The sequence below is a fragment of the Marinobacter persicus genome (assembly GCF_900114155.1).
Classification (GTDB): domain Bacteria; phylum Pseudomonadota; class Gammaproteobacteria; order Pseudomonadales; family Oleiphilaceae; genus Marinobacter; species Marinobacter persicus.
This window is the reverse complement of record NZ_FOSC01000013.1, coordinates 1-57671: the sequence shown is the minus strand read 5'-3', so window position 1 is coordinate 57671 and position 57671 is coordinate 1. Positions and strand designations below refer to the sequence as shown.

Below are 57671 nucleotides of genomic sequence, written 5' to 3'. Positions count from 1 at the left end.
GCGGTACCCGAAACCATGGGCATCGGCTACGACACCGTGAGCGATACCATCCATGGTGAGCTCGGCTTCTGGCTGCTGCTGGGCGTGGGCATCGCCAAGCTGGTTGTAACCGCCATGACCATCGGTCTGGGCATGCCCAGCGGCGTGATTGGCCCAACCATTTTCATGGGCGCCACCCTGGGCGGAGCGATGGGGCTGGTTGGCGCTCAGATACTCCCGGAGCACGCCTCTTCGGTAGGCTTCTACGCCATGTTGGGCATGGGCGCGATGATGGGGGCCATTCTGCAGGCCCCTCTTGCAGCCCTGATGGCCCTCATGGAGCTGACCCGCAACCCCAATATTATCCTGCCGGGCATGCTGATCATCACTACCGCCAGCCTGGTCACCAGCGAGGCCTTCGGCAAAAAGTCACTGTTCCTGACGATCCTGAAAAACCAGGGACTGAGCTACCAGAACTCGCCGGTGATCCAGGCCCTGCGCCGGGTTTCCGTCGGCGCCATCATGGACCGCAGCATCATGCGCTCCGACCGGCAACTGACAGTGGAGGAAGCGCGGAAGGCCTTGAAAGCCGAACCCAAGTGGATCCTGATTGAGGGCGAGCAGGGGCCGACGGCTTTGCTACCCGCGGTCGACCTGGCCCGTTACCTGGAAGATTGCGAGAAAGAAAGCAAAGAGGAAGGCAAAGAACCACCCACCGAGGTAGACTTGCTGGCCATTCCGGCCAACCGGCGTGATCTGGCCCCGGTCCAGTACCAGGCCACCCTGGAAGAGGCCCTGAACGAATTCGACAGTACCCGGGCCGAGGCGCTCTACGTACAAAGACACGTCGCACCGATGATCCAGCGCGTGTACGGCGTGGTACTTAAATCCGATATCGAGAGTTACTACCAATACCGACGGAGCTGATACATGCTTTGGGTGAAAGCCTTCCACATTATTTCCATGGTCTGCTGGTTTGCCGGCATTTTCTATCTACCGCGTCTGTTCGTTTATCACGCCGCCTGTGAAGACCAGCCCGGCCGTGAGCGCTTCAAAATCATGGAGCGCAAGCTCTACCGCGGTATCACTACCCCCTCGATGATCGCCACCGTCATTTTTGGCGTCTGGCTGATCAGTTACAATGTCTCCGGTTATTTCAGCCAGGGCTGGCTGCACGTCAAACTGTTACTGGTCGGCATCCTGATTGCCTACCATTTTTACTGCGGCCACCTGGTGAAGGTATTCCGGGATGACAGGAACACCCGAAGCCACGTGTTCTACCGCTGGTTCAACGAACTGCCGGTATTGATTCTGCTGGCCGTTGTCATCCTGGCGGTTGTCAGACCTTTCTGAGGAGGCTCGTCATTAACAAGCATTTTACCCGCCCCCATGTTCTGGTGCTGTCCGGGCTTGATCCGTCCGGTGGCGCCGGCATCCAGGCCGACATTCAGGCCATCACATCACTCGGCGCACACCCATTGCCGTTACTCAGCTGCCTGACGGTACAGGACACCAGCAATGTGGAAGGCGCCGAGGCCGTGGCGCCGGAGCTGATCCGCCGGCAACTGGCCTGCCTGGCGCACGACGTGCCGATTCATGCGGTAAAAACCGGCGCCCTGGGCAATGCCGAGGTGGTCGAGGTGTTGATGGAGTTTCTGGACAGCCACCCGCAGCTGCCGGTGATTGTCGACCCGGTGATCAAAGCCGCGGGCGGTGGTGAGCTGGCCGACGAGCAACTGATCAAGGCCATGAAAACCCGGCTGTTCCCCCGCGCCGAGATGATCACGCCCAACGGCGAGGAACTGGCCCTGCTGGGTGGCAGCGATGACAGCGCCACCGCCGCCGGCAACCTGATGCGTGGCGGGTGCGAGTCGGTACTGGCCACTGGCGGCCACGGCACCGGCATTCACATCATCAACACCCTGTACAACCATGCCCCTGAGCCGATGGTCTGGGAAGTTGAGCGTGTGGGCAGCAACGAATACCATGGCACTGGCTGCACGCTGGCTGCTGCCATATCGGCCGGTCGGGCCTGTGGCCTGTCACCAAGGGCGGCCATATCCCAGGCCCAGAATTACGTGCATCGTACCCTGCTGCATGCGCTGCAAGTCGGCAAGGGCCAACTGGTTCCGGACCGGGGCATATTGTGGGAACGCTGAAGCCCGGCCTGTATGCCATTACCGATGACAGGCTGACACCACCGGACAGGCTATTGGCATCGGTTGCTGCGGCTCTGAGCGGCGGTGCCGTGTTGGTGCAATACCGCAGCAAGACCGCCACGCAAGCCGAACGACTGCGCCAGGCCAGTGACCTGGCAGCCCTGTGCCAGGACGCTGGCGTTCCGTTACTGATTAACGACGACCCGGCCCTGGCCCAGCGGGTGAATGCCAGTGGCGTGCATCTGGGGCAAGACGATTGCAGCCTGCAGGAAGCCAGAAAACGGCTGGGGGACCAAGCCATCATTGGTATCACCTGCCATCACCGGCTGGACCTGGCCCGGGAAGCGGCCGACAATGGAGCCAGTTACCTGGCTTTTGGCCGGTTTTTCAACTCAGGCACCAAACCCGGTGCGCCCGCCGCCCAGCCTTCAGTGCTGACTCAGGGCCGGGCGTTCGGGCTGCCAGTAACCGCCATTGGCGGCATCACAGCAGATAATGCCGAGCCACTGATCAAAGCCGGTGCCGATTTGCTGGCCGTGGTGGGTGGCCTCTTCGGGGGTACGGACAACGACATCGAACAGCGGGCCCGACAGCTGACGGGCCTGTTCGCCAAACATCACCCCTTGTTTAAAATTCCAGACTGACAGGAGTTACCGTGAGCCATTCAGAAACACTGTTTGAACAGGCACAAAAGTACATCCCCGGCGGGGTCAACTCCCCGGTTCGTGCATTCAAGGGCGTGGGCGGCACTCCGCTGTTCTTCAAACACGCCGAGGGCGCCTATCTTTTTGATGAGGACGACCAGCGCTTCGTCGATTATGTTGGCTCCTGGGGCCCGATGATTCTCGGCCACTCGGACCCTCGCATCAAACAGGCACTGCATGCACAGGTCGATCTGGGTATCGGCTACGGCGCGCCTACCGCCATCGAAACCGAAATGGCCAAGAAGGTCTGCGAACTGGTGCCGTCCATTGATCTCGTGCGCATGGTCAACTCCGGCACCGAGGCCACCATGAGCGCTATCCGACTGGCCCGTGGCTACACCGGTCGGGACAAGATCGTGAAATTCGAGGGCTGCTACCACGGCCATGTGGATTCACTGCTGGTCAAAGCCGGTTCCGGCGCCCTGACCCTGGGCGTGCCCAACTCACCGGGTATTCCCGCCAGCCTGGCCGAGCACACCATTACGCTGAACTACAACGACATTGACGGGGTTCGGGAAACGTTCAAGGACATTGGCGATCAGGTGGCCGCGATCATCGTTGAGCCGGTAGCCGGCAACATGAACTGCATCCCACCGGTACCCGGTTTCCTGGAGGGACTGCGCGAGGTGTGCGACGAGCACGGTACCGTACTGATTTTCGACGAAGTAATGACCGGTTTCCGGGTCTCCCTCGGCGGTGCCCAGGGCCTGTACGGAGTCACTCCGGATCTGACGGCATTGGGCAAGGTTATCGGTGGCGGCCTGCCGGTTGGTGCCTTCGGTGGCAAGCGGGAAATCATGGAGCACATCTCGCCGCTGGGCCCGGTTTATCAGGCAGGCACCCTGAGCGGTAACCCGCTGGCCATGACTGCCGGCCTGACCACGCTCAACGCCATCTCCGAGCCAGGCTTCCACGACGCCCTGGCCGCCAAGACCCGCAAGCTGACCGAAGGACTAAAGCAGGCTGCGGATGAGGCAGGCATTCCAATGACGGTACAGAGTGCCGGCGCCATGTTTGGCCTGTTCTTCACCGAAGCCGAGACGGTCAGCAGTTTCGAGCAGGTCATGGCCTGCGATGCCGAGCGCTTCAAACAGTTCTTCCAGGGCATGCTGAAGGAAGGCATTTACCTGGCGCCGTCAGCCTTCGAAGCCGGCTTTGTCTGTGCAGCGCTGTCCGATGAGGATATTGCCGAGACCATTGCCGCCGCAAAGAAGGTCATGGCTACGCTGTGATTATCCTGCGGAGCACGGTGCTCCGCGCAAACAGGCGGGTAGGCCTTTCCAGAACACGCTCCTTGCGGCACCTCCCTGTGTCGCTTGAGCTCCGCCATCCCTGGCTCCGCACAGTTCTTGAAAGGCCTACCCGCCTGTTTGCTACCCCACTGTTTAAAATGACCTACAAAGCCCTCGCCCGCGCCTCAGCCTGGTCCGCCCCGGCCACATTACCCCGTGCCCGGCGAATATCCGCCAGCAACCTCCAACCTGATCGCTGCATGGATTCGTTGTTTCCCGCCAGCGACAGCCCCTTCAAGGTAAACTGCTCCGCCGTGCCAAGGTTATCGCTTCTCACATAAGCCTCCGCCAATTTGAAGTAGACCTCTGCGGATCTGGGCGCAATGCGCTGTGCGCGCTCCAGGCTGGCAATGGCACCGGCTGTATTACCCTGTTGCAAACGCCGGTCACCCTCGCGCACCAGCGACAGAGCAGCTGCGGGCAACTGCGAACCCGTTTCGCTGTAGCTGGGTGACCGGCGCTCATCCTCCCGGGGGTCTTCGTCTTGCTGTGGCTGCTCGCTTTTGCGCCAGACTTTTTCCTCCGCCTCATCTTTCCCGGCGTCTGTCCTGGGCGGCTCCGGCGCACGGGTACGGTCATCGCCGCCCATCGGCGCGTAAATCCCGTCACCGCCGGGGCCGGTGGCACAACCACCAAGCACCAGCAGAAATGCCAGCGCACCGGCACGGAATGCGATCTGTCTATTCATCATTGAAACAATCCTTCAAACCAACTGCGTATCTGGCCACCAATATTGCCTTCACACTCAACACGCTGTTCAGGCTCACTGCCGGCAATAAACGGCACGAGGCGGGCATTGTCGCAGTATTCGTTGGTTAATGCTGCCCGCTCACTGTCTACCCAGTGATAGTTCACGCCATCGGGCACCACGGGTGAAAACCCGTACTGAGGTACTGCCGACATCATTGAAGCCCAGACCGGCAGGGCACCGGTTGCCCCTGTCAGAGCAGTCGGGCCGTTGTCATCCCGCCCCACCCAGGCCACGGCCAGCAGGTTATCACTGAACCCGGCGAACCAGGCATCCCGGCCGTCGTCCGTGGTGCCGGTTTTACCCGCCAGGCTCAGACTATCCGGGAGCCAGTTGTAGGCGGAACGGCCGGTGCCCTCCTGCATGGTTTCCTGCATGGCGTATTGCACCAGGTGCACGGCAGCAGCGTCTGCCACCTGGCGGACTTCAAGGTTGTACCGTGACAGACGTTCATTATCAGAACTGGTCACGTCACGGATCGTTCTGAGCGGGGTGTTGAATCCACCGGTTGCCAGCCCCTGATAGACCTGCGCTACCTCCACCGGTGTGAGTGCCGGTGTACCCAGCAGCATGGAAGGAAAATCCGGTATCGCGCCCTGCGCACCAAACGCCCGCAGTGTTTCCTGTACCCGCGGAATCCCCACATCCAGGCCCACCCTGACCACCGGCAGGTTGTAGGAATGGGACAAGGCCCGGTGCAGGGGCACTTCACCACGTTGTTTGCCATCGTAATTGGATGGCTGCCAGCGCCTGCCATCATCAAACTCCAGGGCAAAAGCCCGATCCTGCACCGGCGTTACCAGGGTGTACCGGTCCGGCTGCTGCAGGGCGGTCAGATAAACAAACGGCTTGATCAGCGAACCTATGGGCCTGCGCGCATCCAGAGCACGGTTGAAGCCGGCAAACTGCGGGTCTTTACCGCCCACCAGCGCCAGCACTTCGCCACTGTCTTTGGTGGTGACGACCAGTGCAGCTTCCAGTGAATCGTTACCGGTTATTCTCGGCAGTTGCTCCCGCACCGTTTTTTCAGCCACCTCCTGCTGTGTCGGGTTCAGGGTGGTGAATATGCGCAGTCCCTCGCTTTGCAGATCCTCCTCCCGGTAATCCCGGGCCAGATGCCGGCGCACCAGATCGATGAATGCCGGATACCTGTTTTCGGAGAACGAAGGGCGTGGTGTCACGCCCAGACCACTGCCCCTGGCGGCACTGGCTTCGGCCTGGCTCAGAAGCCCCGCCTGCTGCATCTGCCCGATCACCAGGTTGCGCCTTTCGGTGGCACGCCCCGGATTACGCCGTGGGTTGTAGTAACTGGGCCCTTTCACCATCGCCACCAGCAGAGCGATCTGGTGCGCTGCCAGATCATTCAGCGATTCGCCAAAATAGAACTGGCTGGCCAGGCCAAAACCATGAATGCTGCGATTGCCGGCCTGCCCCAGGTAAACCTCATTCAGATAGGTCTCCAGGATGTCGTTCTTGTCATAGTGCAGTTCGAGCAGGATCGACATCAGGGCCTCGTTGGCCTTGCGCACGAGGGTCTGTTCACGGGTCAGGAAAAAGTTCTTCACCAGTTGCTGGGTCAGGGTGCTGCCGCCCTGGACAATCCCCCCGGCCTTGAGGTTCGCCACCATGGCACGGGCAATGGCGGTTGGCGCCACACCGAAATGGTCGTAGAAGTCCCGGTCTTCCACCACCAGCAAGGTGGCCAGCAACTCCCGGGGCACATCCTCCAGCTGCACCAGCACTCGGTCTTCGCGGTGCTCGGGATAAATACCGCCGATATGGGCAGGCTCCAGCCGGACAATGGATGACCGCTGCCCCTCCAGAACGGACATCGACCGCACTTGTCCATCCCCAAGCGTTAACCGCAAACGCCGGCGCGCTTCATGACCATCGGGAAACTCAAAACCGCGAGTGTTGATGACAAATTCCCGACCGCTGCGCCGGTAGGTGCCCGCACGCCGGCCATCACCCTGTCGGTAACCGGCCAGTTCCAGCTCCCGTGCCAGCGCCGATGCGCTCACGCTTGCGCCTTCGTACAACTCCAGTGGTCGGGCATACACCCGGGATGGCACCTCGAAACGCCGGCCTTCAAAGCGGGAGGTCACCTGGGCGTCCAGGTACACCATCCAGCCCGCCAGCAGGAACACCGCCAGCAGACCGGTACGTAACAGTAACCTGAGCAACGTGCGCCCGGCTGCGGGTTTACGGCCGGATTTTCTTTTCTTGGGGGAGCGGGATCGAGTCATGAACGGGATTATAACGAACCGGGCAGGCCCTGAGGCATGTCTGTTCTGTGTTATTTCTGTAATCAGCCGGCTATAGTAGGCCGATAAAAATCAACAGGTTCAGATAACCAGGAGCACATGAGTGAGCGCCAACGCCGAAGCAACATTGATCCAGGCCCTGCAGAATCCGGCTTTGTTCGACCACCCGGTAGACAATTTCCGGGTTATCGAAACCCACATCTCCCAGGTCATCCTGACAGGCGAGTACGCCTACAAGATTAAAAAACCGATGGATTTCGGCTTTCTGGATTTTTCCACCCTCGAGCGCCGGAAGCATTTCTGCGAAGAAGAGTTGCGCCTGAACCAGCGGCTGGCACCACAGCTTTATCTGGAAGTACTGCCCATTACCGGCTCGCCGGAACAACCAATGCTCGGCGGCAGCGGCGAACCGTTCGAGTACGCCATCAAAATGCGCCAGTTTGAGCAGGCCGAGCTGTTCGACAAGCGGCAGGAACGCGGTGAACTGCCCCCGGAACTATTGACCGACCTGGCCCGCCAGGCGGCACAGTTCCACGACAGCCTGCCGCCCATCGCCGATGACAAACCGCTGGGCACCCCGGAAGCGGTCTTCGCCGCCATGCAGGAAAACTTCGACCAGATTCGCCCGTTACTGGATGACACGTCTCTGCTCAGGCAACTGGACAACCTCGAAGAATGGACCAGCACCACCTTCGAGCGTCAGCGGGATCTGATCGCCGACCGGCGGGCCAACGGCATGGTGCGCGAATGCCACGGGGACCTGCACCTGGCGAACATTACCGTATTCGACGGCCGGGTAACCGTTTTTGACTGCATCGAATTCAGCGAACCTTTCCGCTACATTGATGTGATCAACGATCTGGCGTTTCTGTTGATGGATCTGGAATCCCGCAACGAGCCGGGGCTGGCCAACCTGGTGCTCAATACCTACCTGGAATACCGGGGTGATTTCGAAGGCCTGGCTCTGCTGCCACTGTACAAGGCCTATCGCGCCATGGTGCGGGCCAAAATTGCCCTGTTCACCATGGGCAATCCGGGCCTGAGTGACGAAGAAAAAGCCGGCCTGATGCAGAGCTATCGCACCTATGCCCAACTAGCCGATGACAGTGAGGCGATCCCCAACCGTTACCTGCTGGCCACCACCGGCCTGTCCGCCAGCGGCAAAACCTGTGTCAGTGCCGCCATGGCCCAGCAACTGAACCTGATCCGCCTGCGCTCGGATGTTGAGCGCAAGCGCCTGCATGGCCTTGCACCGCTTGCAAACAGTAAATCCGGCCTGGGCACCGACCTCTACAGCGCCGAAGCCACCCGGAAAACCTATCAGGCGCTGGCAGACCGGGCAGGCCAACTGCTGGCCAGCGGCCAATCGGTGATTATCGACGCCGCCTGCCTGAAGCACGAAGAGCGGACCCTGTTTGCCGAAGTGGCAGAAAGCCAGGGGGTGCCCTTCCTGCTGTTACACTGCGAGGCACCGGAAAATCTGCGCCGGCAGTGGATCCGCGAGCGCAAGGGCGATGCCTCGGAAGCCACCGAGGAACTGCTGGATGCCCAGCAAAGCTGGTTTGAACCACTGTCGGCCGAAGAAAAAAGCCACACCATCCACCTGCACACCGATCAGGAGCATGTGGCCGAGGCCGTGGCCGACCGCATCCGCCGGCACCTGGGGCTGCCGGAGCATAACGGCTGAAGGCCGGGACAAACACCACAGGTAGGGAGCAGACCATGGACGAATTTCACGAGCACGAACTGCACACCATTGATCACCCGTTGTACGAGATACTGCGCAACGAAGAGGTCAAAAAATTTAACCAGCAAAAGGCGGAATTGGCTGAGCTGCCGAGCTTCGCCCACGGCGACTTCCGGGGCCTGGACCTGCGAGGACTGGATGCCACCGGCCTGGACTTCCGCCACGCCTATTTCCGGGGCGCCGACTTGCGCGGTATCGACTTCTCCCGCAGTCGCATGGAAGGCTCCAGCATTGCCAGCGCCAAGATCTCCGGCTGCTATTTTCCGCACCGGCTGGAAGCCGATGAGATCGTCATGTCCCTGAACCATGGCACACGCATGCGCTACGCCATTCTGCCCAAGCCACCGGCAGGCGGCTGACCACCGGGGTCAGGGCACCAGATTGACCGGCACTGGCTCTCCCAGGGCCAGCCGGCCAGTGGGGTCACCGCCATCGCTGGCAAGCTCTGCCCGGTAAGCAACCACTTCCACACCGGCTTCAACCGCCTCACGCAACAACTGGCCGTACCGGGCGTCAATATGATCAGCCGGTCGCACTTCCTCGATGGCGGTGTGGTTTACCACGAAAAACAAGACTGCCCGGTCGCCCCTGGCCACTTGGGCCATCAGTTCCCGGAGATGCTTCTGCCCCCGGGTGGTGACGGCATCCGGGAAAAAGCCCTCGTGCCCCTCCGCCAATGTCACGTTCTTCACTTCCACCCAGGCATCCGGCTGACTCGGGTGGCCAGACAGTAACAGGTCAATCCGGCTTTTCTCCTCGCCATAACGCACTTCACTGCGGCAACCATCGTAACCGGCGAGCTCCGGCACCCGCCCCGCCTCAATAGCCTCTCGTGCCTGGGCATTGGGTCTGGCCGTATTGACACACGCAAGCTGGCCGGGTCCGGTTTCCACCAGTTCCCAGGTGTACTTGAGTTTGCGCTTGGGGTTGTTGCTGTCGCTCAGCCACACCCGTGCATTTTCCGGCTGGCAGCCGAGCATGGAGCCGGTGTTCGGGCAATGGGCCGTCACCTCCGTGCCATCGGGCAGCCGCACATCGGCCAGAAAGCGTTTATAGCGGCGAATCAGCCGCCCCTGTAGCAATGGTTCGGGAAAGTTCATCTTGTCTCCACTAAAGTCAGCATCACAAAGCTGGCACCCTCGTGACTTATCTGCTATTTTCCGCCAATTCCCGTTTCAGGACGAATGCTTTATTCAGGGTAAACCGCGCATGGCAGCATCGGCGCGGTGAAGCAAAGCGTTCTTGTGAAGTACAAACAAGAGGCCGGGTTACATGGCAAACACTGCAGAACATCCACGCGAACGTTTTACCGACTTCACCCCTTATGAAATGAAGAAGGGTGAAGAGTACATGAGTGCGGAGATGCTCCAGCACTTCAAGGACCTGCTGATGAAATGGAAGCAGGAACTGATGGAAGAAGTCGACCGCACCATGCACCACATGCAGGAAGATGCGGCAAATTACGCGGATCCCAGCGACCGCGCAACCCAGGAAGAGGAATTCAGCCTGGAGCTGCGCACCCGTGACCGCGAGCGCAAGCTGATCAAGAAAATCGACAAGACCATCGACCGCATCGACAAAGACGATTACGGCTTCTGCGACCAGTGCGGCGTGGAAATCGGTATCCGTCGCCTGGAGGCCCGTCCGACGGCCACCCTGTGCATCGATTGCAAAACCCTGGCGGAAATCCGCGAGCGCCAGACCGGCATCTGATCCCACCGCAGCCGGCTGCCAGTGCGGCCGGCTTTTGAGCCTCTATGGAGCAACCACGGTACCGCGGGCGCTTTGCCCCCTCCCCCACAGGACCGTTGCATTTCGGCTCCCTGGTGACCGCTCTTGCCAGTTGGCTGGAGGCCCGAGCGGCCGGTGGTGACTGGCTGGTGCGCATTGAAGACCTGGACCCACTGCGTGAACCACCCGAAGCAACCGGACAGATTCTGCACTCACTTGAGCGCCACGGCCTGCAGCCAGACGAACCCGTTCGCTATCAATCCCAACGCCACGCCGCTTACCAGGCCGCTATTGATCAACTCCTCGGGCGGGGCAAGGCCTATTATTGCCGCTGTTCACGCAAACAACTGAAGGCCAGTGGCGGCTACCATCCGGCCCACTGCCGGCAGGGCACACCGGCCACGGGCGATACTCCCTGCGCGGTTCGCTTTGCCCTGCACAATGAACAAAGCCACTGGCACGATGAACTGTTGGGCTGGCAGCACCAAGCGGTGCACGAAGAGCTGGATGATCCGGTACTGCTGCGCAAGGAAGGTTTCTTCGCCTACCAGCTGGCAGTGGTGGTGGATGATATCGACCAGGCCATCACCCATGTCGTTCGCGGCTCTGACCTTTTGCCCATGACCGCACAGCAACAACAGATCTACCGGGCCCTGGGGGCTGAACCACCGCACTGGCTGCACGTTCCGGTACTGCTCAATGACAAGGGGCAGAAACTGAGCAAACAGACCCATGCACCCGCGCTCAATGACAACCGGCCGGCGGCCAACCTGACAGCAGCACTGTCGGCCCTCGGCCAGCAACCACCCGCCAGCCTGGCAAACGAGAGTGTTGCCTGCGTTCTGGCGTGGGCACAAGCACACTGGCAACGCCAACACATTCCCCTGACATCCCGGCAATACACCCATGACGTTTAACGCCACCGGCCTGTTACTGGCCAGTTTCGCCTACCTTGTCCTGCTGTTCGGCATTGCCTGGGCCACCGAACAAAGCACCCGGCTGCGCACCTGGGTGCGCCATCCCCTGGTTTACACCCTGAGCCTTGGGGTGTTTGCCGGCATCTGGGCCATTTACGGCTCGGTGGGCATGGCGGTCGCCTCCGGCTACGATTTCATCGCTTATTATCTCGGCATCAGCGTCGCTTTCCTGCTGGCACCGGTGTTACTCAACCCGATTCTGCGCATCAGCCGGGCCCATCAACTGACCTCACTGGCTGACTTGTTCGCCTTCCGCTACCGCAGCCAATGGGCCGGCACACTGGTCACTCTTTGCTCCGGGGCGGCGATCCTGGCATTGCTCAGCATGCAGATTCAGGCGGTATCACTGTCCGCCAGCCTGATGGCACCGGAAACCTCCCCGAAAGTCATCGCCTTCATGTTCAGCCTGATGGTGATCATGTTCACCATACTGTTTGGCGCCCGGGGCCAGCGCAATGCCGGCAATAACGAGGGCCTGGTACTGGCCATCGCCTTCGACTCGGTGGTCAAAATGGTGGCGCTGCTGGTGCTTGGCGGCGTGATCGTCTTCTCGGTACTCGGGGGGATTGGCGGCCTTCAAAGCTGGTTCACCTTCGAACCCTCGATCAATCCCGGGGGGGATGGCAGTTGGCGGGCCCTGGCGCTGATGTCATTCGCCTCGGCACTGGTTCTGCCACACATGTACCACATGACCTTTGCCGAGAACCCGCCCACCCGAGGACTGACCAAAGCCAGCTGGGGGTTGCCGCTTTACCTGTTACTGGTCGGCCTGCCCATTCCCCTGATCGCCTGGGGTGGCCAGGCGCTGGCGGTGAATGTGCCTCCGGCCTTTTTCGCCATTGGCATTGGCCAGGCACTGGGCCTGCCTCCCCTGGCGCTGCTGATTTACATTGCCGGACTATCGGCCGCCAGCGGCCTGATGATTGTCAGCACACTGGCGCTGTCGGGCATGGTACTTAACCATGTGGTCCTGCCCCTGAAAACTCCCCGCGACCAGGCCGACATCTACCGCTGGCTGCAATGGCTGCGACGCATGCTGATTGCGGTCATCCTGTTCACCGCATTGCTGTTCCACGAACTGATTGGCCAGTATCTGGACCTGCAAATGCTCGGCGCCATTTCCCTGACCGGCACCCTGCAACTGCTGCCCGGTGCCCTGGGTGTGATCTACTGGCGCCATGGTAACCGGCGCGGGCTGGTTGCCGGACTGATTACCGGGCTGTTGCTGTGGGTGCTGACCATGGTGCTGCCGTTTTCCTACACCACCGAGCTGCTCTACCAGCTGCGGTTACCGGTCAGTCCCTCGGAAGATAACTGGTATCTGCTGACATTCTTCAGCCTGTCCATCAACGCCACCGTGTTCATCCTGGTGTCGCTGCTCACCCCCACATCGCCGGAGGAAGTCAGCGCCGCCCAGTCCTGCTCGATCGGCACCCTATCCCGCCCGCAACGCCGGGAGCTGGAGGCCACCTCCTCCAACGAATTCATCCAGCAACTCACCGATCCGCTCGGCGCCCATGTGGCCCGGCGCGAGGTGGAGCGGGCGCTGTCCCAACTGCGCCTGCCGGCGGTTGAGTTTCGCCCTTACCAGCTGCGCCGATTGCGCGACCAGGTCGAGGTCAACCTCTCCGGCTTGCTGGGCCCCTCCATTGCCCGGGATATCGTCAAACGGCACCTGGGGTTCAAGCCGGTTACCCGGGAGCACGCCGGCCAGGACATCCGTTACGTGGAACGGGTTCTGGGAGATTATCAGAACAAGCTGACCGGTCTGGCCGGTGAACTGGACAACCTGCGCAGGCATTACCGGCAGACCCTGCAGAACCTGCCCATACCCGCCTGCTCGGTGGGTGATGACGGCGAAATCCTGATGTGGAACCACGCCATCGAGGACCTGACCGGCATTCCCGCCGATGAGGTGGTGGGCGCCAGGCTGGCCGCCCTGCCGGAACACTGGTATTCCCTGCTGGACGACTTCAACCGGGGCGATGAACTGCACCGGCACAAGCACCGGCTGGACCTGCGCGGCAAACCCCACTGGCTGAACCTGCACAAAGCGGCACTCAGTGGCCCGGATCATCCGGAAGGTGGCTCTATCATCCTGGTGGAAGACCAAACCGAAACCCGCCTGCTGGAGGATGAGCTGATTCACAGTGAGCGGCTGGCCTCGGTCGGGAGGCTGGCCGCCGGCGTGGCCCATGAAATTGGCAACCCGGTCACCGGCATCTCGTCACTGGCCCAAAACCTCAAGTTTGAAACCGACAACCCGGAAATTCTGGAAACCGCCGAGCAGATCCAGCAGCAAACCCGCCGGGTGTCGAACATTCTGCAATCGCTGATGAACTTCGCCCGCACCGGCAACCACGCCCAGGCCAACCGGTATGAGCCGGTCAGCCTGCACCGGTGCATTGAGGAGTCCATCAATCTTTTGTCCCTCAGCGACAAGGGCATGGGCATTCACTACCGCAACGAGTGTCCCGAAGACCTCCAGGTAATGGGCGACGAGCAGCGCCTGGTCCAGGTATTCGTGAACCTACTGGCCAACTCCCGGGATGCCTCTGCCGAGGGTGGCACCGTGCTGATCAGTGGAAATACCGACGGCTACTCCGCTATTATCGAAGTGATCGATGGCGGCTCCGGCATTCCGGCCGACCAGCTGGAACACATCTTCGAGCCGTTCTACACCACCAAAGCTCCCAATAAAGGCACCGGTCTGGGACTGTCGCTGGTGTACAGCATCGTGGAAGAGCATTATGGCCATATTCAGGTGGAAAGCCCCGCCGACCCGACAACCGGCCGGGGCACCTGTGTAAGGCTGCGCCTGCCAGCCTGTGAGCCACAAACCGATACCGGTACCAGCAGCCCGAACGAAAGGTTGTAACACCCTTATGCCCCGCATTCTGATTGTTGAAGACGAAGACATTATTCGCTCTGCCGTACGCAAGCTGCTCCAGCATGCCGGCTACGAAGTGGCCGATGCGATCTCCGTGGAAGACGCCCAGGAGCAGGAACCGGAAAGCTTTGACCTGATCATTACCGACCTCCGGTTACCCGGCGCCGCCGGCACCGAAATGATCACCCGGGCCCCCAACACGCCCGTGCTGATCATGACCAGCTACGCCAGCCTGCGCTCAGCGGTGGATTCCATGAAAATGGGGGCCGTGGATTACATCGCCAAACCGTTCGACCACGACGAGATGCTGGCCGCCGTGGAGAGCATCCTGTCCCGTAAAACAGCCGAAAAACCGAAGGCTGACACGGCAACCGATGACCCGGCACCCGAACAAAGCGATCCGTCCAGCATCATGTTCGGCCAGTGCGACGCCATGCAAACCGTCTTCACCCTGATCCGCAAGGTGGCTCCCACCGAAACCACTGTGCTGATCCAGGGCGAGTCCGGTACCGGTAAAGAGCTGGCGGCCCGGGCGCTGCACCTGCTCAGCCCCCGAGCCAATAAGCCACTGATTTCCGTCAACTGCGCAGCCATCCCCGAAAGCCTGATTGAATCGGAACTGTTCGGCCACGAGAAGGGGGCCTTTACCGGTGCGGTGTCCGCCCGGACCGGGCTGATTGAGGCGGCCGACGGCGGCAGCCTGTTCCTGGATGAAATTGGTGAACTGCCTGCGGAAGCCCAGGCGCGACTGTTACGGGTGCTGCAGGAAAGCGAAATCCGCAAGGTTGGCTCCACCCAGAGCCGCAAGGTGGATGTCCGCATGATTGCCGCCACCCACCGCAACCTCAAGGCCATGACCCGGACCGGAGAGTTCCGTGAAGACCTGTATTACCGGCTGAACGTTATGCAGGTGCGCATCCCGCCGCTGCGGGAGCGGCGCGCGGACATTCTCGGCCTGGCCCAGCGTTTTCTTGAACGCCAGGCACAGAAGCTGGGGCGCCCAACCCTGAATCTCAGCCCCGAGGCCATGCAACTGCTGGAAGGTTACCGCTGGCCCGGTAACGTGCGGGAACTGGAAAACGCCATCGAACGCGCGTCTATCCTGGCCGACAGCGATGTAATCACACCGGCGGTGCTTGACCTGGACAGCGAGGACGAACCAACCAACGGCAGTGCCTCGCCATCCCCCGCGTCGCCCGACACCCACGCCGCTCCTGAAGGCGGCGACCTGTCTCTGGAAGACTACTTCCAGCACTATGTGCTGGAAAACCAGGACAAGATGAGCGAGACCGAGCTGGCCCACAAACTCGGCATCAGCCGAAAGTCGTTGTGGGAGCGCCGGCAGCGCCTGGGCATTCCACGTAAAAAAACCACCGGTAACACAAGCAGCTAATCCCGCCTCACTTGTTACCGGCCTGTTCCTGTCAGTAACAACCACACTGCCCGGGCCCATGTATCGGTAACAAATACCCAAAATACGGGGTAACACTTACACCTCGAAAAACCTCAAAATGTTGTTTTTAAACGATTTTATAAAACTGGCACGCGCACTGCAGTCTTTATGGCGCACAACAACAAAAACAACAGTGACAACGCAGCGCCACAAGAAAAACAAAAAGCTGCACGAGACCGCCCGGTAACAAAAACAACAACGGGGCGTAAGCGAACTGAGCGTTTTGGGTACTATGCTTTTTAGTGGTCCTACAGCAGTCGCGAATGGTAAGTGTGTAGAGAAAAAGAAGTACCTGAAGGTACCACGCTACACCTTCCCTGAATTCGCATCCTGCTACTGATCACTCTGCGTATTCAAAGCTTTCCGTTTGCATTGATTGAGCCTTTTCAGGCAATAACGGGGAACAACAAAAACAAACCCGGCAACAACAAAAACAATGCAGATCGTCAATACTTTCAGGGGCGGCTCCGTAGACACGGTGCCGCCTTTTGATTTTCAGATGCCCAACAATTCCGCCCAGACATGGGCAAATCCTGCTCAAACCGTTAAACTCCCGTTTTTGCTCAGCGCAAACACGGAACTCCATGCCAAAACGATTCGTACAAAAACTCCGTTCTTTCATGCCCGGTAACGGCAAGAAAAAAGCCAGACACTACCAGCGGCAGGAAATCCCCCGGGACCAGCACAACGTTTCCCGGTCGATGATCAGCGAGGCGGCCAAAAAGGTCCTGCACCGCCTGAACAAATCCGGCTACGAGGCCTACCTGGTCGGTGGCGGTGTGCGCGATATCCTGCTGGGCGGCCAGCCCAAGGATTTCGACATCGCCACCAACGCCACCCCGGAAGAAGTGCACGACCTGTTCCGCAACTCCCGCCTGATTGGCCGGCGCTTTCGCATTGTTCACGTGGTGTTCGGGCGGGAAATCATTGAAGTCACCACGTTCCGTGGCAACGCCAAGGATGTGGAGGAAGACGTCAGTGATCACGAGCACAAGACCTCCGAACACGGTCTGTTGCTGCGTGACAACGTTTACGGCAGCCAGGAGGAGGATGCCCTGCGCCGGGACTTCACCATCAACGCGCTCTACTACTGCATCCGGGACTTCACCGTGATTGACTACGCCAACGGCGTGGAAGATCTGAAAAACCGCCAGATCCGCCTGATCGGCGATCCGGAAACCCGTTACCGGGAAGACCCGGTGCGCATGCTGCGCGCCATTCGTTTTGCCGCCAAGCTCGGCTTCGAGATCGAGCCGGAGACCGAAGCACCGATCCGTGAGCTGGCGGCCATGCTCACACTGATTCCGCCCGCGCGCCTGTTTGACGAAGTGCTCAAGCTTCTTTCCGCAGGCCACGGCGAGGCAACCTTCGACCTTCTGCGTGAGTACAACCTGCTGGCGCCACTGTTTCCCGAAACCGTGGCGGCGCTGGAAGCCGGCGAGTCCGACGAGCTGATCCGACAGGCACTGCGCAACACAGACGCCCGCATTGCCCGGGGCAAATCGGTCACACCCTACTTCATGTTTGCCGCCCTGCTCTGGCCAGCACTACAGGCTGAATGGCGTCGCCTTCAGGACAATGGTGATCCGGTTCAACCCGCCCTGCATGGCGCCATTGCACGGGTCATCGGCCAGCAGGTTCATTCCACCGCAATCCCCAAGCGCTTCTCCGGCCCGATGAAGGAAATCTGGGAGCTGCAGATGCGCCTGCCCCGACGTCAGGGCAAGCGCGCCTTCGCCATCATGAGCCATCCCCGGTTCCGTGCCGCCTACGACTTCCTGTTGATACGGGAGAGCGCCGGCGAGATCGAACCGGGGCTGGGGCAGTGGTGGACAGATTTCCAGAACGCCGACGAATCCGGACAATCAAAAATGATTGCCCAGCTTGGATCTGGCAGCCCTCGCAAGAAACGCAAGAAACGCAAACCACCGCACAAACGTCCGCAGCCATGACTACACAGGCTTACGTTGGGCTGGGCAGCAATCTGGAGCAGCCAGCCAACCAACTGGCCCGGGCCATTACCGCCCTGGCAGCGCTGCCAGACACCACACTCCTGGCCCAGTCGCCATTTTATGCCAGCCGGCCCGTGGGGCCCCAGGACCAGCCGGATTTCGTCAACGGTGCGGTGCTGCTGGCCACCGGGCTGAGCGCACTCCAGCTACTGGACCAGCTGCAAGCCATCGAACAGGCCCACGGCCGGGAGCGGCTGCGCCACTGGGGCCCCCGAACCCTGGACCTGGACTTGCTGGTGTTCGGCGACCAGGCTATCCAAAACGACCGCCTGACCGTTCCCCATGCCGAACTGGCGAACCGGGATTTTGTGCTGCAACCCCTGCTGGACCTGGCGCCGGAACTGACCCTGCCTGACGGCCGCACCATACGGGAGTTGCGCCAACACTGCCCGGACAATCGCCTGCGCAAGCTCGAGCCACCACAAGGCCGGTAAACCCGCTGCCAACGCTTGTGTCCTGCCGGAGCGGGCATTAATCTAAGGCTCAGCAAAAACCGGCAACCCCGGAGTACTGGCCCATCCACCCACAAGGCAAGGATCCTATGGCTGTTACCATCAATACCCTGCGCGAATACAAGGAAAAGGGCGAAGCCTTTTCCGCCCTCACCTCCTACGATGCCACCTTTGCCCAGGTGGTCAGCGAGGCCGGGGTTGACGTCATCCTGATTGGTGATTCGCTGGGCATGGTTCTTCAGGGCCAGAGCAGCACGCTGCCGGTCACCATGGAGCACATGGTGTACCACACCAGTTGCGTGGCACAGGGCAACAAAGGCTCTCTGATCATGGCCGACATGCCGTTCATGTCTTACGGCACCATTCCCGACGCCCTGGACAACGCCGCCGAGTTAATGCGTGCAGGCGCGCACATGGTCAAGCTGGAAGGCACGGACTGGATGCGTGACACCATCGAGGCCCTCAGCGAACGGGGCATTCCGGTGTGCGCGCACTTGGGCCTGACCCCCCAATTCGTCAACAAGTTTGGTGGCTACAAGGTCCAGGGGCGCAGCGAAAAAGCCGCCGAGGCGATGATTGAGCATGCCTGCGAACTGGAAGCGGCCGGAGCCGATGTCATACTGCTTGAATGCGTACCGGCACCCCTGGCGGCCCGCATCACCCAGGCAGTCAGGGCGCCGGTGATCGGCATCGGCGCGGGCTGCGACACCGATGGCCAGGTACTGGTGGTGTACGACATGCTGGGCCTGACCACCGGGCGGAAGCCACGCTTTGTGAAAGATTTCATGGCAGAAAGCCGGTCCATCCCGGAGGCCATCGCCGCCTACGCGAAGGCCGTCAAAGAACGCACATTCCCGGCTGAGGAGCATACGTTCAAGGCATGAGAACCGTCCACTCGCTCAAAGAACTCCGTTCGATCCTGCGCAGCTACCGCCAGCAGGGCAAGACCATCGGCCTGGTGCCCACCATGGGCAACCTGCACGAAGGCCACATCTCGCTGGTGCGCAAGGCGGTGGAATCCGCCGACATAGTCGTGACCAGCATTTTCGTTAACCCGATGCAATTCGGCGCAGGCGAAGATCTCGACAAATACCCCCGGACCCTGAACGAAGACCAGGAAAAACTGGCCGCCGCCGGCAACACCCTGGTATTTGCCCCTTCTGCCGATGAAATCTACCCCGAGGGTCTGGCCCGGCAAACCAAAGTGGTGGTACCGGAGGTCAGCGAAGGCCATTGCGGCGCCAGCCGCCCCGGCCACTTCGAGGGTGTGGCGACGGTCGTCACCATGCTTTTCAACATGGTGCAACCGGATGTCGCGGTGTTCGGAGAAAAGGACTTCCAGCAGCTGGCGGTCATCCGCAAGCTCGTGCGGGACCTGATGATTCCCGTGCAGGTGGTGGGCGCCCCCACCATACGTGAAGATGACGGCCTTGCGAAAAGCTCCCGCAACGGCTATTTATCAGAAGATGAAAGAGCTCGCGCACCGGCCGTTTACCAGACCCTTTGCGCCACTGCCGAACAGCTCCGCCAGGGCCGGAACGATTTCCGGACTCTGGAGCAGGAGGCATGCAACGCGCTCACCGGGGCGGGCCTGCGTCCGGACTATTTCAATATCGTCAACAGCCAGACCCTGAAACCGGCCAGCAACAACGACCGGGAACTGACATTACTGGTCGCCGCCTTCCTGGGCACCACCCGGCTGATCGACAACCTGTCCGTTAACCGTTAACACGGAACGTGTATTCACTGCCGCCAAGGACCTTTCACGGATGTCAGAGCACACACCCAGCCTGACTCAACTGCCGGAGTGGCAGGTACTGACCAGGCACAAACAGCAACTGGCCAACACCCACCTGCGCGAACTGTTCGCACAGGATCCGGACAGGGCGCAACGTTACCTGGCTGAAGGGGCGGGGCTGACCCTGGATTTTTCCCGCAACCGCCTGACAGACGAGGTGCTGAGCGCACTGACAAATCTGGCCCGGGCCTGTGGCCTGGAGCAACGCAGAAACGCGCTGTTCGACGGTGATATCGTCAATCGCACCGAAAACCGCCCGGCACTGCACACCGCCCTGCGCCAGCCCGCCGGCACAGAGGTGCGGGTAAATGGCCAGAACATTGTGCCGGAAGTGCAGGCCACGCTTGCGCGCATGGAACAACTGGTCAGCGCCGTGCATTCCGGCCAGCGTACGGGCCATACCGGCAAGCCGTTCACAGACGTCGTCAGCATCGGCATTGGCGGTTCGTTCCTGGGTCCCAAGCTGGTGGTCCGGGCACTCACGCCCTATGCGCAAGCAGGGATTCGCTGTCATTTCGTTGCCAATATCGACGGCACCGATGTGCAGGACATCCTCAGGCCCCTGAACCCGGAAACCACCCTGTTTCTGGTCCAGTCCAAGTCATTCCGGACCCAGGAGACGCTGAGCAACAGCCTGGTGGCCCGGGACTGGTTCCTGAACAATGGCGGCAATCAGCGCGCCATCGCCCGACATTTCCTGGCGGTGACCACCAACATCCCGGAAGCAAAGGCTTTCGGCATTGACGAAGAGAACATTTTCCCCATGTGGGACTGGGTCGGTGGCCGTTACTCCCTGTGGTCGGCCATCGGCCTGCCCATCGCCCTGACGCTGGGCATGCCCGCCTTCCGCGAACTGCTCGAGGGCGCACACGCCATGGATGAGCACTTCCGCCGGACACCGTCCGAACGTAACCTGCCGGTTATCATGGCGCTGCTGGGCGTGTGGAACAACAATTTCTGGGGCGCCGAAACCCAGGCGGTGCTGCCCTACGATGAATACCTGAAGTACCTGCCGGATCACCTGCAGCAACTGGACATGGAAAGCAACGGCAAGCGGGTCACCCAGCACGGCCAGCCAGTGGACTATCCCACCGGGCCGGTGCTCTGGGGCGGCGTTGGCGCCAATGGCCAGCACGCCTACCACCAGTTGATCCATCAGGGTACGCGGCTGGTGCCGGCCGATTTCATCATGCCACTGACCTCCCACAATCCGGTGGGCGACCATCATGCCATCCTGTTCGCCAACTGTCTGAGCCAGGCCCGGGCGATGATGGCCGGCAAGACCCTGGAGGAAGCCCGGCAGGAACTGCTTGATAGCGGCATGGATGCGATGCAGGCCGAAGCTCTTGCCCCCCACAAACTCATCCCCGGCAACCAGCCCAGTAACATTGTGTTGATGGACAAGCTCAGCCCGGGCCGCCTGGGCGCTCTCATCGCAGCCTACGAACACCGCACCTTCGTGCAAAGCGTGATCTGGGACATCGACTGTTTCGATCAGTGGGGTGTGGAACTGGGCAAACAGATGGGCAATGAAATTCTGCCCCGCCTGAAGGGCGAGGCAGGCGGGGCAACCGACAGCGCAACCGACAATCTGGTGGCGTTATTCCGCGCCGCCAACGGGGTGTGAAATCGCCCGGCCCCGCCAGTTGAACAACACCGGCCAGAGTTTCTGGCCGGTGTTGTAGGCCCGCCACAACTCGCCATAGCTCTGGCCACACACCGGGTGCCGCTCATCCGGAGCGATATCGGCCAGGGGCCTCAACACAAAGGCATTTTTCAGGATCTCCGCGCGCGGCAGCTGAACGCCGTCCACCTCACCCACGGTGTCGCCGTAAGTCAGGATATCCAGGTCCAGCGTGCGCGGGCTGAACTTGGGCGCCCCGCTTTTCCGGCCATTGACGGCTTCCAGCCGCTTGAACCGGCGGGTGAGCTCACCAACCGACAACTCCGTGTCGATCGCAACCACCAGATTCAGAAAGTCCGACCCCTCGAACCCCACCGACTCACTCTCATACACCGGGGAAATCCGCAACTCGCCAAACCATTCCGACAGGGCGTCCAGCGCTGCCTGCACATGTCGATACCGCTCGATGTTGCTGCCAATGCTGATGTATACCCGGGTCATGGGCGCTGCCCCCGTTCAATCCTCACACCCACATTGGCTGCCGCCGGCACTGCACCGGGCTTGTTCAGAGTCAGGCGCAACCAGCAAACCCCGAATTCCTGTTGCAGGGTTCTGGCGATTTCCTCGGCCGCGGTTTCCAGCAGCGCCGGCTGCAGGTCCTGCAATTGCTGTTGCACCCGCTCACTGACCGCAGCGTAATCCAGCGCATCGGCTACGTCGTCACTGGCGCCGGGCACACGATTATCCCAGGCCATCTCCAGATCCACCAGCAGGCGCTGCCTGATGGTGCGCTCCCAATCGTACACACCGATCACGGTTTCAACCGCCAATCCCTCTATAAACACCGTATCTGTCAAGCCTGACTCCCGCTGTCTTACACTCAAGGCTGATTGAATGATGGTCAGGCACCGGATAGGGTGAAGGTGCCTGTAGCCCGAATCGCGAAGCGCGATTTTCTCACAAATGACCCACTGGCGTCTGCGCCACTCCGAATCATGGACGTAAACAGCAACCCGCTTCTGACAGTTCTGCTCTGCGCCTCGGCCTATCTGGCCGGCTCGGTGCTGTTTGCGGTGGTAGTTTGCCGTTACTGGCGCCTGCCGGACCCCCGGGCACTGGGCTCCGGCAACCCCGGCGCCACCAACGTGTACCGGGTCGGGGGTTGGCAACCCGCCGCACTCACCCTGGCGCTCGATGCATTCAAGGGCTGGCTGCCGGTGTGGCTGGCGCAACTGGCGGACCTGTCCATTCTGGTACAGGCGATCGTGGCCCTGTGTGCGGTCACCGGCCACATGATTCCAGCCTTCTTTCGCTTCAAGGGCGGCAAGGGCGTGGCGACGGCCCTGGGGGCGGGGCTGGCGCTGGCACCGTTAACCACACTGATCATGGCAGCCATCTGGCTGGTGATCATGTGGCGCTGGCGCATATCGGCGCTCGCTTCATTGGTGGCAATCATCAGCGGCCCGGTGATCAGCGCCCTGCTGGAACCGGAGACCCTGCCCCTGTTCGGACTGCTCGCCCTGCTGATCGTGGTGCGTCACCGGAACAACCTGATCCGGCTGGCGCAGGGGCGGGAAACCGGCCTTTAGAGATTTCAGTCCACCAGGCCATTGGCCCGGGGCTCGCTCACCGGAGGCAGCGTGTCCATCGGCCAACGGGGAACCGACAGAATGCGTTCGCCATCGAACTGGCCCGCTTTCAGGCGCTGCGCGCCGGCGTAGGCAATCATCGCACCGTTGTCCGTGCAGAATTCAGGGCGCGCATAGAACACCTTGGCCTTCTGTTTCACAGCCATCGCCTCAAGCGCGGTCCGCAGGCGCTTGTTGGCACTCACACCGCCGGCAATGACCAGCCGCTCACAGCCACTCTGCTCCAGTGCCCGGCGACATTTGATGGTCAGGGTGTCCACCACCGCGGACTCGAACGCCAGAGCGATATCGGCCCTGGTCTGCTCATCAAACCGGCCCTGCTCCTGCGCCGCGCTTACGGTATTGAGCGTGAACGTCTTCAACCCGCTGAAGCTGAAATCCAGCCCGGGACGGTCGGTCATCGGACGCGGGAAACGATACCGGCCCTCACGGCCTTTTTCCGCCAGTGCCGCTACCCGGGGGCCACCCGGATAGTCCAGGCCGAGCATTTTCGCGGTCTTGTCGAAGGCCTCGCCTGCCGCGTCGTCCACTGATTCGCCCAGCATTTGATACTCACCAATGCCATCCACCCGAACCAGCTGGGTGTGACCACCGGAAACCAGCAGGGCGACGAACGGGAATCCCGGCGGGTTGTCTTCCAGCATCGGAGCCAGCAGATGCCCCTCCATGTGATGCACCCCCAACACCGGGATATCCAGGGCAAACCCCAGGGCATGAGCCACCGAACCACCGACCATCAGCGCACCCACCAGGCCGGGGCCCGCAGTGTAGGCAATGCCCTCGATATCCCGCCGGCTCTTGCCCGCTTGTGCCAGCACCTGGTCGCACAGAGGCAGCAACTTGCGCACGTGATCCCGGGAAGCCAGCTCCGGCACCACACCGCCGTAATCCGCGTGTATATCAATCTGGCTGTAAAGGGCGTGGGCCAGCAGACCCTGCTGGTCGTCAAACAAAGCGACACCGGTTTCGTCGCAGGAGGTTTCAATTCCGAGAATCAGCATAATCTGGGTGCATCCGAACGGCTGGAAATGGCAAACCGGCATTTTAGCAGAAACCCGAAAGGCTCCGGCAGTTTCGTTGAACAGTGATTGACCTGAACAGACCCAGCCGCTATCATTGCCGACCTTAAACATTCGCTGGTCGTGTTTTAGCCAATCTGACCAGGAATCGAGCCGCCCGACGCTTCGGAGCGGAACACATTGAAACCGAATCTATCAGGTAGGTGATTTTCGAATGCCAGCTGTTAAAGTGAAAGAGAATGAACCGTTTGACGTAGCACTGCGTCGCTTCAAGCGTTCCTGCGAGAAGGCCGGTGTACTGTCTGAAGTACGTCGTCGTGAACACTACGAAAAGCCGACCGCTGTACGCAAGCGTAAAGCAGCTGCCGCCGTTAAGCGTCATCTCAAGAAGCTTCAGCGGGAGCAGCGCAAATTCGAACGTCTGTACTGAGTTCAGGCGAGCGTTTCGCGCAGTAACTGAATGCCGGGGAGGCTTGCCCTCGCCGGCAGACCGAAAATGCCGCCGGGGCCTGGCTTCGGCGGCATTTTTGGCTATGGCGAAAGCCGGTTTACCAGAACACCTCGGGTGAGTGGAACCAGCATGAGCGGGATGATCCCCCAACGATTCGTGGAAGACCTGCTTGATCGCACGGATCTGGCGGAACTGATCGGATCCAGAATCACCCTCAAGAAAGCCGGAGCCAACTACAAGGCCTGCTGCCCTTTCCACGACGAGAAAACCCCATCGTTCAACGTACGCCCGGACAAGGGGTTTTACCATTGCTTCGGTTGCGGTGCCAGCGGCGATGCGATCAGCTTTCTCCGTGAATTCGAAGGCCTGGGCTTTACCGAGGCCGTCGAAGAGCTGGCCAAACGCGCGGGCCTGGAAGTGCCTTATGATCAGGCCGCCAGGCAGGAAATGCAGCAAGCCAGAACCCTGACCGACGCCCTGGATTACGCCAGCCGCTTTTACCATTCAGCCCTGGCCGGCCAGCAAGGCGCCTACGCCCGGGACTACCTGAAACAACGCGGCCTGGATGACAGCATCATCCAGCAATACCAACTCGGTTTTGCTCCCGGCACCGGCACCGCACTGATCGACGCCGCGCCCAAAGACCTGAAAGCGCCGCTGATCGAAACGGGAACCGTCTCGGACAAGTACGGCCGGCCCCGGGACCTGTTTCGCAACCGGGTTATGTTCCCGATCCGCAACACCCGGGGCAAAACCGTCGCTTTTGGCGGTCGGACACTGGGTGACGACAAGGCCAAATACATCAACTCTCCGGAGTCTGACGTATTTCATAAAAGCCGTGAGATTTACGGGCTGCATGAAGCCCGGCAGGCGCTCCGCCAGATTGACAAGCTTCTGGTGGTGGAAGGCTATATGGATGTCATTGCCCTGGCACAGCACGGCATTCATTACGCCGTGGCCACCCTGGGCACCGCCACCAACCAGGACAGCCTGAAGGCCCTGCTACGGCACGTACGGCACATCGTGTTTTGCTTTGACGGTGACCAGGCCGGTTACCGGGCCGCCGACAAGGCCATGGAAAACGCCCTGGAATTAATGGAAGACGGGCTGCACCTGCAGTTTCTGATGCTGCCGGACGGCGAAGACCCGGACACCCTGGTACGCAAGGAGGGCGCCGAGGCTTTCGAAAAACGGGTTGCCGGTGCCACACCGCTATCACGCTTCCTGTTTGACCGGCAAAGCGAAGGCCTGGACCTGCAACTGCCGGAAGGCCGCAGCGAACTGAAAGCCAGGGCCGAGCCGCTGCTGAACAGAATGCCGCGCACCACGCTGCGCAACGGCATGTGGCAGGAAATGCAGCGCCTGTGCGGCAACCAATGGCAAACCCGCAGGCCCGGACAGAACAACCGGGGCTGGCGGGGCGAACAGAACAAACGCCCCACTGAAGCGCGCATTGATGTAAAGCTCAGCAAGGACAACACCTTGTGCCTGGCACTTCTGGAAGCGCCGGAAATGGCTGAAGAAATACGCGCACTGGCCGATAGCAGCCGCCAGTTGCCCCAGGCCGGCCAACTGGCCCGCTGGCTGCAAGAAAACAACATACAGACCCGCAAGGCACTGGTTGCGGGGCTGGCACTAGATCAACAGGCCCGCGAACGGTTTTACAACCTGTTCGACGGTCTGGAGCACATACCGGCTCGGGACAGCACACTGGCAGCCGCCAGAGAGCTGTTAACCCCGAACGAAGAAGCCGCGCGCCAGCAAAGACTGGCAACCCTGCTCCGGAACCTGGCCACGCTCACCCCGGAAGAACGGGAAGAGCTCAGAACGCTCAGCGGCGGGTAGTAAAACCCGAAACCTGGGCATCAGCACTTGAAACAACGGGCGCTGATCACCATCTAACCGACTGGTGGCAGCAAAACCACGCGACAGCTATAATGGCTGTTTAACTTTTTTCCTTTTAAAAGCGAGTTCACAGGGTGTCTATGTCAGGCAATTCGCAGAAATCACGTTTGAAAGACCTCATTGCACGGGGCAAGGAACAAGGTTACCTGACTTACGCCGAGGTAAACGACCACCTGCCGGAAGACATCGCCGATCCGGATCAGGTAGAAGATATTATCCGGATGATTAACGACATGGGTATCCAGGTGTGCGAGGAAACACCCGACGCCGATACCCTGTTGATGACCGAAGGTGACTCCACCGCTGACGAAGCTGCCGCCGCTGAAGCCGCCGCCGCACTTGCCGCCGTGGAAACCGACGCCGGCCGCACCACCGACCCCGTTCGCATGTACATGCGCGAAATGGGCACCGTGGAGCTGCTCACCCGCGAAGGCGAGATCGTTATCGCCAAGCGCATTGAAGAAGGCATTCGCGATGTCATGGCCGCCGTGGCCCACTTCCCCGGCACCGCTGGCACCGTGATCCAGGCCTACGACCGCATTATCGAAAACGAAGGCCGCATCAGCGACATCGTCACCGGCTTCCTGGACCCGGACGGCGCCGAGCCGTTCATGCCCGAAGAAACCGCCTCCGATTCCGACTCCTACGACAGCGATGACGACAGCGACGAGGAAGAAGAGAAAGAAAGCGGCCCGGATCCCGAAGAAACCCGCCTGCGTTTCGAGCTGCTGAGAGAAAAACTGGCCGCCGCCGACGCCGCCCTGGAAAAGCATGGCCGAAGCCACAAGAAAACCCAGGACGCCCTGAACGAGCTGGGCGAAGTGTTTGCCCCCTTCAAGCTGGCCAACAAGGCATTTGAAGAGCTGGTGGGCGTGGTTCGCTCCACCAACGACCTGGTTCGGGAAAACGAACGGGCCATCATGCAGATCTGTGTGCGCGACTGCAAAATGCCACGCAAGGATTTCATCAAATGGTTCCCCGGCCACGAAACCGACATTGAGTGGGCCTCTGAAATCGCCGCCATGAAGAAGCCCTACGCGGCCGCCGTCGGCGAGCGCATTGACGACATTGTGCGCCTGCAAAAGCGCATCCAGAACGTACAGCAGGAAGTCGACCTCGACGTTGCCGATATCAAGGAAATCAACCGCCGCGTGTCCATCGGCGAAGCCAAGGCCCGCCGCGCCAAGAAGGAAATGGTGGAGGCCAACCTGCGTCTGGTTATCTCCATCGCCAAGAAGTACACCAACCGCGGCCTGCAGTTCCTGGACCTGATCCAGGAAGGCAACATCGGCCTGATGAAGGCGGTCGACAAGTTCGAATACCGCCGTGGCTACAAGTTTTCCACCTACGCCACCTGGTGGATCCGCCAGGCCATCACCCGCTCCATCGCGGACCAGGCCCGGACCATCCGGATTCCTGTGCACATGATTGAGACCATCAACAAGCTCAACCGTGTGTCCCGCCAGATGCTGCAGGAAATGGGCCGCGAACCCACGCCGGAAGAGCTGGGCGAGCGCATGGAAATGCCGGAAGACAAGATCCGCAAGGTGCTGAAGATCGCCAAGGAACCGATCTCCATGGAAACCCCGATCGGCGACGACGAAGACAGCCATCTGGGCGATTTCATCGAAGACATTCAGGCCCTGTCACCGGTCGATTCCGCCACCGCCGAAGGCCTGCGCGAAGCCACCCGCTCCGTGCTCTCCGGACTGACCGCGCGCGAATCCAAGGTACTGCGCATGCGTTTCGGCATCGAAATGAATACCGACCACACCCTTGAGGAAGTCGGCAAACAGTTCGACGTAACCCGCGAGCGCATCCGCCAGATCGAAGCCAAGGCCCTGCGCAAGCTGCGCCACCCTTCCCGCTCCGATCACCTGCGCGGCTTTATTGACGACCAGGGCAACAGCGCCTGATCGCAATAAATTCCCCGAACAGTAGCGGGCGCCCCACCTCACCGGTATAATGGCGCCCGCTTCTGCCCTCCAGGGCAATGAGAAAGAAAAAGGGCCTATAGCTCAGTTGGTTAGAGCAGAGGACTCATAATCCTTTGGTCGCTGGTTCGAGTCCAGCTGGGCCCACCACTCCTTTCAGTCGCGCTGAACCTCATCGGACTATCCCAGCCAGAAATCACAGATTTCTGTCGCTTCGCAGGGCGAAAGCTTTGCTTCCGCTTTATCCTGCTTCGCCCAGCTGGGCCCACCAAGATTCTCATACAACAAAGCCCGCCATTGAGCGGGCTTTGTTGTTTCTGCCTTACTCCCCCCTTCTGACCAACGCCATTTTGGGCTACCCTGAACAGCACAAAACCACGCAAATCCAGACAGTTGCAAACCGGACGTAACGGCGAGAGCGCATGGACAAGAAAAAGCTCACAGAACGGGATATCTGCACCAAGTTCATCAACCCGGCTCTCAAACAAGCCGGCTGGGACATCCAGAGCCAGGTACGCGAAGAGTTTCCCGTCACCAACGGGCGCATCATTGTCCGTGGCCGCATGCACACCCGGGCCCGCCCTCGCCGTGCCGATTACGTTCTGAACTACAAGAAGAACATCCCCATCGCCATCATCGAAGCCAAGGACAACAACCACAGCCTGGGCGATGGCATGCAACAGGCCCTGGCCTATAGCGACGCGCTGGATGCGCCGTTCGTATTCAGCAGCAACGGCGACGGCTTCCTGTTCCACGACCGCACCGGGCTTTACGGTCAGACGGAAACCACTCTGCAGCTGGACGAATTCCCTTCGCCAGAAGCGCTCTGGCAGCTTTACTGTCAACACAAGGGCATTGGTCAGGTCGCCCGCCAAACGATCGAGCAGGCCTATTACGACGACGGCAGCGGTCGCACGCCACGCTACTACCAGATGGTTGCCATCAACCGCACCGTTGAAGCCGTGGCTAAGGGACAGGACCGCGTCCTGCTGGTGATGGCCACTGGTACAGGCAAGACCTTCACCGCCTTTCAAATAATCTGGCGACTGTGGAAGTCCAAGCAGAAGAAACGCATCCTGTTTCTGGCCGACCGCAACATCCTGGTGGACCAGACCAAGAACAACGACTTCAAGCCTTTCGGCCAGGCCATGACCAAGGTCACCAACCGCACGGTGGACCCGTCCTACGAGATTTACCTGTCGCTGTACCAGGCCGTGACCGGCAGCGAGGAAGAGAAAAACATCTACAAACAGTTCTCGCCGGATTTCTTCGACCTGGTGGTTATCGACGAGTGCCACCGGGGCAGCGCAGCGGAAGACTCCGCCTGGCGCCAGATTCTGGACTACTTTTCCAGCGCCACCCACATCGGCCTGACCGCCACCCCGAAAGAAACCAGGGAAGTCTCCAACATCGACTACTTCGGCGAGCCGGTCTACACCTATTCCCTGAAGCAGGGCATCGAAGACGGCTTTCTGGCCCCCTACAAAGTGGTGCGTATCGACCTGGACCGGGACCTCCAGGGTTGGCGGCCCAGCAAGGGCCAGACTGATGCGAATGGCGAACTCATCGAAGACCGCATCTACAACCAGAAAGACTTCGACCGCCAGCTGGTGCTGAAGAAACGCACAGAACTGGTGGCCAGCAAGGTCACCGAGTTCCTGGCCCAGACCGACCCCTACCAGAAAACCATCGTGTTCTGCGAAGACATCGACCACGCCGAACGCATGCGCCAGGCCCTGGTGAACCTGAACCCGGAGCGGGTGAAAGAGAACCGAAAATACGTGATGCGCATTACCGGCGACGAACAGGAAGGCAAAGCCGAGCTGGACAACTTCATCAACCCCGAAGAGCGCTACCCGGTTATCGCCACCACCAGCAAACTGATGACCACCGGTGTGGATGCCCAGACCTGCAAGCTCATCGTGCTGGACCAGCGCATCCAGTCCATGACCGAGTTCAAACAGATTATCGGCCGTGGCACCCGCATCAACGACGACTACAACAAGCATTGGTTTACCATCCTGGACTTCAAGAAAGCCACCGAACTGTTTGCAGATCCGGATTTCGACGGCGACCCGGTAAAGGTTTACCAACCCGGCACCGACGACCCGGTAAACCCGGACGACGAATACGCCGACGAGCCGGTAAACAACCCCGAGGAATGCGCAGACGATGACGGCGGGTACGACGTAGACCCCGAGACCGGCTGGTACACCGACTACACCGGTGCCGATGAGGACGAAGGCAAGAGCAAGCGCGTGAAATACGTGGTGGACGGCGTGGATGTGAGCGTCATCGCCGAGCGCGTCCAATACCTGGGCCCGGACGGCAAGCTCATTACCGAAAGCCTGAAAGACTTCACCCGCAAGAAAGTGAAAGAACAGTACGCCACCCTGGACGACTTCCTGCGCCGCTGGAACGAGGCCGACCGCAAGCAGGCCATCATCGACGAACTGGCCGAACAGGGCGTTATCTGGGAAGACCTCACCCGCGATGTCAGCAAGAAGCTGGGCGAGGAGCCAGACCCCTTCGACGTTATCTGCCACATCGTCTACGACCAGCCGCCCATGAGCCGCAAAGAGCGGGCCGAGCAGGTACGCAGGCACGACTACTTCAGCAAATACGAAGGCGCCACCCGAGAGGTCATGAACGCCCTGCTGGACAAGTACACCAATGCCGGCATCGAACCCATTGAGAAAGTGTCCGTGCTCAATACCGCCCCGTTCAGTGAAATGGGCTCCGTTATCGAACTGGTCAACGCCTTCGGCGGCAAACCCGGCTACACCGAAGCCGTGAAAGACCTGGAAGACGAACTCTACCAACAAACCTCCTGACCCCTGCCTCTAGCGCCAAAGTTTACGGCGAACATCCCCTCTCCCCCGGTGGGAGAGGGCCAGGGAGAGGGGGCTGAATTAACGCCTAACTCAGAATCACAGGAACACCCATGGCCATAAGCACCACCATCAAATCCATCCAGGACATCATGCGCAAAGACGTGGGCGTGGACGGTGACGCCCAGCGCATCGGCCAGCTGGTCTGGATGCTGTTCCTGAAAATCTTCGATGACCGGGAAGATGAGTGGGAACTGCTTTACGACGAGTACAAGTCCCCGATTCCCGAGCACCTGCGCTGGCGCAACTGGGCCGCCAACCCCGAAGGCATGACCGGCGATGAGCTCAAGAACTTCATCGACAACACCCTGTTCCCCGGCCTGCAGAACCTGGAGCCGGCCGGTGACGACTACCGGGGCGTGGTCATCCGCAATGTGTTCGAGGATGCCTACAACTACATGAAGTCCGGGCAGCTGCTGCGCCAGGTCATCAACAAACTGCAGGACGGCATCGACTTCAACAAATCCGCCGAGCGCCATGAGCTGGGCGATATGTACGAGCAAATCCTCAAAGACCTGCAGAGCGCCGGCAACGCCGGTGAGTTCTACACCCCACGGGCGGTGACCGAGTTCATGGTCAACCGGGTGGACCCGAAGCTGGACGAGAAAGTGATGGACCCGGCCTGTGGCACCGGCGGCTTCCTCACCTGCACCATCGAACACAAACGCCGCAACTACGTGGAGACGCCGAAGGACGAGCAAATCCTGCAGAAGAGCATCCACGGCGTGGAGAAAAAGCCACTGCCACACCTGCTGGCCACCACCAACCTGATACTGCACGGCATCGAAGTGCCGGACCAGGTAAAGCACGACAACACCCTGGGCCGCCCACTCATCAGCTGGGGGCCGAAAGAGCGGGTGGATGTGATTGTCGCCAACCCGCCCTTCGGCGGCATGGAAGAAGACGGCATTGAAACCAACTTCCCCAGCGCCTTCCGTACCCGGGAAACCGCCGATCTGTTCATGACCCTCTTCATCCACCTGCTGCGCGAGGGTGGCCGCGCCGCCGTGGTGCTGCCAGACGGCTTCCTGTTCGGCGAGGGTATGAAAACCCGCCTCAAGGAAAAGCTGCTGGAGGAGTGCAACCTGCACACCATCGTGCGCCTGCCCAACGGTGTGTTTAACCCCTACACCGGCATCAAGACCAACCTGCTGTTCTTCACCAAGGGCAAGCCCACCGAAACCGTGTGGTACTACGAACACCCCTACCCGGAAGGCTACAAGAGCTACAGCAAAACCAGGCCCATGAAGTTCTCGGAGTTCCAGACCGAAATCGACTGGTGGGGCACCGAGGCCGACGGCTTCGCCAGCCGCGAGGAAACCGAGCAGGCCTGGAAAGTGTCCATCGACGACATCAAGGCCCGCAATTACAACCTGGACATCAAGAACCCCTGGCAAGGCGAAGAGGTCAACCACGACCCGGATGAGCTTCTGGCCAAGTACGAACAGCAGCAGTCCGAAATCCAGGAAATCCGCCACCAGCTGCGAGACATCCTGGCCGATGCGCTTTCTCACAACAGCGATGAGAACACCAATGGAGGTACGGCGTGAGTGCGCGGGAGGGAGTACGAGCGACCGCCAGGGATGGCGGAAGTGTCGATGTGGCAGGAGCAGTCATCGACCATCTGGATTTGTGGACCGGGGCTGTTACGAAGAAATCCAGCAGTGGCCGGGGGAGTAATGGCAAGGTTGAGCTGACTGGGGTTAAGAAACTTCGGGAGTTGATTCTGGAGTTGGCAATTAAAGGCAAGCTCGTCAATCAGAACCCAAACGCAGAGCCTGCTCATGTATTGCTTGCGCGCCTACGAGACGAAAGGTTGGAACTTGAAAAAAACAAGAAAATTAAGAAAAGGCGAAAGGCTAACGAATCGGTCAATCTAGATGAACTGAATGATTTACCCAATAATTGGTGCTGGTCCCAGTTGGGCGAGGTTGCATTTAAGTTAACCGATGGCTCTCACAATCCCCCAAAGGATGCCGGCAGGGGCATACCAATGTTGAGCAGCCAGAACGTGAATCTTGGAAGAATCGATTTTAAATGCCCTTCTCGCTATCTCACGATTGAAGATTTCGTAAAAGAGGATGCCAGAACTGAAGCCCGCCCGGGGGATGTTCTTCTGACCATCGTCGCATCATTGGGTCGGGCTGCCGTGGTTCCACCAGAAGCTCCCCAGTTCGCACTGCAACGCAGTGTAGCCGTGATAGGCACTCCGATAGATTCAGAGTTTCTAGCCTATCAACTTATCGCTCCTAACTGCCTGAATTATTACGATACCCACGGCAAAGGGACAGCTCAGAAAGGAATATACCTCGGGAAGTTAGCTGTTATGCCGATAGCCGTCCCGCCGCTTGAGAACAACACCGCATCGTCCAAAAAGTCGATGAACTCATGGCCCTCTGCGACCGGCTGGAACAGCAAACCAGCGACCAGCTCGAAGCCCACGAAACCCTCGTGGACACCCTGCTCGGCACCCTCACCCAATCCGAAAACGCCACCGAACTCGCCGACAACTGGGCCCGCCTCGCCGCCCACTTCGACACCCTGTTCACCACCGAACAGAGTATCGACAAGCTTAGGCAGACTGTACTTCAGCTTGGGATGATGGGGGCTCTAACGGAGTCACACCATGACCTCATGCCGCCCCCCAACTCTTTAGAGACGTTAAGAGCGGAAAAGGAAGAAATCGCTCGCAAGACACAAATGAAAGCACCGAAGACACCCGCTGAATCGTCGGCTGACGAAACTCCATATAGATTGCCCAATAGTTGGCTATGGGCTCGGGTGGGTGACGTGATAGCCCTTAAGCATGGCTATGCATTCAAAAGCAGCTACTTTTCGGAGAATGAGGGGCCGCTGGTGTTGACCACGCCAGGAAACTTTCATGAAAAAGGAGGCTTCCGAGATCGAGGGGTGAAAACGAAGTATTACGAAGGACCGGTTGACGAAGAGTTTGTGCTGAAAGCACATGACTTGATAATACCAATGACGGAACAAGCTCCGGGGTTGCTAGGTAGTGCAGCCTTCATACCAGAGGATGGAAAGGTCTATCTTCACAATCAGCGGCTCGGAAAGTTGCTTTTCAACAAAGCCCACTTCGATCCCCGATTCATATATTGGTTTTTCAACAGCAAACTACTTCGCAACGAGCTCGCTCGAACGTGTTCTGGCACGACAGTTAGGCACACCTCACCGGCAAAGGTCGCGGCTGCCTTTATTCCAGTTCCGAGCATACGAACTCAAAAGGAAATCGTGAAAAAGATAGATGAACTCACGGCCCTCTGCGACCAACTCAAGGAACGCCTGAACCAAGCCAGCGAAACCCGCAACCAGCTGGCCGAAGCCGTGGTGGAAGGAGCCCTGAACTAACCGGAAAAGGATGACCGCCCAGTGTACGAAAAACCGTGGCTTAGCTACCGCGAGCAGCTCGATAAATTAAAGAACCGGGGGCTTTCGGTTACCGATGAGGCGAAGGCACTGGAATACCTGGAGCGTATTGGATATTACCGCCTGAGCGGGTACTGGCATCCGTTTCGTGAACGCTCCGGGTTGTTTTGCCCCGTTGGTAAGGGCATTCCCCGAGGGAAGAAAACAAAGGAAACCAGCACCGTTCTCGACAGCTTCAAGCCGGGCGCGTCTTTCGAGGCGGCCGTGCGCCTGTACGTATTCGACAAAAAGCTTCGCCTTCTTGCGCTGGATGCGCTCGAGCGCATCGAAGTGGCCTTGCGGGTCGATATATCCCACACGCTGGGAAAGCATGACCCATTCGCCTACCTGAACCCGGACATTCTGTTCGAGGGGTTCGCCAAGGAGGCAGACGCTAAAACAGGCTTGCCCAGACACGTGGATTGGATGAAGAAGCAGGCCACACAAATCGCCCGCTCCAAGGAAGACTTCATCAGGCACAATAAAACCAAGTATGGCCACCCGCTGCCTATCTGGATTGCCTGCGAGGTATGGGACTTCAACACGCTGTCAGAGCTCTATGATGGTAGACCAGGACACCATCGCCGATAAATACGGGATTCAGAACGGCCGTACTCTCGCCTCCTGGCTAAGGAGCCTGAACTATTTACGCAACGTGTGCGCCCATCACAGCCGCTTATGGAACCGTAACGTTGTAGACCAGCCACAAAAACCTCCCAAGGGCGTTGTGCCGGACTTTGATAACGCCTGGACGCGTGGCAACGAGCATGTTCTTGCCCGGCCTTTTCTGTTGCTGTGTATTTGCCAGAAGCTATTGAGCTCTATCAATCCAACGTCCAGTTGGTGGCAACGGCTCTCTGAATTACTGGCAGAATTTCCCGAAAACGAACCACTTGGGATTGGCTGGGGCGCCTTTGGCGTGTCGGATGAATGGAGAGGTTGGGAGTGTTTCCCGAAAAACAGGCAATAAAAAACCCCGCAGCAGCTTCACTGCATAGCAGATCCACCGATTGGGGCCGTGTTGCGACAAATAATAGACACGAGTGGTGCATTACTCAAGTGTGGCTTACCACTAATTACAAAAAACCCCCGCGTAAGCTCCTATCGGAGCCAAGAGGCAGGGGCCGTGTTACGAATAACGATAGAGGTGCTGAACTAGCAAAGCAAGCCCGTTACAATTTATGTCGCCCTACAGGGACATCCTCAAACACGCTCAGCCCTGAACCAGCGCACACCAACAAACACCACCACAACCGCCATACTCAGGCTCAAAGCCACCAGCCAATTACCGCCCAGTAAAAAGCCAGCGCTGTATGGCAACACCGTCAGAAGCAATGCCGCCAGGAACAACGGCCTGCGCTTACCCAGCAACAGGTACAGCGGGAAAACCAGTCCGTAGAACAGCAGGAAGCCTTTATACAGCACTTCCGTCAGCGGAAGTTTCAGCCAGGGTAACTGCAGCCCCACGCCTGCGGCCATGATCAACACGAGTACCGCAAGGTAGGCCAGCCAGGGCCATTGGCGGGACGGCGCAACAGACGCCTGCTGGCGCTGAAGTTCCCTGAGGTGCACCGCCACGGTAAACGCTGTCTGCAGCACGATGAACGCGACCACCGGCCAGAGCAGTGACAGGTCCAGTGCCGTGCTGCCCGTCGCCATATCCCGCAAACCGCCGGCGTACACAAAGACAAACACCAGCAACGTCAGGAAGAACACCCCGAAACCAAGGGTGAAGCTGAGCCGGGGGTTGGGGCTTTGCCGGAAGGCCCGGTGGAAGGTCAGATCCAGGTAGGGCGACAACAGAAAACCGAGCACCAGCGGCATCAGGGTATGAGCCCAGCCCGGCTGGAGGGTTACCGAGGCCAGGGGCGGGTCTTTCAGCAGGTAACCGCCGAACAGCGCCAGGGAGGCCAGGAACAGGCCCGCCGATACCGCGCCGATATCACGGTCGGCACGGTAAAACAGTGCCACAAACACCAGCATGAGCGGCAACAGCCACCAGCCTACCAAAGCGCTGAGCCAGACCACGAAAAACAGCTGAAAGGCGACGGTAATGTAAGAAAACAGCCGTAGAAACGCTTTGTGTTCGGCCAGAAAAGATGGCTGCCCTTCGCGAGTCATTACCCAGCCAAAGGCCGCGGCGCCGATCACGTTGGCCAGGGTGAAGCCCGTTAGGGTTATCCAGCCATAGTCACGCAACAACAAAACCGGCAGGAATGCCCCGATGCACCACAGCCAGGAACACGCCAGATAGAACGCCTGTTGCATGGCTACCGGCATGTTAACCACCCACCGGCCAGACTTTGAAGCTGATCTTGCCCGAACCGATGCGCTTGCCGGCCGTGGTTTTCGATTTGGCGCGGAACAGTTTGATGGTCAGATCCATCATGAACTTGCCGCCGGCGGCGATTTTCTCTTCCAGCTCGGCCCGGTCCAGATCGATTTTATAGATGACGGGATCGGTACTTGGCAGCAAAAAACGGTAATCCAGGCGGGTACACACCATGCGGTATTCCCCCTGTGTTAACAGGAACAGGTAGCAACCGGCTGCCAGTTCGCTGTTGCCCAGAATGGCAGCACCCGCCTGGGTGCCGTACCAGTTCGAGTTGAACCGTTTTTTCGGCAGGTAGGCGTAGAAATTCTCGGGGTCGTAATTCACCTTCAGGCCGCTGCGGGCAATGAAGGGCATGAAGAGCACGGCAAGTAAGCGGTTGATCAAAGGCTTCTTGATACTCAGTTTGTTGAGCTTGATTTCCAGCTCGGGCGGTAAGGCCACAGCCATGGATGCATCCTGTGTTACTGGTAAAAAAATGAGATTCTGAGCGCGGCAGCATCCCTTTGTTCTACGCCGCACTCCAAACTGCAGCCCTCTGCAAGTTACCGGCCAACGTGTGCGCTATATTAGGGGGCTGCCTCCCCCTGTCAAGGTTACCGCCGGCCCGGGCCGCCAAAGCGTCGAGGTTTTTTACAGCCACAACCGGCGCTCACAAAATTAAGCCGTACTTTCAGCATGTTAGGTTTTGGCAGCATTTATGCTTTATCTGCTTCAGACACTGCTGCAAAAGGACCATCGGGCACCCTGCTGACAGTGGATCCGGTTTACCGGAAAGGACATTCTGGAGGATTCCATCATGAAAACATTCATTCCCGCCACAGGCGCACTGGTTGCCGGCCTGTTTGCACTGCCGGCCTCGGCAGGGCTGATCTACCACGAATTCGAGGGCAACGACTGCTCCGGCTATTTCGGCAAAGGCGAAGCCTGCCAGATTTTCATCGACGACGACGATGAGCGTATCGAGATTTCACCGCTGATCGTCAAGTACAAGCCCAACGGCACCGTCGATGAGCTTAACAGTGATTACGGCAGCTTCACCGGTGATGAGATCAGTTTCAGCGGTGACGCCACAGGCAGCTGGAACTACACCCCCGGCGAAGATGACCCCGGTATCCGCTACTGGTCAGTCAAGGCCGGCAACGGCTTCAACCTGTTCTGGTATGTGGACGACGCGAACAGTGAAGACTGCAGCGGCAACACCTACACTCTCGCCTGCCTGAACCTGGCGGAAGTGGTCACCGAAGGCACCTGGTTTACACCCGACGACAAGGAATTGTCTCACATCGCCTTCTACAACAGTGAGCCGCCGACCTATGTGCCGGAACCCGGCTCCATCGCACTGCTTGGCCTCGGCCTGCTGGGCCTGGGGCTGAGCCGCCGCCGGATGGGCAAAGCCTGATCCTCTCCACACGCGGCCCCGGACTCCGGGGCCGACGCTTTTGCCATACCCTCCATGGTTAACCCTTATTGCAAGGCCCTGCGCCAACTGCCACATTAAACGTGCTATCCGAACTGAGATAGTGGTAGTGTCACTCTTTTTTACACCACTCATTCGACTCCCAGGCAAGGAGACCAGGCATGCCCCGCGGCCTTCAACTCGTGTTCATCGCCATCGCACTCGTGGTCATCGGTGTGCTTTTATTCTATATCTGGCGCCAGTCCCGCATCCTTTCCGAACACCGCCTGCGTCAGAGAAAAACCGAGGAGTTTCAGGCCCGGCGCCGGCAGGAAATGGTGGAGAGTATTCGTCTGGTCGCCATGGCGGTTGAGGCTAAACAGGTGGAATATTCTGAGGCCTGCCTGCGTCTGAAAGGCTTGTTGGAACATGTCGAACCCGAATTGCTGGAGGACCCGAAGTATCGTGTATTTCAGCAGGTACACGACAAGATCAGCCACATGCCCACCCATCGGGCGCGTTTGAACACCGATTCCGAAACGTTACGGAAACTGGATGAAGAACGCTTTGCCGTGGAAGAAGAACACGCGGATGAAATCAGGGAAGCGGCCGCACTGATTCGGCATCACCCATTCAATTGATCCATTCACTTTATTTTTCGCGACAGTCGACTATATTTTAATCAGAGGTTGATTATTGCATCGGATGAACCTCTGACATTGCTTGCAACTGCTGTTTTACAGTTGTCCTGTTTTCTCCTGATAAGTTTGGACGACACTGCAGACCCCGGGTGACACTGGCCGGCCCTTGCGCCGGCCTTTTTATGTTCAGCCCAGGCTCATCATGCCGGCGATCGCCATCACGCTGTCTTTGTTACTCACCAGGCCGTCAAACCGCTCTTCCACTTTATCCCGGTTGAGTCCCAATTCACCAAAAACGGCATCCGGCACCGCTTCACCAGCACCCAGAGCAATGCCTCTCTCGGTCAGCAACTGTCGTCCCAGCCAAAGCACACGGGCGTAAGCCGCATGCTCGCCGTCATATTCAGGATTTTTCTGGTAACGGATAGCGGCGCCAACTTCCTCCGGCATCCCCCAGTTGTCCATCAGGCGGGCAGCGATCTGCTCGCGGGTTACCCCCAGCAACTGATGTTCGATAACACTTGAATCGATGTCCGGGTTCACCTCAAGCGAGCGACACACCAGACGAAAATGGGGCGGAAACACCTGTGCCAGCACCAGGTGACCAAAGTTGTGCAGCAAACCGGCCAGATAGGCCAGGCCAAATACCGGCCGGCGCGGGCCACGCATCATTCCGGCGAGAATGCCCGCCGACTGCGCCTGCCAGATAGCCTGCTGCCAGTAATCCACGTAGCCATCCGGGTGATCCGAAGGCTGACGCAAGGCCCGCCCCAGGGCCAGCCCCATGGCCAGGTTCATCACCAGGTCAAAGCCCAGGACCCGTGAAACGGCGTCATAGACCGAACGCACCTGCCCGGCGGCGGCATAAAACGAGGAGGATGCCCAACTGACCACCTGCGCGGCCAGGCTTGGATCGCTTTCCACCACATCCACCAGATCTCCCATCACGGCATTGGGATTCACCCGCAAGTGAATGATCCGCTGGGCGGTTTCCGGCAGGGGTGGCAGTTCCAGGGTGTCTTCCAGGCGTTGCTGGATACGCAGGCCGGTGAAGCGGTTAATCGCCGAATGCAGCTGATCCCGGTCAGCCGCCGGGTTGTCGAGATTCACCGGAATGGAGCGGGTATCAACCGCAAAGCTTTTCCGGCGGCCACTGGCCGTCAACTGGGTAAAATCATCGATGGGCAGCACCATGGCCAGCGACAGATCGGCCAGGGGCAGCGCCACGTAATCCAGCTCATCCACGCTCGGGTCAATAACCAGCGGCCAACCGGTTAATCCCGGCAGCGCGGGCAATTCGGTCAGACCGACTTTCTGGCGAACCCGCACCTGCTCCCCGATCGGCATCATGCGCAGGTCCCGCCCAAGGCGTTTGTTGAGGGTGGCCAGGTCCAGCAGATCATCGCGCCGGCAGATAACCTGCAGCTTGCCTTCGGAATCTGACAACAGAACCATACGCAGCACATGGCTCGGATCCACCTGGCGGATATCCCGCAAGGACACCGCCGAGGACTGCTCGGCCAGGGCCTGTTTGATCATAACGGGCAGTTGCATAGTGCGGTCACCTCGAGAGCGGCACTGTGTGCCGCGAGTTATACGTCGCCGTAGCGGATCTTCTCACCCAGCCAGCGGCGGATCAGTGCCTGAACAGTTGCGGGTTGCTGCATCAGCCCCGGCGCCATCTCCCGCACCGGCTCGATCCAGCCCTTGTCCCTTTCAAAGTCTGCCAGTCGGAACTGCATCATGCCAGTCTGCCGGGTGCCCAGCACCTCTCCCGGCCCCCGGATTTCCAGGTCTTTTTCGGCAATGAAAAACCCGTCCTGACTGTCGCGCAACGCCTGCAGGCGCGCCTTGCCATTGTTCGACAAGGGCGGATGATAGAGCAATACGCAGAAACTCTCCTGTTCGCCCCGGCCGACACGGCCGCGCAACTGGTGCAACTGGGCCAGCCCCAACCGTTCGGGGTTTTCAATGATGATCAGCGAGGCGTTGGGCACATCCACCCCCACTTCGATCACCGTGGTGGCCACCAGCAAATCCAGCTCACCGTTCTTGAAGCGCTCCATTACCTCGGCTTTCTCGGCGGCTTTCAGGCGCCCGTGCACCAGCCCGGTTTTCAGGTCTGGCAGGCGTTCCGCCAGCTCCTGGGCGGTCACTTCCGCCGCCTGACACTGAAGCGCCTCGGACTCCTCAATCAGGGTACATACCCAATAGGCCTGGCGCCCCTCCCGGCAGGCTTTGCGAACCCGCTCGATGATGTCGTCGCGCCGGGTGTCCGGCACCACCACGGTTTCGATGGGTTTGCGGCCCGGAGGTAGCTCATCAATCACCGAGGTATCCAGGTCCGCATACGCACTCATGGCCAGGGTTCGGGGAATGGGCGTGGCGGTCATGATCAGCTGATGCGGCGCCAGGGTGCCACCCACGCCTTTCTCGCGCAGGGCCAGGCGCTGGTGTACGCCAAAACGGTGTTGCTCGTCGACAATCACCAGAGCCAGTCGCTGGAAGACAACATCATTCTGAAACAGCGCGTGGGTGCCGATCACCACCTGCGCCCGGCCCTCGGCCACGGCCTCCAGCGCCGCTTGCCGGGCCCGGCCCTTGACCTTGCCGGAGATCCAGGCCAGCTCGATACCCAAGGGCTCCAGCCAGTTACGGAAATTCTGGTAGTGCTGCTCGGCCAGAATTTCGGTGGGCGCCATCAGCGCCACCTGAGCGCCGGCACCGATAGCCTGCAAGGCCGCCAGCGCCGCCACCACGGTTTTGCCGGAGCCCACATCGCCCTGTACCAGCCGCAGCATGGGCAGGGGCTGGCTCAGATCCTGGCGAATGTCGGCCATCACATGCTTCTGGGCACCGGTCAGCGTGAAAGGCAACTGATCCAGAAAACGCTCGGCCAGGTCTCCGGCAGGCAACAGTGGCAAGGCCTCGCGAGCCTGGATCTGTTCACGGACCTGCAAAAGACTCAGTTGGTGGGCCAGCAGTTCTTCCATGACCAGCCTCTGCTGGGCGGGGTGCTTTCCCTCCACCAGCAAATGAACCGGTGAGCCGGCCGGTGGCGAATGCACCAGGCGCACGGCTTCGGTAATGCCCGGTAACTGATAATCCGCGAGCAGTTCCGAAGGCAGCCAGTCCCTGATCGGGAACCGGCGCAGGAACCCAAGAGCCTGCTTGCACAAGCTGCGTACACGGGGCTGCTGGATGCCTTCGGTGAGGGGGTAGACGGGCGTGAGCGTGGCCTGTTCGGCCGGGGGCATGGGCGGCGGGTTTACCTGGTACTCGGGATGGTAAAACTCGAAGCCCGCCCTGCCCGGGCGAACCTCACCAAAGCAGCGCACCCGCGCACCTTCGGCCAGCTGGTTTTTCTGCGCGGCATTGAAGTGGAAAAAGCGCAACGCCAGAAAACCGCTGTCATCTTTCAAGGTCACCTGCAGGCTGCGCCGGCGACCCATCACCAGGTCGGCTTTCATCACCTCGCCTTCCACCACGGCCACATCGCCCACCCGCAGACTGCCAATAGGCACAATGCGGGTGCGGTCCTCGTACCGGTACGGCAGGTGGAACAGAAGGTCCTGCACCGAGCGGATGCCCAGTTTGGCGAGCTTGTCGGCAAGCGCCTGGCCCACGCCCTTGAGCTCGGTGACGCAGATATCCTCCAGCGACGCCATGAAAGATCAGGCGCTCTTGGCGGCCGTCGTCGGCGTGGCGTCTTTGGCCTTTTCAATCACCCGGCACTGGCTGGCCGCCAGCGACAGCACATCAATGGCCTTGGGCCGCGGGAAGGTAACACGCCAGGCCAGGGCCACGGTACGGAACGGCACCGGAGGCGCAAAGGGACGAACCGCCAGGATGTCTTCCTGGTATTTGATTGCGGTGGCCGCCGACAGCGGCAGCACGGTGATGCCAAGGCCGGAGGCAACCATGTGGCGGATGGTTTCCAGCGAGCTGCCTTCGGTGACCAGCTGCGGCTGACCACCGTCGGAACGGTGGGTAATGGCGTCCACCAGCGGCGGGCAGCTTTCCAGCACCTGGTCACGGAAGCAGTGGCCCGGCCCCAGGAGCAACAGCTGCTCCTTGGACATTTCCTCGGCGGTGATCTCGTCTTTTTCCGTCAACGGATGGTCCGCCGGCAGCAGCACGACGAACGGCTCATCGTACAGTGGCAGCGTGACCACTTCGGGCTCATCGAACGGCAGTGCGACAATAATCGCGTCCAGGTCGGAATGCCGGAGTTTCTGGCGCAGATTGGCGGTGTAGTTTTCCTCGATGTAGAGGGGCATGTCCGGGGCGGCGCGGCGCAGTTCCGGCAACAGGTGCGGGAACAGGTACGGCCCGATGGTATAAATGGCGCCCACTTTCAGCGGCGAGTTCAGCTGGTTCTTGCCATCCTGGGCCATGTCGCGGATCACACCCACCTGATCCAGCACACGCTGGGCCTGCTCAATGATGCGCTGACCGGTTTCGGTGACCCGAATACTGCTCTTACTGCGCTCGAACAGGGGAATACCCAGTTCATCTTCCAGTTTCTTTACCGCCACACTGAGGGTGGGCTGACTGACATGACAGCGCTCTGCGGCGCGACCAAAATGCCTTTCCCGGGCGAGAGTAACAACGTATCGTAACTCGGTGAGAGTCATGGTGAGCTCCGGCAACTGAAACGAAATAGAGTTTCACATACTTTATCAGCCAAAGCATAAGGATTGAAATTGTCTATGACAAGGACATACCCGAACCCATCCGCAAAAATACTGGTCGCCGGTTGCGGCAAGCTAGGCGGCGCCATCGCTTGTGAACTGGCCAAACAGGCGACTGTGTATGGCCTGCGCCGCAATCCCGGCAACGTGCCCGAAGGCATTACCGGCATTGGCGCCGACCTGAGCAAGCCGGAGACCCTGAACGGCAAACTGCCCGACAACCTGGATGTGGTGGTCTACTGCCTGACACCATCTGACTACAGCGAGCAGGGTTATCATCAGGCCTATGTAACCGGATTGCAGAACCTGCTGGTCGCCATTGGCGAACGCCCGCTGACCCGCCTGTTTTTTGTCAGCAGCACCAGCGTTTATGCCCAGGACGATGACAGCTGGGTGGATGAGACCGGCCCGGCCGAACCCGACCGGTTTACCGGCCAGCAAATACGCCAGGGCGAACAGACGGCGCTGGAGAGTATCCATCCGGCAACCGTGGTCCGTTTCAGCGGTATTTACGGCCCCACCCGCCAGCGTTTCCTGGAAGAAGTGCTGGAGGGGCGCATGAACCCACAGCCGCCGGCACCGTTCAGCAATCGCATTCATGAGGTGGATGCCGCCAATGCCATCGCCTGGCTGGCAGGGCAGGCGCTTGCCGGCAAAACCATTGAGGATCTGTATATCGCCAGTGATTGCCAGCCGGTGCGGCTGGATGAAGTGGTTGACTGGGTTCGACAGCAGGTGCCATGCAAGGAACCTGTGGAAGGAGCGAGAAAAGGCGGGCGGGCCGGTAGCAAGCGCTGCAACAACCAGCGCCTGCTCGACAGCGGCTTTCAGTTCCGGTACCCGGACTACAAGGCCGGATACCGGGAGATGATCAGCAACCTCAGCTGAGCACCATTACCGCTTCCATTTCCACCGGCACGTCTTTGGGCAGCGCTGCCACACCCACGGCAGCGCGGGCCGGATAGGGCTCCTGGAAATAGGTGGCCATGATTTCATTGACCGTGGCGAAATTGGCCAGGTCGGTCATGTAGATGTTCAGCTTGACGATGTCCTTGAGCTCGCCGCCGGCGGCTTCACACACGGCCTTCAGGTTCTCGAACACCTGCCGGGTCTTGGCGGCGAAGTCGCCCGCCACCACTTCCATGGTTTCCGGGTCCAGCGGAATCTGGCCAGACAGATACACGGTATCTCCGGCTTTCACCGCCTGGGAGTAGGTACCAATCGCCTGCGGGGCGTTTTCGGTCTGGATAACAGATTTGTTGGTCATGACCTTCAGTTTCCTCTTTGCCAAAACGCCAATCGTCGCCCTTTGTTGGCGCGACTGTCAACCGCCGGAAGTCAGTGCCGTACCCGGTTTATCTGGGTCACCGCCCGAATGTTGCGCACCCGGCGCATCACCCGTGCAAGGTGTCGGCGACCGTTCACATGCACCACCAGGCTGACCACACCGAACTTGGCATTCTGTTCTTCCACCCCGATACGCTCGATGTTGCCGTCGGCCATAGCCACCGCGTTGGCCACCTCGGCAATCACGCCGCGCTGGCGCTCGAGCTCCACACGCAGCTCGACCGAGAACTCATCGGTAATGTCCTTGGCCCACTTCAGGTGGGTCAGGCGCGCCCGGCCTTCGTCGTCTTCCGGCAGCTTCGAGCAGGTATCCGAGTGAATCACCATGCCGTTGCCAGAGTCCATCACGCCCACCACCGGATCGCCCGGAATCGGCTTGCAGCAGGAGGCGAACTTCACCAGCAGGCCTTCTGTGCCGCGAATGGTTACCGGGCCGGCCTTGCCGTCGCCGGTGTTCTCCAGGTTGGCAGGGCCTTCCTCCATCGCCTCGCCACCCGATACCAGTTGCCTGGCCACCAGGTAGGCCATCCGGTTGCCCAGGCCAATATCGCTGACCAGATCGTCAAAGCTGTTGACCTGGTTGTGGTTGACCACCAACTGGCGCTGGGCTTCGCTGATATCGCTCAGCTTGGCACCAAAGCCTTTCAGAGAGCGCTTCAGCAGGGTACGACCCAGTTCCAGTGATTCCGCCCGCTCGCGGGTTTTCAGGGCATGGCGAATACTGCTGCGGGCCTTACCGGTGACCACAAAACTCAACCAGGCCGGATTCGGCCGGGCACCAGGAGCGGTGATGATTTCCACCGTCTGGCCGCTCTGCAGCGGCTGGCTTAACGACGCCAGGTTGCGGTTGATCCGGCAGGCCACTGCCGCGTTACCGATATCGGTGTGAATCGCATAGGCAAAATCCACCGGGGTGGCACCACCGGGCAACTCCATGATCCGCCCCTTGGGCGTGAACACATAGACCTCATCCGGGAACAGGTCGACCTTCACATGCTCGATGAATTCCATGGAGTCGTCCGCGCGCTCCTGGATTTCCATCAGCCCCTTGACCCACTTATCGACCCGCGCCTGATTGATGGTGGTCACACCGGATTCTTCGTTCTTGTACATCCAGTGGGCGGCAATGCCGTTATTGGCAATGTGTTCCATTTCCTCGGTACGGATCTGGATTTCGATGTTCACATGCATGCCGAACAGGGTGGTGTGCAACGACTGATAGCCGTTGGCCTTGGGCATGGCGATGTAATCCTTGAACCGCCCCGGCAGTGGTTTGTAAAGGCTGTGCACCACGCCAAGGATGCGATAACAGTCGTCCTCGGTTTCGGTAATGATGCGGAAGGCGTACACGTCCATGATTTCATGGAAGGATTTATGCTTGAACTTCATCTTGTTGTAGATAGAGTTCAGGTGTTTTTCCCGGCCCATGATTTTGCCGGGCAGCCCACGCTCCTTCAGTTTTTCTTCCAGTTTGCCGCGAATGTCTTCAATGATCTCCCGGTGGCTACCCCGCAGCTTGTCCAACGCCTTGGCGATGTATTTCGAACGCATGGGGTACAGAGAGGAAAAACCCAGGTCTTCCAGTTCGGTGCAAATGGAATGCATGCCCAGCCGGTGGGCAATGGGCGCGTAGATATCCAGGGTTTCGGTGGCAATGCGCAGGCGCTTCTCGTACGGCATGGGGCCGAGCGTGCGCATATTGTGCAAGCGGTCGGCCAGTTTCACCAGAATGACCCGGATGTCCCGGGCCATGGCCAGGGTCATTTTCTGGAAGTTTTCAGCCTGGGCTTCGGCGCGGGTGCGAAATTCAATCTGGGTGAGCTTGGAGACGCCATCCACCAGTTCGGCCACATCGTCGCCGAACTGTTCCGACAGTGCGTCTTTGGGAATGCCGGTATCTTCGATGACATCGTGAAGCATGGCCGCCATCAGGCTTTGGTGGTCAAGCTTCAGGTTGGCAAGTATGCCGGCCACGGCCAGCGGGTGGGTAATGTAGCGGTCGCCGCTTTTGCGCATCTGGCCCTCATGGGCCTGTTCGGCGTAATAGTACGCCCTTCGCACCTGATTGATGCGATTGTTATCCAGATAAGCACCCAACACCGGGGTCAGGTCTTCTACCGTTGCCTCTGCCGACACCGCGCCTCCGTCAATCTCTGAACGCCGGAACGAAAAAAGCCCGAATGCATGCATCCGGGCTTTCCGTGTCCTTCCGGCAGGTTACTATAGAATACACTATAAACTGCGGAGGGATATTTCAATGCTTTTCCCACGCTCCCGCTTCAGGCCGGGCGCAGGCGCACTGCTTTAATCTTCTTCCTGCTCGGTCAGCAGATCGCGGGTGATCTTGCCTTCGGCAATTTCACGCAGCGCGATGACTGTCGGCTTATCATTTTCTTCCGGCACCATCGGCTCGGCACCTTTGGTGGAAATCTGGCGGGCGCGCTTGGTGGCCAGCATAACCAGCTGAAAGCGGTTATCAACGTTTTCCAGACAATCTTCAACGGTAACTCGTGCCATTATGTTCCCCGAAACTCAACAAACACTGATGAAAGACCGCGTAGTGTAATACCCGCGGCTCACTTTGTATACAGAAAACCGGTCCAGGAAAAGGCTCCGGTTACAGGCCGCCGGCCAGGCCAGCCAGCAATTGCGCGTGACGCAGTTTCTGTACATCCATTCTCAAACGCTGGCTGCGCACAATACTGAGCAACTCGCCCAGCGCCTGGTCGAAGTCATCGTTCACCACCAGGTAATCAAACTCCACCGCGTGCCGGCATTCCTCGGCGGCTTCGGCCAGGCGGCGTTCAATCACCTCTGGTGCATCGGTGCCACGGCCCACCAGCCGTTCACGCAACACGGCGGCGGACGGCGGCACAATAAAGATACCCACACACTCGGGAATCAGCCGGCGCACCTGCTCGGCGCCCTGCCAGTCGATTTCCAGGATTACATCCTGGCCGGTGGCCAGCGTCTCCCGCACCCACACCTGGGAGGTGCCGTAGTAATTGCCGAAAACGTCAGCGTGCTCCAGGAAATCGCCCCGGGCAATCATCGCCTCGAACTCGTCCCGGCTGACAAAATGGTAGTTCACGCCATCCTGTTCGCCTTCACGCATGGGGCGCGTGGTATGGGAGATGGACACGCCCAGCCCGGGGTCCTTGCGCAACATTTCCCCCACCAGGCTGGTTTTGCCTGCCCCGGAGGGTGCGGAAATCACGTACAAGGTACCCTGCTCGCCGGCCTGCTTCATGATGTGCTCTCTCCCCGATCAGAAAACGCGCGATTATACGGGCTTTGCCCCGGGTTCGCATCCCGGCCTGCGGTCATTCCAGGTTCTGCACCTGCTCGACGAATAAAAATTAAAAAGCATTTATAAACAGTTACTTGGTGTATTTTTCACAGCCATCGCCGCTCAATACTACCCATTTTACTACCCATGGATAGAAACTCTATCTCTGAGCAGTCCGCGTAGTTACTACCCATGATTATAAACTGGGATAATAGGGAAACTGGGAATCTCGCCCGGAGATTTGTTAAAATGATGTGGGTCAGCCTAATTGCTGTGATTCGTGCGTAAGGTATAGCTTAAGATGTGGGTCTACAAAGATCGCGCTCAGCCTGAATTCAATGGTCAAGAATGAGTGAGCCAACTGGCGTGGAGCAATCCAAGACGTGAAAAAATTCATGAAAGCAGGTATTCGAGGCGTCGCCGCTGCGATTGTCATTGCGCTGGGCGTTTGGGCTTGGTGGCATTTTCAACCGCAGGACTTGCCCGACGGATTCGCCGCCGGAAACGGCCGGATCGAGGCGGTCGAGATCGATATCGCGGCCAGGACCGCAGGCCGGATCCGGGAGATCCTGGTCAACGAGGGCGACTTCGTCCGCGCCGGCCAGGTCTTGGCGAAAATGGACACGGCCGTCCTGGAGGCGCAGCTCCGGGAGGCCGAGGCGCAGTTGCAACGGGCGCTCATCGGCATCGAGACCGCGCAAAGCCTGGTGACCCAGCGCGAGGCCGAGAAGCAGGCCGCCGAGGCGTTTATAGCCCAGAGGAAGGCCGAGCTCGACGCCGCGCAAAAACGGCTTGCCCGCACCCGGGAGCTCGCCTCAAAAAATGCCGCCTCCGAGGCGCAGCTCGATGACGACCGTGCCGCGGCCGCGGCGGCGAAGGCTGCGGTCGGTGCCGCGGAGGCGCAGGCGGCGGCCGCGCAAGCCGCCATAGGGCGGGCCAGGTCGGATGTCATTGCTGCGGAGGCCTCGGTAGAGGCGGCGCGGGCCACCCTCCAGCGCATTCAGGCGGATATCGACGACAGCGTACTGAAATCGCCGCGTGACGGGCGTGTCCAGTACCGCGTCGCCCAGCCTGGCGAAGTCCTCTCCCCGGGCGGCGTGGTACTGAACATGGTCGATCTCACCGATGTGTACATGACATTCTTCCTGCCGACGGAACAGGCCGGGCGGATCGCACTCGGGGCCGAGGCGCGGCTCGTGCTCGACGCCGCCCCGCAATACGTGATCCCGACCGAAATCTCCTTCGTCGCGGACGTCGCGCAGTTCACACCCAAGACGGTGGAGACGCAAGAAGAGCGCCAGAAGCTGATGTTCCGCATCAAGGCGCGGATCGCCCCGGACCTGCTCAGGGAGCACCTCCTCCAGGTCAAGACCGGCCTGCCGGGCATGGCCTATGTGCAGCTCGACCCGCGGGTGGATTGGCCGCCTGAACTGCAGACGAGACTGCCGCAGTGAGCCGTGATGTGCATGCACAGATCGAGGATGGCGGGGGCGCGCCGGTTGCCCGCCTGCGGGATGTGTCCCTGCGCTACGGCAAGGTGCGTGCGCTCGACGAGGTTACCATCGATATCCCGGCGGGCTGCATGGCCGGGCTGATCGGCCCGGACGGGGTCGGCAAGTCGAGCCTGCTGGCGCTGGTCGCCGGCGCCCGCGCGGTCCAGACGGGACAGGTCGCGGTGCTCGGCGGCGACATGGCTGATGCGCACCATCGCCGCGGAGTCGGCCCGCGCATCGCCTACATGCCGCAGGGCCTGGGGCGGAACCTCTATCCGACACTCACGGTGTCCGAGAACCTCGACTTCTTCGGGCGCCTGTTTGGGCATGACGGCGGCGAACGGGCGCGCCGCATTGATGCGCTGACCGGGGCCACAGGGCTCAGGCCGTTTCTCGATCGGGCGGCGGGCAAGCTATCCGGCGGGATGAAGCAGAAGCTCGGCCTCTGCTGCGCGCTGATCCACGACCCGGACCTGCTCATCCTCGACGAGCCGACCACCGGTGTCGACCCCCTCTCACGACGCCAGTTCTGGGAGTTGATCGCCGGCATCCGTCGTTCCCGGCCCGGCATGAGTGTGCTGGTGGCCACCGCCTATATGGAGGAGGCGGCACGTTTCGACTGGCTCGCGGCGATGGACGATGGGCGGGTGCTGGCCAGCGACACGCCCGAAGGCCTGCTGCACAGCACGGGAGCGGAGTCGCTGGAGGCAGCCTTCATCCGGCTGCTGCCGGAAGACAAGCGCCGGGATTATCGGGCCGTTGAGATTCCGCCGCGGCCGGAAGACGATGGCGATGCCGCCATCGAGGCCCGGGATCTGACCATGCGCTTCGGCGAGTTCACCGCGGTCGATCATGTGAACCTGCGTGTCCCACGGGGTGAGATCTTCGGTTTTCTCGGCTCCAACGGCTGCGGCAAGACCACGACCATGAAGATGCTGACCGGCCTTCTGCCGCCGAGTGAAGGCCGGGCCTGGCTGTTCGGACACGAGGTGGACCCGCACGACCTCGCGACCCGTCGCCGCGTCGGCTACATGTCGCAGTCCTTCTCGCTGTATACCGAGCTGACGGTGCGTCAGAACCTGGAGCTGCACGCCCGGCTGTTCCACGTGCCCGCCGCCGAGATTCCAGGGCGGGCGGACGAGATGGTCGAGCGATTCGATCTGGCCACGGTGATCGACACCCTGCCGGACAAGCTGCCACTGGGCATTCGCCAGCGCCTGTCGCTGGCGGTGGCCATGATCCACAAGCCCGAGATGCTGATCCTCGACGAGCCTACCTCAGGTGTCGACCCGGTGGCGCGCGACGCTTTCTGGCGCAGGCTGGTCGAGCTGTCGCGCCGTGACGGGGTGACCATCTTCATCTCCACCCACTTCATGAACGAGGCTGAGCGCTGCGACCGCATCTCGCTGATGCATGCGGGCCGGGTGCTGGTTACCGATACGCCGGCGAATATCGTACAGCAGCGGGGCGCAGAGACCCTGGAAGAGGCATTCGTCGCGCATCTGGAGGAGGCGTCGGGGGAGGGCGAAGCGGGAGAGGAGCAAACAGCGTCGCTCGATACGGTTAACGCGTCGGGAGGTCATCGCGAACCTCAGGGCTGGCGGCGCATGTTCGATCCCCGGCGCATGATCAGCCACGCCCGGCGTGAAGGGTTGGAGCTGCGCCGCGATCCCATCCGGCTAACGCTGGCGCTGCTCGGCAGCGTCATCCTCATGTTCGTGATGGGCTATGGGATCAGCCTCGATGTTGAGGATCTCACCTTTGCGGTGCTGGATCGCGACCAGACCACCGTCAGCCGCGACTATACGCTCAACCTCAGCGGCTCCCGGTACTTCGTCGAGCGGCCGCCGATCACCGATTATGCCGATCTTGACCGGCGAATGCGCGAAGGCGACATCAGTCTGGCGATCGAGATCCCGCCGGGCTTCGCGCGCGACATCGCCCGGGGCCGGCGGGTCGAGATCGGCGCCTGGATCGACGGCGCCATGCCGACACGGGGCGAGACCGTCCGCGGCTATGTGCAGGGAATTCACGCCCACTGGCTGGCGACCAGGGCGCGCGAGGCCGGCTACGGCGAGGCTGTGGCGGGGCTCGTCAATATCGAGACCCGGTTCCGCTATAACCCGGACGTCAAGAGCCTGGTGGCGATGGTACCGGCGGTGATCCCGCTGCTGCTCATGCTGATCCCGGCCATGCTTGCGGCGCTCAGCGTGGTGCGCGAGAAGGAACTCGGCTCGATCACCAACTTCTACGTCACGCCGACCACGCGGCTCGAATTTCTGATCGGCAAGCAGTTCCCTTACGTGGTCCTGTCCTTCCTGAGCTTTCTGCTGCTCACGCTGCTGGCGGTGACCGTCTTCGGCGTGCCGCTGAAGGGCAGCTTCCTGACGCTGGCGGCGGGTGCGCTGCTCTATGTTGGTGCCGCCACGGCCGTGGGGCTGCTGATCTCCACCTTCATGCGCAGCCAGATTGCGGCGATCTTCGGCACGGCGGTGCTCACCATCCTGCCGGCGGCGAATTTCTCCGGCATGATCGACCCGGTCTCGTCCCTGGAAGGGGTGGGCCGGCTGATCGGCGAGATCTACCCGACCACGCATTTCCTGACGATCGCGCGCGGCACCTTCTCGAAGGCCCTCAACTTCTCTGACCTTCATGCCGCCTTTCTCCCGCTGGCGCTGGCCTTACCGGTCCTGATCGGGCTGTCCGCCGCGCTGCTCAAAAAACAGGAGCGATAGTCCATGCGCCTTGCCAATATTTGCCATCTCGGTGTCAAGGAGCTGCGCAGCCTGGTCCGCGACCCGATCATGCTGGTGCTGATCGTCTACGCCTTCACCGTTTCCGTCTACACGGCGGCCACGGCTATGCCGGAGACCCTCAACAAGGCGCCGATCGCGGTGGTGAACGAGGATCGCTCGCCACTGTCCTGGCGTATCGTCAGCGCCTTTTATCCGCCGTACTTTGTTCTCCCCGAGGTGATCGACCAGGCCGAGATGGACGCCCGCATGGATGCCGGCCTCGACACCTTCGCCCTCGACATCCCGCCCAACTTCCAGCGTGACCTGCTGGCAGGGCAGCGGCCCACGGTCCAGCTCAACGTCGATGCCACTCGCATGAGCCAGGCGTTTACCGGCAGCGGCTATATCCAGGCCATTGTGAGCGATGAGGTACGCACCTTTGTGCAGCGTTATCGTGAAGTTCCGGAGTTGCCGGTCGATCTGGCACTGCGGGTGCGCTTCAATCCCCAGCTCAACAAGTCATGGTTCGGCGCGATCATGCAGGTCATCAATAACGTGACCATGCTCTCCATCGTCCTCACCGGCGCGGCACTGATACGCGAGCGCGAGCACGGCACCGTCGAGCATCTGCTGGTCATGCCGGTCACGCCTTTCGAGATCATGAGCAGCAAGGTATGGGCGATGGCGCTGGTCGTCCTTGCCGCCACCGCCTTCGCACTGACTGCGGTGGTGCAGGGTTGGTTGTCCGTGCCGATCGAAGGCTCGCTCGCGTTGTTCCTGGTCGGGACTGCGCTGCATCTGTTCGCGACCACCTCAATGGGCATCTTCCTCGGCACCGTCGCCCGGTCCATGCCGCAGTTCGCCTTGCTGCTGATGCTGGTGCTGCTGCCGCTGCAGATGCTCTCCGGGGGCTCGACGCCGCGCGAGAGCATGCCGGAGGCCGTCCAGTACATCATGCTCGCGGCGCCCAACACCCACTTTGTAATGCTGGCCCAGGCTATTCTCTACCGTGGCGCGGGCCTCGCCACCGTGTGGCCGCAATTTCTGGCCATCGCCGTTATCGGGAGTACCCTTTTTGGCTTGGCCCTGACCCGCTTCCGGCGAACACTCAGCACCATGGCCTGACGGACCTGACGCATGGTAGCGTGGGGTTGCGTCGGGCAGACTCCTAGAGCCAGTTATTCAGCATAATCTCCACGCCAAACCGCTCAATACGCTCGTTATAACCAATCAGACTCTCCCCATACCCGTTGTAGCACTGGAAGAGGCCCTTCAGCGTATCCCCCTATCGGGAAACTGTACCCGAACTCCACCGACGTACATTGGTAGAGCGCATATTGTTCAAAAGCTCCAGCGAGAACGTGCGATCCTCTGTCAGCTTGTAAACCGCGTGGTAGCGACCTCTCAATTAGCAGCGGTAGGCTGATCCAGGTGTTGGCAATACTGCAAATCCAGACCTCAGCAGGCTCAATGCCAGCAGAATAAAAATCAGCTTGTTCCAGATGTTAGCTTAACCGCTGGCTGACACAACCCAGCGCAGGTACATCAGGCCCATGCCACCACAGAGCTTCTGGCACCTTAAACAGCTTGACGTGCTTATCGGCTACATACCAGGTGACTTCTGAGTCCTAAAACTCGGGGCGCTTGCCATGCCGGTCCTGCATCCGCTTGAAGGGAATCGGGCGCACCACCTGTTCCATCTGGGCCAGAAATCGCTCACGTCGGGTTGCCTTTTTCTTGGCGTTAAACCCAGCCCAAGCGAAACTCGGCCGCTTCCTGGTCATTTCTGGTCAATGTGGCTATGATTCACTTGTACCAAAGAATGGCCTGAAGTGGAATTGATCATTGTATCCTTAGACATCTCGCCCGACTGCGAGAACCCGATGACAAAGTGGCGCATAAGGCACGGCGGGAGGATCCGGTTCTCTCTACTGTGCTGCTTGTTTGGCTTGTTGGCGGGGTGCACCACCCTGCCGGCTCTGGAAGGTCGCAGCGTTTCCAGAGCGCTGGACGATGACGAGGCCAGGGCCACCCAGCTTGGCCAGGCGATTGCACCGCGGGTGGAAGAACATCCCGGCAAGAGCGGTATCCAGCCGCTACAGAACCCACGCGATGCCTTTGCCGCCCGGGTACTGCTAGCGCAGGCTGCCGAGCGCACTCTCGATGTCCAGTACTATATCTGGCAGGGCGACACCACCGGCACTCTGTTGCTGGGCGCCTTGCATGCCGCCGCCGAGGGAGGCGTGCGAGTCCGCCTGCTGCTCGATGATAACGGTACTTCCGGCCTGGACAGCGAACTGGCCGCCCTGGCTACGCATCCCAACATTGAAGTGCGGCTGTTCAATCCCTTTGTGGTACGCAGCCCCAAGTGGTTGGGCTATCTGACCGATTTCTCGCGGGCTAACCGGCGCATGCACAACAAGTCCTTCACCGCCGATAACCAGGCCACCATCATTGGCGGGCGCAATGTCGGCGATGAATATTTCGGGGCGACCGAAGGCGTGCTGTTTGCCGATCTGGACGTGATCGCCGTCGGCCCGGTGGTGGAGGACGTGTCCAGCGACTTCGACCGCTATTGGGCCAGCGAGTCCTCCTATCCTGTCGAGCGGATCCTGCCAGCCGCCGACCGCGGCCGGCTGGATCGACTGGCTGCGAGTGCGTCGAGCGTCGAACGCGACCCCGCCGCCTCGGCCTACGTGACTGCCGTACGCCAGTCGGGTTTCGTGGATGAACTGTTGGCCGGCCAGTTGGCCCTGGAGTGGGCCACTACCCGCATGGTCAGCGATGATCCCGCCAAGGGGCTCGGCGACAGTGAAGAAGCCGGGCTGCTGATCCACCAACTCGAAGAAATCATCGGCGTGCCGAGCCGGGATGTGGCGCTGGTCTCGCCTTATTTCGTGCCCACGGCCGCAGGCACCGAGGCCTTTGGCGCGATGGCCAGACGCGGCGTCAAGGTCCGCATCCTGACCAACTCCCTAGACGCCACGGATGTAGTGGCCGTGCACGCCGGCTATGCCAAGCGGCGCAAGGCGCTGCTGGAAGCTGGCGTCATCCTCTATGAAATGCGTAGCCTGCCATCTGTCAGCGGTCACGGTACTGAGCGCAACGAGAGCCCCGGACCTTTCGGCAGCTCCGGCTCCAGCCTGCATGCCAAGACCTTCTCGGTGGATAGCGAGCGGGTATTCATCGGCTCGTTCAATTTCGATCCGCGTTCAGCCAATCTCAACACCGAGCTCGGCTTCGTCATTGATAGCCCGACGCTGGCGCAAAGCATCGCAGCCGCATTCGACGACAGGATCCCCGCTTACGCCTACGAGGTTCGCCTGAGCGAGAAAGGCCAACTCTATTGGCTCGAGCAACAGGGAACAAGACACGTTCGCCATGACAGCGAGCCCAATACCGGCTTCTGGAAGAACAGCGGTGTATTCCTGCTGTCGCTGCTGCCGATCGAGTGGCTGCTGTGAGCACGACCGCGATTGGCAATGACAGCACCGCTTCAGTCGGGGATCATCACGCGAGAGACCAAGTGGGGTTGAAAGCCCTGTTCGCGCATTTCACACTGAACAGTTTGAACGCCCCCTGCTGAAAGCGACGGTAACAAATGGAGACCCTTTGCCATGATGCCATCCTACCCACCGTGGCGGCCTCGCTTTAAAGGGCGTTCTCCTCGGCCTAGCAGGCGAAGACCTTGATGAAGACGCTACGACATATTCCTTGACAACTACCGGTCCTCGACGGCCACCAGGCTGCATGGCGCGTGGGCGAGCAGCAAGGCGGCGCGGCCGGCATCCTCCAGCCGCTCGCCATGCAGACGATCTTCCTGGTCTTCCCCATTGCGGGGCGGCTGACCGACAAGACGCCGGCCTATGCCACGGTCATGGTCGGGCTCGCGGTTTTCGCGGTGTCATCGTTTTTGATGACCGGCGTGGATACTAATACCTCGTTCTGGCTGTTCGCCTAGTGGATCATGCTGGGGCGTATCGGCCTTGGTTTCGTTATGCTGAACTTAAACGCCGGCGCCCTCAGGGCGCTACTCGGTCAGGGCTCCGGCGCAATCAACTTCGTGCGCCAGCTCGGCGGGGCGTTTGGCGTCAACCTTCTTTCCATCGCTCTGGAACGTCGGTCTCAGCTCTACGTTGACAGCTTCACGGCGGCGTTCGAAGCGGCCACACCGGGCAATGACAGCCGGGAAGCGCTAGAGGGGTATGACCAGTGGCGGGAGGAAAGGGCCGCTTGAAATATATAGATGCCTAATGTTTATACTAGAAAGTTGTTTCACCCGATTCTGACCAACCAACCATGAGATACGCCCATGAAAATCGTTAAAGTTCAGGACATCATTGGTACCGAGCGTGAAGTCAGCGACAAGCAGTGGACCAGCCGCCGCCTGCTGCTCAAGAAGGACGAAATGGGATTTTCCTTCCACGAAACCATCATCAAGGCAGGCTCCGAGCACACTTTCTGGTACAAGCACCACCTGGAAGCCGTTTACTGCGTTGCCGGTAACGGGCGCATCAAGGACCTCGCCACGGGTGAAGTTCACGAGATTACCGACGGTACCCTCTACGCCCTGGACAACCACGACAAGCACACCCTGTACGGTGGCACCGAGGACATGCGCCTGATCTGCGCCTTCAAC

The 57671-nt window shown here is 60.2% G+C and carries 48 protein-coding genes, 1 tRNA gene and 2 pseudogenes (1 of these 51 running past the window's edge); 35 read left to right on the top strand and 16 right to left on the bottom strand.

The genetic code is table 11. The features are described 5' to 3' along the window. The 5 genes in view from BMZ63_RS14145 to hemL are tightly spaced (at most 44 nt apart) and all read left to right on the top strand, a layout consistent with a single transcriptional unit that may run on beyond the window. Positions 1-906: the 3' portion of a chloride channel protein gene (locus BMZ63_RS14145; RefSeq protein ID WP_091706494.1), read on the top strand. Its footprint begins 870 nt before the window's first position; 906 of the gene's 1776 nt are visible here — the last part of the coding sequence; its start codon lies beyond the left edge, outside the window; its stop codon occupies positions 904-906. 3 nt (positions 907-909) lie between these two features. Then, complete coding sequence (gene hemJ, locus BMZ63_RS14140) at positions 910-1332, top strand: protoporphyrinogen oxidase HemJ (RefSeq protein WP_091706493.1); 423 nt, start codon at positions 910-912, stop codon at positions 1330-1332. 44 nt (positions 1333-1376) lie between these two features. Continuing rightward, entirely contained in the window at positions 1377-2138 is a 762-nt protein-coding gene (thiD, locus tag BMZ63_RS14135; RefSeq protein ID WP_091706491.1) for a bifunctional hydroxymethylpyrimidine kinase/phosphomethylpyrimidine kinase, read from the top strand. After that, positions 2126-2782 (top strand): thiamine phosphate synthase, encoded by a 657-nt coding sequence (thiE, locus tag BMZ63_RS14130; RefSeq protein WP_177187095.1) that lies wholly within the window; start codon positions 2126-2128, stop codon positions 2780-2782. Before thiD ends, thiE begins: the two co-directional genes overlap by 13 nt. A gap of 11 nt (positions 2783-2793) precedes the next feature. Beyond that, on the top strand, positions 2794-4074 hold the full coding sequence (gene hemL, locus BMZ63_RS14125) for a glutamate-1-semialdehyde 2,1-aminomutase (RefSeq protein ID WP_091706488.1): 1281 nt from the start codon (positions 2794-2796) through the stop codon (positions 4072-4074). Between the two features lie 163 nt (positions 4075-4237). On the opposite strand, the gene BMZ63_RS14120 is transcribed toward hemL, so the two are convergent. Both BMZ63_RS14120 and mrcB read right to left on the bottom strand, forming a co-directional pair. Then, positions 4238-4822, bottom strand: coding sequence for a tetratricopeptide repeat protein (locus tag BMZ63_RS14120; protein ID WP_091706515.1), 585 nt, complete (start codon positions 4820-4822; stop codon positions 4238-4240). Then, positions 4822-7128, bottom strand: coding sequence for a penicillin-binding protein 1B (gene mrcB / locus BMZ63_RS14115; protein WP_091706486.1), 2307 nt, complete (start codon positions 7126-7128; stop codon positions 4822-4824). The genes BMZ63_RS14120 and mrcB overlap by 1 nt, the downstream gene beginning before the upstream one ends. A 121-nt stretch (positions 7129-7249) precedes the next feature. Between mrcB and BMZ63_RS14110 the strand changes: the two genes are divergently transcribed. Both BMZ63_RS14110 and BMZ63_RS14105 read left to right on the top strand, forming a co-directional pair. Beyond that, positions 7250-8833, top strand: coding sequence for a bifunctional aminoglycoside phosphotransferase/ATP-binding protein (locus tag BMZ63_RS14110; RefSeq protein WP_091706485.1), 1584 nt, complete (start codon positions 7250-7252; stop codon positions 8831-8833). A 35-nt stretch (positions 8834-8868) separates the two neighbouring features. Next, a complete protein-coding gene (locus BMZ63_RS14105; protein ID WP_091706483.1) occupies positions 8869-9252 on the top strand; it encodes a pentapeptide repeat-containing protein in 384 nt (127 codons plus the stop codon). A gap of 9 nt (positions 9253-9261) precedes the next feature. Here BMZ63_RS14105 and sfsA read toward each other — a convergent pair whose 3' ends face one another. After that, positions 9262-9993 (bottom strand): DNA/RNA nuclease SfsA, encoded by a 732-nt coding sequence (gene sfsA / locus BMZ63_RS14100; protein ID WP_091706481.1) that lies wholly within the window; start codon positions 9991-9993, stop codon positions 9262-9264. Positions 9994-10165: 172 nt separating this feature from the next. On the opposite strand from sfsA, the gene dksA reads away from it, so the two are divergent. From dksA to pgi, 9 genes are all read left to right on the top strand, one after another. Next, positions 10166-10606, top strand: a complete 441-nt coding sequence (dksA, locus tag BMZ63_RS14095) for an RNA polymerase-binding protein DksA (protein ID WP_091706479.1) — start codon at positions 10166-10168, stop codon at positions 10604-10606. A 44-nt stretch (positions 10607-10650) separates the two neighbouring features. Then, positions 10651-11541 carry a tRNA glutamyl-Q(34) synthetase GluQRS gene (gluQRS, locus tag BMZ63_RS14090; protein WP_091706477.1) on the top strand — a complete coding sequence of 297 codons (891 nt, stop codon included), beginning with the start codon at positions 10651-10653 and terminating at the stop codon, positions 11539-11541. Beyond that, on the top strand, positions 11531-14479 hold the full coding sequence (locus BMZ63_RS14085; RefSeq protein ID WP_091706475.1) for an ATP-binding protein: 2949 nt from the start codon (positions 11531-11533) through the stop codon (positions 14477-14479). Before gluQRS ends, BMZ63_RS14085 begins: the two co-directional genes overlap by 11 nt. A gap of 7 nt (positions 14480-14486) precedes the next feature. Beyond that, positions 14487-15884, top strand: coding sequence for a sigma-54-dependent transcriptional regulator (locus BMZ63_RS14080; protein WP_091706474.1), 1398 nt, complete (start codon positions 14487-14489; stop codon positions 15882-15884). 644 nt (positions 15885-16528) lie between these two features. Beyond that, a complete protein-coding gene (gene pcnB / locus BMZ63_RS14075) occupies positions 16529-17896 on the top strand; it encodes a polynucleotide adenylyltransferase PcnB (RefSeq protein ID WP_091706472.1) in 1368 nt (455 codons plus the stop codon). Further along, positions 17893-18390, top strand: a complete 498-nt coding sequence (folK, locus tag BMZ63_RS14070) for a 2-amino-4-hydroxy-6-hydroxymethyldihydropteridine diphosphokinase (RefSeq protein ID WP_091706471.1) — start codon at positions 17893-17895, stop codon at positions 18388-18390. The genes pcnB and folK (BMZ63_RS14070) overlap by 4 nt, the downstream gene beginning before the upstream one ends. A gap of 107 nt (positions 18391-18497) precedes the next feature. After that, on the top strand, positions 18498-19292 hold the full coding sequence (gene panB, locus BMZ63_RS14065; RefSeq protein WP_091706469.1) for a 3-methyl-2-oxobutanoate hydroxymethyltransferase: 795 nt from the start codon (positions 18498-18500) through the stop codon (positions 19290-19292). Beyond that, positions 19289-20137 (top strand): pantoate--beta-alanine ligase, encoded by an 849-nt coding sequence (gene panC, locus BMZ63_RS14060; RefSeq protein ID WP_091706468.1) that lies wholly within the window; start codon positions 19289-19291, stop codon positions 20135-20137. Before panB ends, panC begins: the two co-directional genes overlap by 4 nt. Positions 20138-20177: 40 nt before the next feature. Then, positions 20178-21833 carry a glucose-6-phosphate isomerase gene (gene pgi, locus BMZ63_RS14055; RefSeq protein WP_091706466.1) on the top strand — a complete coding sequence of 552 codons (1656 nt, stop codon included), beginning with the start codon at positions 20178-20180 and terminating at the stop codon, positions 21831-21833. On the opposite strand, the gene folK (BMZ63_RS14050) is transcribed toward pgi, so the two are convergent. Beyond that, on the bottom strand, positions 21807-22331 hold the full coding sequence (gene folK, locus BMZ63_RS14050; RefSeq protein ID WP_091706464.1) for a 2-amino-4-hydroxy-6-hydroxymethyldihydropteridine diphosphokinase: 525 nt from the start codon (positions 22329-22331) through the stop codon (positions 21807-21809). The two genes, pgi and folK (BMZ63_RS14050), sit on opposite strands and share 27 nt — an antisense overlap. Beyond that, positions 22328-22687, bottom strand: coding sequence for a dihydroneopterin aldolase (gene folB, locus BMZ63_RS14045; RefSeq protein WP_091706462.1), 360 nt, complete (start codon positions 22685-22687; stop codon positions 22328-22330). The genes folK (BMZ63_RS14050) and folB overlap by 4 nt, the downstream gene beginning before the upstream one ends. 138 nt (positions 22688-22825) lie before the next feature. On the opposite strand from folB, the gene plsY reads away from it, so the two are divergent. Beyond that, positions 22826-23419, top strand: coding sequence for a glycerol-3-phosphate 1-O-acyltransferase PlsY (gene plsY, locus BMZ63_RS14040; protein WP_091706460.1), 594 nt, complete (start codon positions 22826-22828; stop codon positions 23417-23419). A 5-nt stretch (positions 23420-23424) separates the two neighbouring features. On the opposite strand, the gene tsaD is transcribed toward plsY, so the two are convergent. Next, complete coding sequence (gene tsaD, locus BMZ63_RS14035) at positions 23425-24480, bottom strand: tRNA (adenosine(37)-N6)-threonylcarbamoyltransferase complex transferase subunit TsaD (protein WP_091706513.1); 1056 nt, start codon at positions 24478-24480, stop codon at positions 23425-23427. Between the two features lie 232 nt (positions 24481-24712). On the opposite strand from tsaD, the gene rpsU reads away from it, so the two are divergent. The 8 genes and pseudogenes from rpsU (at position 24713) to BMZ63_RS15335 (ending at position 36072) form a co-directional block, all read left to right on the top strand. Continuing rightward, complete coding sequence (gene rpsU, locus BMZ63_RS14030) at positions 24713-24928, top strand: 30S ribosomal protein S21 (protein WP_007153483.1); 216 nt, start codon at positions 24713-24715, stop codon at positions 24926-24928. A 150-nt stretch (positions 24929-25078) separates the two neighbouring features. Then, positions 25079-26794 carry a DNA primase gene (gene dnaG, locus BMZ63_RS14025; protein ID WP_091706511.1) on the top strand — a complete coding sequence of 572 codons (1716 nt, stop codon included), beginning with the start codon at positions 25079-25081 and terminating at the stop codon, positions 26792-26794. A 140-nt stretch (positions 26795-26934) separates the two neighbouring features. Next, positions 26935-28770, top strand: coding sequence for an RNA polymerase sigma factor RpoD (gene rpoD, locus BMZ63_RS14020; protein WP_091706459.1), 1836 nt, complete (start codon positions 26935-26937; stop codon positions 28768-28770). 91 nt (positions 28771-28861) lie between these two features. Next, positions 28862-28938: transfer RNA gene (locus BMZ63_RS14015), tRNA-Ile, on the top strand. Positions 28939-29210: 272 nt separating this feature from the next. Continuing rightward, the gene (hsdR, locus tag BMZ63_RS14010; RefSeq protein ID WP_091706457.1) at positions 29211-31622 is read left to right on the top strand and encodes an EcoAI/FtnUII family type I restriction enzme subunit R; all 2412 of its coding nucleotides are present in this window, start codon (positions 29211-29213) and stop codon (positions 31620-31622) included. Between the two features lie 110 nt (positions 31623-31732). After that, complete coding sequence (locus BMZ63_RS14005) at positions 31733-33229, top strand: type I restriction-modification system subunit M (RefSeq protein ID WP_091706455.1); 1497 nt, start codon at positions 31733-31735, stop codon at positions 33227-33229. Between the two features lie 838 nt (positions 33230-34067). Beyond that, the gene (locus BMZ63_RS14000) at positions 34068-35045 is read left to right on the top strand and encodes a restriction endonuclease subunit S (protein ID WP_091706453.1); all 978 of its coding nucleotides are present in this window, start codon (positions 34068-34070) and stop codon (positions 35043-35045) included. 21 nt (positions 35046-35066) lie between these two features. Further along, positions 35067-36072, top strand: a pseudogene (locus BMZ63_RS15335) (Abi family protein). Between the two features lie 233 nt (positions 36073-36305). Here the strand turns inward: BMZ63_RS15335 and BMZ63_RS13990 are convergent. Then, on the bottom strand, positions 36306-37382 hold the full coding sequence (locus tag BMZ63_RS13990; protein ID WP_091706451.1) for a hypothetical protein: 1077 nt from the start codon (positions 37380-37382) through the stop codon (positions 36306-36308). A 1-nt stretch (position 37383) separates the two neighbouring features. Beyond that, a complete protein-coding gene (locus BMZ63_RS13985) occupies positions 37384-37884 on the bottom strand; it encodes a hypothetical protein (protein ID WP_091706450.1) in 501 nt (166 codons plus the stop codon). Positions 37885-38233: 349 nt separating this feature from the next. On the opposite strand from BMZ63_RS13985, the gene BMZ63_RS13980 reads away from it, so the two are divergent. Both BMZ63_RS13980 and BMZ63_RS13975 read left to right on the top strand, forming a co-directional pair. Further along, the gene (locus BMZ63_RS13980) at positions 38234-38836 is read left to right on the top strand and encodes a PEP-CTERM sorting domain-containing protein (protein WP_091706448.1); all 603 of its coding nucleotides are present in this window, start codon (positions 38234-38236) and stop codon (positions 38834-38836) included. Positions 38837-39015: 179 nt separating this feature from the next. Further along, the gene (locus tag BMZ63_RS13975; protein WP_091706447.1) at positions 39016-39474 is read left to right on the top strand and encodes a DUF2489 domain-containing protein; all 459 of its coding nucleotides are present in this window, start codon (positions 39016-39018) and stop codon (positions 39472-39474) included. A gap of 186 nt (positions 39475-39660) precedes the next feature. Here the strand turns inward: BMZ63_RS13975 and BMZ63_RS13970 are convergent, their stop codons facing one another. Genes BMZ63_RS13970 through BMZ63_RS13960 form a run of 3 tightly spaced genes read right to left on the bottom strand, consistent with a single transcriptional unit; the run spans position 39661 to position 44111 of the window. Further along, a complete protein-coding gene (locus BMZ63_RS13970) occupies positions 39661-41028 on the bottom strand; it encodes an aminoacyl-tRNA deacylase and HDOD domain-containing protein (protein WP_091706445.1) in 1368 nt (455 codons plus the stop codon). A gap of 38 nt (positions 41029-41066) precedes the next feature. Continuing rightward, entirely contained in the window at positions 41067-43142 is a 2076-nt protein-coding gene (gene recG / locus BMZ63_RS13965) for an ATP-dependent DNA helicase RecG (RefSeq protein ID WP_091706443.1), read from the bottom strand. A 6-nt stretch (positions 43143-43148) separates the two neighbouring features. After that, positions 43149-44111 carry a hydrogen peroxide-inducible genes activator gene (locus tag BMZ63_RS13960; protein WP_091706442.1) on the bottom strand — a complete coding sequence of 321 codons (963 nt, stop codon included), beginning with the start codon at positions 44109-44111 and terminating at the stop codon, positions 43149-43151. Between the two features lie 75 nt (positions 44112-44186). Here BMZ63_RS13960 and BMZ63_RS13955 point away from each other — a divergent pair, with 75 nt between their 5' ends. Continuing rightward, complete coding sequence (locus tag BMZ63_RS13955) at positions 44187-45056, top strand: sugar nucleotide-binding protein (RefSeq protein ID WP_091706440.1); 870 nt, start codon at positions 44187-44189, stop codon at positions 45054-45056. Here BMZ63_RS13955 and BMZ63_RS13950 read toward each other — a convergent pair. From BMZ63_RS13950 to gmk, 4 genes are all read right to left on the bottom strand, one after another. Further along, on the bottom strand, positions 45049-45435 hold the full coding sequence (locus BMZ63_RS13950) for a RidA family protein (protein ID WP_091706439.1): 387 nt from the start codon (positions 45433-45435) through the stop codon (positions 45049-45051). The two genes, BMZ63_RS13955 and BMZ63_RS13950, sit on opposite strands and share 8 nt — an antisense overlap. Before the next feature lie 71 nt (positions 45436-45506). Beyond that, positions 45507-47651: a RelA/SpoT family protein gene (locus BMZ63_RS13945; protein ID WP_091706509.1), complete on the bottom strand. Its 2145-nt coding sequence runs from the start codon at positions 47649-47651 to the stop codon at positions 45507-45509. A gap of 168 nt (positions 47652-47819) precedes the next feature. Continuing rightward, entirely contained in the window at positions 47820-48032 is a 213-nt protein-coding gene (gene rpoZ, locus BMZ63_RS13940; protein WP_091706437.1) for a DNA-directed RNA polymerase subunit omega, read from the bottom strand. Positions 48033-48132: 100 nt separating this feature from the next. Further along, entirely contained in the window at positions 48133-48765 is a 633-nt protein-coding gene (gmk, locus tag BMZ63_RS13935; protein WP_091706435.1) for a guanylate kinase, read from the bottom strand. A gap of 434 nt (positions 48766-49199) precedes the next feature. Between gmk and BMZ63_RS13930 the strand changes: the two genes are divergently transcribed. From BMZ63_RS13930 to BMZ63_RS13920, 3 genes are read left to right on the top strand one after another with little or no spacing between them, the layout of a single operon-like run. Continuing rightward, positions 49200-50258 carry an HlyD family secretion protein gene (locus BMZ63_RS13930; protein WP_091706434.1) on the top strand — a complete coding sequence of 353 codons (1059 nt, stop codon included), beginning with the start codon at positions 49200-49202 and terminating at the stop codon, positions 50256-50258. Further along, on the top strand, positions 50255-53032 hold the full coding sequence (gene rbbA, locus BMZ63_RS13925; RefSeq protein ID WP_091706432.1) for a ribosome-associated ATPase/putative transporter RbbA: 2778 nt from the start codon (positions 50255-50257) through the stop codon (positions 53030-53032). The genes BMZ63_RS13930 and rbbA overlap by 4 nt, the downstream gene beginning before the upstream one ends. Before the next feature lie 3 nt (positions 53033-53035). Further along, a complete protein-coding gene (locus BMZ63_RS13920; protein WP_091706430.1) occupies positions 53036-54157 on the top strand; it encodes an ABC transporter permease in 1122 nt (373 codons plus the stop codon). Positions 54158-54200: 43 nt separating this feature from the next. On the opposite strand, the pseudogene BMZ63_RS13915 reads toward BMZ63_RS13920, so the two are convergent. Beyond that, a pseudogene (locus BMZ63_RS13915) lies at positions 54201-54428 on the bottom strand (phospholipase A); the annotation flags it as partial. Between the two features lie 487 nt (positions 54429-54915). Between BMZ63_RS13915 and BMZ63_RS13910 the strand changes: the two are divergent. From BMZ63_RS13910 to BMZ63_RS13900, 4 genes are all read left to right on the top strand, one after another. After that, positions 54916-56496, top strand: coding sequence for a phospholipase D family protein (locus BMZ63_RS13910; RefSeq protein WP_091706507.1), 1581 nt, complete (start codon positions 54916-54918; stop codon positions 56494-56496). A 293-nt stretch (positions 56497-56789) separates the two neighbouring features. Continuing rightward, the gene (locus BMZ63_RS15040; protein WP_218141252.1) at positions 56790-56993 is read left to right on the top strand and encodes a hypothetical protein; all 204 of its coding nucleotides are present in this window, start codon (positions 56790-56792) and stop codon (positions 56991-56993) included. A 36-nt stretch (positions 56994-57029) separates the two neighbouring features. Then, on the top strand, positions 57030-57269 hold the full coding sequence (locus BMZ63_RS15035) for a hypothetical protein (protein ID WP_218141251.1): 240 nt from the start codon (positions 57030-57032) through the stop codon (positions 57267-57269). 75 nt (positions 57270-57344) lie between these two features. Then, on the top strand, positions 57345-57671 hold a 327-nt coding region (locus BMZ63_RS13900), incomplete at its 3' end, for an ectoine synthase (protein ID WP_091706428.1).

Excerpts from the sequence above, each read along its gene's own strand:
- hemJ (WP_091706493.1), top strand. The coding sequence starts at position 910 with ATGCTTTGGGTGAAAGCCTTCCACATTATTTCCATGGTCTGCTGGTTT.
- BMZ63_RS14120 (WP_091706515.1), bottom strand. The coding sequence starts at position 4,822 with ATGAATAGACAGATCGCATTCCGTGCCGGTGCGCTGGCATTTCTGCTG.
- mrcB (WP_091706486.1), bottom strand. The coding sequence starts at position 7,128 with ATGACTCGATCCCGCTCCCCCAAGAAAAGAAAATCCGGCCGTAAACCC.
- BMZ63_RS14105 (WP_091706483.1), top strand. The coding sequence starts at position 8,869 with ATGGACGAATTTCACGAGCACGAACTGCACACCATTGATCACCCGTTG.
- sfsA (WP_091706481.1), bottom strand. The coding sequence starts at position 9,993 with ATGAACTTTCCCGAACCATTGCTACAGGGGCGGCTGATTCGCCGCTAT.
- dksA (WP_091706479.1), top strand. The coding sequence starts at position 10,166 with ATGGCAAACACTGCAGAACATCCACGCGAACGTTTTACCGACTTCACC.
- gluQRS (WP_091706477.1), top strand. The coding sequence starts at position 10,651 with ATGGAGCAACCACGGTACCGCGGGCGCTTTGCCCCCTCCCCCACAGGA.
- BMZ63_RS14085 (WP_091706475.1), top strand. The coding sequence starts at position 11,531 with ATGACGTTTAACGCCACCGGCCTGTTACTGGCCAGTTTCGCCTACCTT.
- BMZ63_RS14080 (WP_091706474.1), top strand. The coding sequence starts at position 14,487 with ATGCCCCGCATTCTGATTGTTGAAGACGAAGACATTATTCGCTCTGCC.
- pcnB (WP_091706472.1), top strand. The coding sequence starts at position 16,529 with ATGCCAAAACGATTCGTACAAAAACTCCGTTCTTTCATGCCCGGTAAC.
- folK (WP_091706471.1), top strand. The coding sequence starts at position 17,893 with ATGACTACACAGGCTTACGTTGGGCTGGGCAGCAATCTGGAGCAGCCA.
- panB (WP_091706469.1), top strand. The coding sequence starts at position 18,498 with ATGGCTGTTACCATCAATACCCTGCGCGAATACAAGGAAAAGGGCGAA.
- panC (WP_091706468.1), top strand. The coding sequence starts at position 19,289 with ATGAGAACCGTCCACTCGCTCAAAGAACTCCGTTCGATCCTGCGCAGC.
- pgi (WP_091706466.1), top strand. The coding sequence starts at position 20,178 with ATGTCAGAGCACACACCCAGCCTGACTCAACTGCCGGAGTGGCAGGTA.
- folK (WP_091706464.1), bottom strand. The coding sequence starts at position 22,331 with ATGACCCGGGTATACATCAGCATTGGCAGCAACATCGAGCGGTATCGA.
- plsY (WP_091706460.1), top strand. The coding sequence starts at position 22,826 with ATGGACGTAAACAGCAACCCGCTTCTGACAGTTCTGCTCTGCGCCTCG.
- tsaD (WP_091706513.1), bottom strand. The coding sequence starts at position 24,480 with ATGCTGATTCTCGGAATTGAAACCTCCTGCGACGAAACCGGTGTCGCT.
- rpsU (WP_007153483.1), top strand. The coding sequence starts at position 24,713 with ATGCCAGCTGTTAAAGTGAAAGAGAATGAACCGTTTGACGTAGCACTG.
- dnaG (WP_091706511.1), top strand. The coding sequence starts at position 25,079 with ATGAGCGGGATGATCCCCCAACGATTCGTGGAAGACCTGCTTGATCGC.
- rpoD (WP_091706459.1), top strand. The coding sequence starts at position 26,935 with ATGTCAGGCAATTCGCAGAAATCACGTTTGAAAGACCTCATTGCACGG.
- hsdR (WP_091706457.1), top strand. The coding sequence starts at position 29,211 with ATGGACAAGAAAAAGCTCACAGAACGGGATATCTGCACCAAGTTCATC.
- BMZ63_RS14005 (WP_091706455.1), top strand. The coding sequence starts at position 31,733 with ATGGCCATAAGCACCACCATCAAATCCATCCAGGACATCATGCGCAAA.
- BMZ63_RS14000 (WP_091706453.1), top strand. The coding sequence starts at position 34,068 with ATGGCCCTCTGCGACCGGCTGGAACAGCAAACCAGCGACCAGCTCGAA.
- BMZ63_RS13990 (WP_091706451.1), bottom strand. The coding sequence starts at position 37,382 with ATGCCGGTAGCCATGCAACAGGCGTTCTATCTGGCGTGTTCCTGGCTG.
- BMZ63_RS13985 (WP_091706450.1), bottom strand. The coding sequence starts at position 37,884 with ATGGCTGTGGCCTTACCGCCCGAGCTGGAAATCAAGCTCAACAAACTG.
- BMZ63_RS13980 (WP_091706448.1), top strand. The coding sequence starts at position 38,234 with ATGAAAACATTCATTCCCGCCACAGGCGCACTGGTTGCCGGCCTGTTT.
- BMZ63_RS13975 (WP_091706447.1), top strand. The coding sequence starts at position 39,016 with ATGCCCCGCGGCCTTCAACTCGTGTTCATCGCCATCGCACTCGTGGTC.
- BMZ63_RS13970 (WP_091706445.1), bottom strand. The coding sequence starts at position 41,028 with ATGCAACTGCCCGTTATGATCAAACAGGCCCTGGCCGAGCAGTCCTCG.
- recG (WP_091706443.1), bottom strand. The coding sequence starts at position 43,142 with ATGGCGTCGCTGGAGGATATCTGCGTCACCGAGCTCAAGGGCGTGGGC.
- BMZ63_RS13960 (WP_091706442.1), bottom strand. The coding sequence starts at position 44,111 with ATGACTCTCACCGAGTTACGATACGTTGTTACTCTCGCCCGGGAAAGG.
- BMZ63_RS13955 (WP_091706440.1), top strand. The coding sequence starts at position 44,187 with ATGACAAGGACATACCCGAACCCATCCGCAAAAATACTGGTCGCCGGT.
- BMZ63_RS13950 (WP_091706439.1), bottom strand. The coding sequence starts at position 45,435 with ATGACCAACAAATCTGTTATCCAGACCGAAAACGCCCCGCAGGCGATT.
- rpoZ (WP_091706437.1), bottom strand. The coding sequence starts at position 48,032 with ATGGCACGAGTTACCGTTGAAGATTGTCTGGAAAACGTTGATAACCGC.
- gmk (WP_091706435.1), bottom strand. The coding sequence starts at position 48,765 with ATGAAGCAGGCCGGCGAGCAGGGTACCTTGTACGTGATTTCCGCACCC.
- BMZ63_RS13930 (WP_091706434.1), top strand. The coding sequence starts at position 49,200 with ATGAAAGCAGGTATTCGAGGCGTCGCCGCTGCGATTGTCATTGCGCTG.
- BMZ63_RS13920 (WP_091706430.1), top strand. The coding sequence starts at position 53,036 with ATGCGCCTTGCCAATATTTGCCATCTCGGTGTCAAGGAGCTGCGCAGC.
- BMZ63_RS13910 (WP_091706507.1), top strand. The coding sequence starts at position 54,916 with ATGACAAAGTGGCGCATAAGGCACGGCGGGAGGATCCGGTTCTCTCTA.
- BMZ63_RS15035 (WP_218141251.1), top strand. The coding sequence starts at position 57,030 with ATGCTGAACTTAAACGCCGGCGCCCTCAGGGCGCTACTCGGTCAGGGC.